Below are 57,671 nucleotides of genomic sequence, written 5' to 3'. Positions count from 1 at the left end.
CCTGTATTGGGTATTCATTGCTTAAAATGCCCTTCTAATGGACTAGTTGTTTAATGTCATATTTGCTCAAAAGGGTAGGACAAAGGTGTCAATCTAAAAGAACACGAATGTCCGTTCGCGTTCAAAAGTTGATAGAAGGCTGATTTTCTTGTAAAATTATCAGAGGCACTATAAAAAATGTTCTTCATTATAAAGAGGTAAGAATATGCTAATACGTTATAAAAAGAATTTCGAAAAAATTGCAATGGGCCTATTGTCTTTCATGCCGAATGAGAAGGATGTCAAGACGCTGCAGGCAGCCATCAAGCAATATGAAACTCAGGATAACTGGAACTTGCTTCTCTGGAAGGAAGACGAAGACATCATCGGCCTTATCGGTGTAGAAGTTGAGCCCGAAGATACTGTCACCATCCAGCATTTGACCGTCAATCCTTCGTTCCGCTATCAAGGGATAGGCCGGAAGATGTGTGAAGAGCTTGCGAATATGTACAGCACGAAGAAAATACAGTCAAGCGATGTCATTGCTCCGTTTCTGGATAAATGCCGGGAGAGCGAAGACAAGTAATCAATTATATATCTTAACTAAAAAACAAGCCCCTATTCGGCTTGTTTTTTAGTTATTGCCATTAAATCGCCCCTGCCGGCTTTCATACATCTTGCCTCTGTACAGGTGGCGATTTTTGATTTCTTCAGGCACAGGGAGGCTATTATTCCAAACCAACCCTAATCGATTGCAAGCCTCTCTGCAATGAGTAATAAGTTCCTGATCGTTAAGCGGTAGGGCAAAGGGAGCGTATAGCTTGCCGTCCAAAACCCGTTGATGCTGCGACTGGATCAGCTCAAGAAGGCCTTCTTCCCCCATGCCAATCACTCGCAGTTTTTCGCGATCGACAGCCTGCAGGTTGGCCTCGGCTTTTTCCAGCATCTTTTTGGCCCCGGCCAGGTTATTTCTTCTATAATGATAGCAGCCGACCGCGATTTGAATGAGGACTACCCAAATGGATTGCCGCTGGCCCGGCTCCTGCTCTTTCCAATAGTCTTCGAGCAACTCATGGCATTCAAAATAATCCCTCGTTGCATGAAACTCAATCAAGTATGCGATATAGGCTTCTGGATACTGCATGTAATCCCTCCCATCACTTACATTGTAGCAAATGGGCCATTGACCGGGCAAAAGGCAGACGGTTATGTAAAAGACCCGGTGCTAGGCCGGGTACCTGTTCTTTCTAGCAGCAGAACGCTGCACCAACAATCACTAACAGAATGAATAGCGTCACAATCAATGCGAATCCAGTACCGTATCCGCCGCCGTATCCGCCGCCACAACAACTTTCACCCATATTTTTGACCTCCTTAAAGGTTTACTTCAATGTCAGCATATGACACAATAATGGAATGGGTATAGGCGTAAGCCTAGAATTGTTAAATATTACGCAGACAGCGGAATCGAATCCATATTGGAATAAACCGCAACTTCATCTATACTTAGGATATAGCTGCAATTAAGAAGCGATGGTGGACAAAAAATGATTTATAACGTAAAAATTGATGCTTTCGAAGGTCCACTGGATCTGTTGCTGCATCTGATACATACATTGGAAATAGATATATACGATATCCCGGTTGCCGAAATCACGGAGCAATATTTGTTGTACATCCATACGATGAAAGAGCTAGAACTGGATGTGGCATCTGAATATCTGGTGATGGCCGCTACTCTGCTTGCGATCAAGAGCAAAATGCTGCTGCCGAAGCATGAGGAAGAGATCGAGGAAGAAACAGATTTTGAATACGAAGAAGATCCGCGGGATGAATTGGTAGAGAGATTGCTTGAATACAAGAAATATAAGCATGCGGCCGAAGAACTCCAGGAAATGGAACATGAACGGAGCCTGATGTTCTCAAAGCCCCCTGCCGACCTTTCGCATTTAATGAGAGAATTGGGACCGCAGAAAGTGGAATTAAATGTGACGCTCTATGATATGCTTGGGGCGTACCATAAATTATTGCGCAGGAAAAAGCTGCAGAAGCCGCTTCACACGAAAGTGACACGCCAGGAAATCTCCATCGAAAAACGCATGGACGAAATACGTCTTGAACTCAAGTCGCTGACCGGGCGTGTAAGTTTCGGGGAGCTCTTCCCCTTCCACACCAAAGAGCATATTGTCATTACGTTTCTTGCCATCCTGGAGTTGCTGAAACGCAATGAAATCTTTGCAGAGCAGGAGAATAACTTTGCAGAATTATTTATAGTCAACAAGGAAGGTGCATGAAGCAGTGAATAAGAATAAAGGGCAGGGCATCCTCGAAGCATTGTTGTTTGCCGCGGGGGATGAAGGCATCTCCCTGCAGCAAATAACCGATGTGCTTGATACGACGGCCTTGCAGGCTACAGAATTACTTGAAGATCTTCAAGAAGAGTACAAAAAGAAGTCCCGTGGGCTTTCGATCATCGAAGTCGGTGGCGTCTTCCAGATGGTGACGAAGAAAGAGCATTCCGAGTACTTAAAGAAGCTGGTTGAGTCATCAAACAGCGCCAGTTTGTCGCAGGCTGCTTTGGAAACATTGGCGATTGTCGCATACAAACAGCCGATTACCCGCATCGAAATCGAAGCCATACGTGGAGTCAAGACGGACAGGTCCCTCCAGACGCTGACGGCTAAAGCGCTTATCAAAGAAACCGGGCGCGCAGAAGGGCCGGGCAGGCCGATCCTTTACGGAACGACCAAAGAATTCCTCGATTGCTTCGGATTGAAGACGCTGAAGGATTTGCCTCCGCTCGACGATGTGCAGGAAGAGGCATTGGAACAGGATGAAGCCGATCTGTTCTTTGGGCTGCCTAGTTAAATAGAGGAAAAGAACGAATAATTGTTATGACAGTACATTCCAGGTTGTGTTACTATTAGGGGGAATTACCAGTGTTTGTCATATGCAGTTATTCGTTTTTCTTTTGGGGCAGGAGCATGTTGGCGACTACGGTATGTTCATTAACAGTGTTCATGCATTATTTCAGAGGATAGCCCTGCCACAGGCTGTGGCAAGCGAGTATGATAGTGATGGGGGAATGCCAGTGTGGATTAAGCAATGCCGAGGATATGAATTGGTGAAATCCAAACAGGTTTCACCTGAAGAATTCTTTAACGTGTCAGAGGTTGTTTATCAGGTTGGTTCCAAAGAGAGGACCCTGCATGTCATGTTCCTTCGCTATTTTGAAGAGCGCTTTGAGCGCTTTGTCCCTTATGAACATAATCCGCTATTCCAAATAGGCAAGAGGGACATCTATTTCAGGGATATCGTCGGATTGGTCTGCCTGGCAAAAGATAGCAGCTTACAATCAAGAAAACGGCTGTATATTCATTCTGAGCAAGAATTGATGAACTATTGCCAGAACGCCGACTACCAGGAAATTGAGCATATGATGCGCTGTATTGAAACGGAAAGAACCTTCCAACTGGGAACCTATTGAATAGAAAAGCAAAAATTGTAGGAGGATGACAAGACGTGGGAAATAGCATGGTTCAGATGCAACTGGAAGAAGTAAAGAGTTTTTTGGGCGAAAGCGTAGAAAAGATGAACAGTTTTTTGAATGGAACCACGATACGCATGCTTCAGGATGAAAGCAGCGGGGACGAGGCTTATTATCAAAGTTTATTATCGACTGTCAGACGTTTGGCGGTTTATTGCGAAGAAGGATATGAAACATGCAAAATCGTCCTGGGCAACAACACTTTCCATAAAGGTGCAGCCGAAAAGACACTCTACAAAGTTTTCCACCAATGCATTGAAGAGTTTTTCTCGCCGAAGAATGACGCTTGGTACGAAGACAGCCGTTCAGCCTATACGGGAAAGAACTCCATTAAATACCACCAGTCAGTGCCGGCCTCTTTTGCTGCCTTGATCAAGGGATTGGAAGGCAGCTTCCAGCACATCAGAGAAGAGCTGGAATATTATGAAACGGATTACCGGACAAAAATGATGCATTCCAAATAAAGTGCAACTTTAATCGGTGGGGGTATTCATTCATCTCCCACCGATGATGCAAAATCCATAAGTTGGTTGAACATATGTATAAGGACGCTACAATACCATAAAATCAAAAAGAGGACTAAAAGATGCTGGTAACATCTCAATCCTCAGTTGCTACTACCGCAAAGTAAGATCGCGGCGGTGGATAAAAGACTAGGCTTCTATCACCTTGGCTAAGGGTAGCTTAGTCTTTTTTGCATGCAACAATGATAGCAACGACTAAGGACGCGAACGAAATAACAACCATTAAGACATCTGTTGCTAGGACCGTACGATCCACACATCTTTCGTCCATGATTATATGACTTATAAGTCTATATTTTCTGCATCTTTTATGGCCTAATCAATATGAGTTAGGCTATTTATTATACTCTAACGTTGATTGTGCAGCTTTACTTTGATTGAAGAAATTTTGGGGGCGGAAAACGGAAACATTTCATGAAACAAGCTGTTTTTTCATAGTAGTGAAAAGGGAGGCGATGAAATGTCCGTATTTAAAGATTATGTTGACCAGGTCCAAGGATGGCTGGTGGATGTGAAGGACTATTTGGCGGAACAAAGAATATCGAATGAGGGGCTCCAGAGTCAGTTGGATGAAATCGAACGATCCCTCCAGGCTGATTACAAACAGAAAGAGGAGATCCTTGCCCTGCAGGACAAGGTAAAACAAGTACAGGCTGATTTAAGAGGAGAAGTCGAAGGCCAAGAAGCCAGGCAGCAGAGCGTACCTGCCGGGCAGCACACGTTACCGCCGCTTCCATATCCGTATAATGCATTAGAGCCGTATATTTCAGAAGAAATCATGAGGCTTCACCATGATAAGCATCATCAGGCGTACGTAGATGGATTGAACAAAGCGGAAAAAATGATGAAGCAAGCGCGGGAAAGCGGGGACTTTTCCTTGATTAAGCATTGGCAAAACGAAGCAGCCTTCAATGGTTCCGGGCATTATTTGCATACAATCTTCTGGGAGAATATGAACCCGAACGGCGGCGGGGAGCCACATGGCCAATTGCTTAAGCAAATTGTAAAGGATTTCGGCAGCTATGCGGCATTCAAAAAGGAGTTCTCGGAAGTCGCCAAGCAGGTGCCGGGTGTCGGATGGGCCATCCTGGTATGGTCTCCGCGGGCACGGCGGTTGGAAATACTAATGTCACAGTTGCATATGATTCTGACTCAATGGGATACCATACCGCTCCTTGTCCTAGATGTCTGGGAACATGCTTATTATTTACAGTATAAAAATAAGCGCGCCGACTATGTTGATCAATTCTGGAATGTCGTGTACTGGCCGAATGTGGCAAACCGGTATGAAAAAGCGCATAAGCTGCAATGGACTCCCTTTTGACCAAGGGCCCTTAGAACTCCTGACGAGCAGAAGAAGATGAAGGCATGAACGTTTGTTCAGCTCCTATTTCGGGTAATCTTATAGCAATTAAGGTTGCTTAAGGAGTTGTATGGCCAGATGGAAATAATGAAGAAAGTGCCGCAGGAAATAACGCTTGATGATTCAATCGCTTTGTTGCAAGAGGGATACCGCTATATCCCGAACCGCTGCCAGAAGTATGGGACCCGTGTCTTCCGGACCCGCCTTCTTGGGGAAAAAGTAGTATGCATAAGCGGGGAAGAAGCAGCCCGCATGTTTTATGACAATCGGCTCTTCAAACGTAAGGGAGTCACACCAAAGAGAGTCCAAAAAACGCTCTTCGGTGAAAACGCCATCCAAGGAATGGATGGCGAAGCACACCGCTGCCGCAAACAGCTATTTATGTCATTGATGACACCCAGCCATTTGGATGAACTTGCATCTTACGTGACAGAAGAGTGGAGAGCAAGCAGTGCTGGATGGAAAGATGCTGGCGAGGTCGTGCTGTTCAGGGAAGCGCAAAAAGTACTGTGCCGTGCAGCCTGCAAATGGGCAGGCGTCCCATTAGCGGAGGAAGAAGTCACCATGAGAGCGGAAGACTTCGGAGCGATGGTAGATGCCTTCGGAGCTGTCGGCCCTAGACATTGGGAGGGAAGGAAGGCTCGTTCGAGAGCGGAGAAATGGATCCGCGGCATCATCACCCAAGTCCGCAGCAAAGAATTAGATGTGCCTAAAGAATCGTCGGCCTATGCGATGGCATGGCATACTGAACTGGATGGGCAACAGCTCGATACCAATATGGCGGCCATAGAGCTGATTAATATTTTGCGTCCGATTGTTGCTATTGCTATTTTTGTTGCATACGGAGCTCTGGCTCTCTACCATTATCCGGAAAACCGCGAAAAGCTGTTGAACGATGATGAGAAGGGCAGTTACCTGTATATGTTTGTGCAGGAAGTGCGCCGTTTTTATCCATTTGCCCCTTTCTTAGGAGCGCGTGCAATCGATGATTTCAGTTGGGATGGCGTCCATTTCAAGAAAGACCAGCTTGTTCTGCTCGATCTGTACGGCACCAACCGTGACCCGCATTTATGGAAGTCACCCAAGGTTTTTGATCCAGAACGATTCAAGGATTGGAAAGGCGGGTTATTCGACCTGATTCCTCAAGGAGGCGGAGACTATTATGAGCATCATCGTTGTCCGGGAGAGATGGCGACAATCGAAGTGCTAAAAGCCACTTTTGCTTTTTTGACAAAAGAAGTGCAATATGACCTGCCGCCGCAGGACCTGACCATCCGCTTGAACCGCCTGCCGACATATCCAAAGAGCGGCGTGGTCATCAAATTGCTGTAAATAGTGTGCTGACTGAAGAAAGCCTTGCCGGTATGCAAGGCTTTTTAATTGTGGGGATTGCCAGGGGCAGGCTATAAAGTATAATAGTAAATATCAGAAAATTCTGTACTTAAAAAGAATTGAGGAATATTTGATGATAAAGCGCTTTACTCGCTTGATATTTGGCTTGTTTTTGTTTGCTCTCGGCACTTCCTTGGTCATTCGCGGCAATTTGGGATATGGCCCTTGGGAAGTGTTCCAGGCAGGCATCGCCAATCTGCTGCCGCTGACAATTGGCCAGGCTACAGTCCTTGTAAGTGTGGCTCTGGTCGTTGTAGTGATCTTATTGAAAGAAAAAATCGGCATTGGGACGTTGGCAAATATGGTTCTGATCGGTGTGTTTCTCGACTTGATCCTGGCTGCAGGCATAGTGCCTTCCATGCATGGTTTATTTAGCGGTCTCGGTCTGGTGGTTGCCGGCTTGTTCACTACTTCCGTGGGCAGTTATTTTTATATTAGTTCCGGATTTGGAGCAGGGCCCAGAGATTCATTGATGGTGGCCATCCGCAGGCGCACAAGCTTGCCGGTCGGCCTATGCCGCAGCCTATTGGAATGTTTGGTTGCCGGCTTGGGGTGGATGTTGGGCGGCCCATTGGGTGCTGGAACGGTGATTACCGCATTTGGCCTCGGGGTCTGTATCCAGATTGTCTTCCGTTTGTTTTCTTTTGAGGCCACGGCTGTGCAACATGAAAGCTTGGCGGCAACCTTTCGGGGCCATCCGGCTGAAAAGGAGAAGAAAGAAGAGGGCAACAACCCAGATATGTAAGAAATGCGCCACTTGCATCCCTGAAGTTGGGCACGGCCCTTCCATAATAGAGTCATAACACTTGTCCTCCTGCATACACTTGTACAAAACAGAAAAAGGATGAGGTACTTCATGGCGCTAAAAAAATGGGTGTTAATAGGTGTGTCTTTGTTGTTGCTTGCTTCTTTGCTGGCTCCTCCGTCCTCTGCCAGTGCCACTGAAGAAGCCCAATCGATCAAGGTGTCAGCAGTCAATGCAGTATTGATGGAACAAAAGAGCGGTCGGGTCTTATTCGAAAAGAAAGCGCATCAGCGGAAACGGATTGCCAGTATCACAAAAATCATGACCGCTATCATCGCCATAGAATCCGGCAAACTGAACGATACGGTTTCCATTTCGGAACAGGCGGTACGTGCAGAGGGTTCTTCCCTGTTCTTGAAGCCGGGGCAGAAGATGAAGCTAGAGGACCTGGTATACGGTCTAATGCTCCGTTCGGGCAATGATGCGGCAACAGCGATCGCCGAGCATGTAGGCGGAAGCGTGGAGGGATTTGCGCTTTTGATGAACCAAAAAGCGGAAGAGCTGGGCATGAAGGATTCCTCTTTTACCAATCCCCATGGCCTCGACAATACAGAAAACCATTATTCCTCGGCGTATGATATGGCGCTCTTGACACGTTATGCGATGGACAACCGTACATATGCCAAAATAGCGGGAACCAAGATCCATCGTGCGCCCAATACAGAAGAAGCCTGGGATTATTCTTGGAAAAATAAGAATAAAATGCTGACGCTGTATAAGTATTCAACCGGAGGCAAGACAGGATTTACTAAGCTGGCCAGGCGGACATTAGTATCCACTGCACAAAAAGACGGCATGGATTTAATTGCCGTAACGCTGAATGACGGTGATGATTGGAAAGACCATATGAATCTCTTCGAATACGGTTTTAAGCAATATACTTTGACACAAGTACTTAGACCAGGCTATGTGAAAGGTATCCAATCCAAATTTTACCGGAAGAAGGTGGTGTTGAAGCGGCCATTTTACTATCCGTTGACTGCGGATGAACAGGACAGAGTGACCGCTGAAATCAAATTGGTCAAGCCTGGCAGGAATTGGTCGAATAAAGATAACATTCCTCCGATCGTCGGAAAGGCAATCGTGGAACTGAACGGTGAACCGATCGGCAGCCGCAATATCTTTTTTAAGGGCCTGGAGCCTAAGAGAAAGACCAGTTTCCTGGAAGAATGGAAGCATGCCTTTTTGATGCTCTTGGATTTGAACCGCCATGGTTAATTATATCTGGGGAGCGATGTTCATCATCGGCTATGTCTTTGCGTTGATCAATGGAAAGATGGAAGCGGTCAATACTGCTTTATTCAAGGCGGCGGGAATGGGCGTCACGATTTCTCTCGGTTTGATGAGCGTGCTGATTTTCTGGCTCGGCCTTATGAGGATAGCAGAGGAATCAGGCTTGCTGGCAAAGATGGCAAATCTATTCAGGCCGCTGATAACCAGGCTTTTTCCCGATGTTCCCCCTGATCATCCTGCTCTGGGCTACATCCTGTCGAATATGATGGCGAATACATTCGGTCTCGGCAATGCGGCCACGCCGTTGGGCATTAAAGCGATGGAACAGCTCAAATCATTGAACGGCGGCAGGGATGAAGCTAGCCGTTCCATGATCACTTTCCTGGCCATCAATACATCGAGCATTACACTCATTCCGACGACTGTCATAGCGCTCCGTATGTCCCATCACAGTGCCAACCCGACGGATATTGTCATTACAACATTGCTGGCTACGACGGTCAGCATGATCGGAGGCATTCTGATCGACCGTTACTTTTATAAACGGAGAAGCAGGAAAGGGAGGAGGTAAACATGGGCTCGTTACTGATGTTGTCCACATTCATTCTGCCTATTTTGATCGGCGGGATTCTACTTTATGGCACGTTCAAAAAAGTCCCTACATATGAAAGCTTTGTGGAAGGAGGCAAGGAAGGCATCACGATTTCTTTTTCCATCATTCCTTATCTGGTCGGGATGCTGGCGGCAATTGCCGTATTCCGGGCATCGGGGGCCATGGATGCGTTGGTAGGTTTATTCAAGCCGCTGTTCAACTTGATAGGCGTTCCTTCGGAAATTGTGCCGCTGGCGCTGATCAGGCCTATTTCAGGGAACGCTGCCCTTGGTTTGACGAGCGACCTGATGGGCACATTCGGGCCGGATTCATTCATTGGCAGGCTTGCATCCACCATTCAAGGAAGCACGGATACGACATTTTATGTACTGACTGTCTATTTCGGGGCGGTCGGCATCCGGAAAATGGGGGATGCCGTCAAGGTCGGGCTGCTTGCAGACCTGGTCGGATTGGTTGCTGCGATTACAGCAGTCGTTTATATATTCGGATACTAATGGTACGATGGAAAGAGCTTTCTTTTCCATCGTTTTTTTTATGGGAAAGGGATTAGATGGCTGTTTAGAATATTGAATAGTCTGTACTTTTGGTTTTAGGAAAGTTTGTTTTTGCTTTTCCTCAGGAATATGACATAATTGTATATCGCTTGTTTATTTGTACAGCAAGAGATAATATGTAAGAGGTGATAAATTATGGAAAGATTACAAAAAATAATCGCTCACTCCGGCGTCGCTTCCCGTAGAAAAGCCGAAGAGTTAATTTTAGATGGCAAGGTGAAAGTTAACGGCGAAGTAGTGAAAACATTGGGGACAAAGGTTGGTCAGAATGACAAGGTTGAGGTCAATGGGGTGCCGCTAGAGAACGAAGCGCCGGTCTACTTTGTTCTGAACAAACCGCGTGGCGTAATTTCCGCCGTCCAGGATGACAAAAACCGTAAAGTGGTTACGGATTTCTTTCCACTTGTCGAGGAACGTATTTATCCGGTCGGCCGATTGGATTATGATACGTCCGGGCTGCTGATCATGACGAATGATGGAGAATTCGCCAATCTGCTAATGCATCCGAAAAATGAAGTCGACAAGGTATATGTGGCGAAAGTCAAAGGCATTCCGATGCGCGAGCAGCTGAAGAAACTAATTCACGGCATCAAGCTGGAGGACGGCATGACAGCACCGGCAAAGGTAAAGGTCATCTCAACCGATAAGAAGAAAAACACAAGCATCATCCAAATCACCATCCACGAAGGACGCAACCGCCAGGTCCGCAGAATGTTCGAAGCCATTGGACATCCTGTCATCAAACTGAAGCGTGAACAATACGGATTCCTGACGCTTAAAGGCCTTCGCCCAGGAGATGCCAGAGAATTGACTCCCCATGAAGTCAAGCAACTGCGTGTAATGGCTTCTAACAACGGGAAATAATTGGTATTATTCACATAATTTTCATTTTTATAAACAATATACAGATGTTGTTAAATGCTATAATGACGTTAATGTGCATGTAGGGGGATAAACATGGATAAGAAAAAACAACGTCTTGCAATCAGGACGGCGATATTAGTCGTTTTACTGATTGCGCTTGCTTACACACTGTATGCCAACTTCACCAAAGACAAAAACGACGAGGTAAGCAAAGGGGACCAAGCACCTAATTTTGTTCTGAAAGATCTAAATGGAAAATCACATAAGCTGTCCGATTATAAAGGAAAAGGGGTATTTATCAATTTCTGGGCCACTTGGTGCAAGCCATGCGAGGAAGAAATGCCGGCCATCAATGATATGTACCGCCAATATAAGAAGCAAGGAGTGGAAGTTCTTGCTGTCAATGTAGCCGAATCCGATGTAGTGATCGGCGATTACCGTGACCGCCTTGGCCTGGATTTCCCTATCCTGAAGGACAGTGACGAAGCTGTCGAGGAAGTATACGGTGTCTATAACCTGCCAGCCTCCTTTCTAATCGATCAGGACGGTAAAGTCGTATATGCCAAAACAGGCGCCATTGAACCAGATGAATTGAAACAGCTTTTTGAGCAGGTCAAGCCATAACATTGGGGAGTTTTAGACATGAATGATGTGAAATGCGAATGTGGCCATGTGAATCCACATGGCACCATCCTTTGTGAATCCTGCGGGAGAGTCCTGAACGAGACAGAGAAACAAAGCGAAGTTGTGGACATGCGCTACGAAGGGACGGCCAGGCGTTCACAAACCTATAAGAAAACGATTATAGATAAGATTTGGAATTTCTTTTCCTCCGTGAAAGTGGGTGTATGGCTGATTGTCGTCACCTTGTCGGCATCGGCTTTAGGCACGGTTTTTCCTCAGGAAATGTACATACCTCCCAATACACCAGCCAGTGTATTCTATAAAGATGAATATGGGTTTCTGGGACAGGTCTATTATGAGCTCGGTTTCCACAATCTGTACGGGTCATGGTGGTACCTACTCTTGATTGCATCAATCGGGATTTCTTTGGTCATATGCAGCCTAGACCGATTCATTCCATTACATAGAGCATTAAAAACGCAGCGGACAGACCGCCATGAAGGTTTCCTGAAGCGCCAGCGCTTGTTTTCAGCCACCGACTTAGAAGACGGTAAGGTGGATATAGAGGCACTGAAGGAGCGGCTCAAAAAATCTAAATATAAAGTGAAGGAAGAAAACGGCGCCATCCTCGCCGAGAAAAACCGCTTTTCAAGATGGGGGCCCTATGTCAACCATATCGGCCTGATCGTCTTCCTTGTAGGCGCCATGCTCCGCTTCGTGCCTGGCATGTACATGGATAAATCCATGTGGCTGAGGGAAGGGGAAACAAAACAGATTCCCGGTACCAAAGGGCAATATTTCTTGGAAAATAAGAAATTCGTCATGGAAATTTATGATAAAAACAAAGAAAAAGAAGTTTTCTCTAAAGCTATCGATAGAGGCGGAATGGTAGCCAAGAACTTTCAGACAGATGCTGTCCTGTATGAACGGCAAGGCAATAAAATTGTCGGTGAAAAACCGAAGCTCAAACAAATAGAAGAAAAGAATATCAGAGTCAACGAACCCTTGAAAGTGGGAAATCTGGCAATCTATCAGGTAAACTACAAGCTAGATGAACTCAATCAGATGTACCTTAGCTTCAATCGGAAGTCAGATAACCAAAGCTTCGGCAAAATCAAAGTTGATTTGAATAATCCGAAAGTGTCATACGACCTCGGGAAGGGCTATAAAGTGAAGCTCATCAATTATTTTCCTGATTTCGTCATGGGGGACGATGGCAAACCGACAACTGTATCCAAAGTGCCGAATAATCCGGCCTTTGTCTTCAAAATGTTTGCTCCGGACAAACCAAAAGGCGAAGTGAGCTTCGTCGCCATCAAGAAAACCATCGAAGGCTCGGCCAATAACGAATATAAAATGGCATTCGCCGGTATAGAAACAAAAAATGTAACCGCTTTGACCATCCGCAAAGACTTAACAATTCCTTTCCTCATCATTGGCGGAATCATCTTCATGATCGGTGTCGTGCAAGGAGCTTATTGGCATCACCGCAGAATCTGGATCCAGAAAAAAGGCGATAAACTATTTATAGCCGCCCATACCAATAAAAACTGGCATGGCCTAAAAAGGGATATATCCAAAGCAATTGACGGATTTGGATGGAATGAGCCGGAAGATCGGCTTCAAAAGGCAGAATCTTCGAAATAGGGGGAAAGAGAATGGCAGCACTTAGCGGTAATCTTTTATTTACAGCATTCTTACTATATTTAGTCGCAACACTTTTTTTCGGAGGCGCCATCAAGGATAAACGCAAATCCGTCTCCGACAAAATGAATAACTGGTCCAAAATCGGGATTGCACTGACTATCATCGGCTTCCTTGCCCAACTTGGCTATTTTGTCACCAGATGGATCGTTTCCGGACATGCGCCGGTCAGCAACCTATTCGAGTTTACCACGTTCTTCGGTATGATGCTTGTCGGCGCGTTCATTGCCATCTTCTTTATCTACCGAGTGAACGCCCTTGGCTTGGTCACATTGCCGATTGCTATCCTGATCATCGCTTATGCTGCTATGTTTCCACGTGACATCACGCCGCTTGTTCCATCGCTGCAGAGCTATTGGCTGCATGTGCACGTCACGACCGCGGCGGCAGGCCAAGCGATACTTGCGGTCAGTTTCGCAGCTGGTTTGCTGTACTTAATCAAATCGATCGATCAAACAAAGAAAAGCAAAAAAACATTCTGGCTTGAAGCAGTCGTCTTCTCATTGGTGATCGCCTTAGGCTTTATCATTGTATCCACTGTATTTGCCATTGACGGCTATAAAGCCGAGTTTAATTATGTCGACAAAAACGGCGAAGAAGCCGTGGCTGATTACACCTTACCGGCCCTTGTCGGCCAGCATGACGCCGTCTTGAAAACAAAAGGCGCCATGGAACCATTGGTGGAACTGCCGGCTATCTTCAACGCTAAGAAAGTAAACACCGTCCTCTGGTCGCTCGGAGTCGGAACCGTCCTGTATCTCTTGCTACGGTTGATTTTCCGCAAACGGATTGCCGCCGTTTTTCAGCCATTGGTGCGTAACCTTAATCTTGATCTTGTCGATGAAATCGGCTATCGGTCAGTCTTGATTGGTTTTCCGGTCTTTACGCTCGGAGCCTTGATCTTCGCTATGATTTGGGCGCAGATCGCCTGGACGCGCTTTTGGGGCTGGGATCCGAAAGAAGTGTGGGCGCTCATCACCTGGCTATTCTATGCCGCTTTCTTGCATTTACGCCTATCAAAAGGCTGGCATGGCGAAAAATCAGCCTGGCTGGCGGTTATCGGCTTTGCTATTATCATGTTCAATTTGATTTTTGTGAATATGGTTATTGCTGGCTTGCATTCTTATGCTTGAGATACATTACAAAACCCCTTCTATTGTCAAAATAGAAGGGGTTTTGTAATTGTCATTTCTTCATATAAACGCTACATTAATTCACAATCTTCTTATATCCTGCGTACGTGGCGAGAAAATAACCTCCGTAGATGAGGATCAGCACGCCGGCCGTGATAAGGGACGGCAGGAATACATCTGTTTTGCCGAACAACATGACGGCTGCATTGACGACCTTTATGCCGAAGAAGGAATTGACAATCGCCAATGATAAAGGCATCAGGAAGTAAATGGCAACCTGTTTGAAGATGGAGCTGTTTATAGTTTGATTGGTTACCCCTATTTTTTTCAGCATAGAATAGCGTAGGACATTGTCACTTGCTTCCGACAATTGTTGGAGGGCAAGGATCGCTGCGCTTGCAATCAGGAAGAAGGTGCCCATATAGATCCCCAGGAAAACAAAGATGGTAGAGGTGCCTACCGCACTGTCATAGGCGGCTGTCTTTGTGATTCCGTTAATCGCATATCCCCGTTTTTCCATTTCCGGGCCCCAATTTTTAAAGCTGTCGAACTTGTCTACAATTTCTTGATCATGGCTTTTGATATTTTTCTTATAGTTTGTATTCCACGTAGATTGATAGACGCTCATGTCTTTTACGGCTTCATCGGGCAGCACGACCGCTAATGAATCAACTGGCGAATAGTTGTTAGAGTAAGAGAACGTATCCGCTTTGTCATTGATAATTTTGTATGATTTGCCCTTAATCGTAAGGCTTTTCTCTGAATCAATCAGATTATCCACTGTTTTGTGGAAATTTTCCATATTATAGAACAGCCAGACGGAGTCTTTTGGGATGTCGACGGGCTTTTTCCCTTGCATATTTGCTAACTTCCGATAATCGGATTGCTTGATGGCGACCAAGGGTATTTCCTTTACGGCCTTAGAGAGCTGTGCGGCTATGTTGTCTTGATATTTTTTCAGTAAAGCCACTTGGTTCACACCCGTATAATAGGTGTTAAAGCTTATGGATTGCTCATATTGACGTGTATCTACTTTGTGCTCTTTAAGCAATTCTTCTACATTTTTCGTCGATTTGTCTTCATCCATCGTATAGGTAAAGACAGAGGCGGAATATGGAGTAGCAGCATCAAGCCCTTTTTCCATCGTATTCTTAATACTGAATCCTGTAGACAAGACGCCGATTGTAAAGAATAGCATGATACAAATGATGGACATGGATAAAAAGGTTGTATTCACCTTGGAATTAATCTGGCGCAATATGAACATATTGATGTTGCTATAATAGATTTTTTTGTTGCGCTTGATCAGATTAAGGGCGAAGCCGGACAGCGACATGAAGAATAGGAATGTGCCGGCGACTCCTAGGGTGACACTGACCAGGACTTTTTTGCCGCCAGAGAATAAACCATATTCAAGGACCGTTCGGTATGCAATGCCCAATAGGACTAGTGATAAGATGAATAGGATGATAGATACCCAGGTTTTGCGGACCTTCAGACTTTCGTTTTTGCGGGAAGCAGTCAACAGGTCGATCAGTTTGTATCTGGTGATGGTAAAGGCATTAAATAGCATGACCAATACAAAGATGATCCCGAAGTACAGAATCGTTTTCCAAATTGCTTTTGTCGAAATGACGAATTGATAGTTGGATACATCTACTTCGAACATTTTTACGGTCAGAATGGATAACCCTTGGGATGCCAGAAGGCCGATGGCAAGACCTGCTGCCAGCGACAGGATGCCGACAAATAATGTCTCGCTGACGAGGATACGGGAGATTTTATATTTGCCCATCCCTAACGTCATATAGAGACCCAATTCTTTTTTTCTTCGCTTGATCAAGAAATTATTCGCATACAGGATCAGAAAACCAAGGACCACAGAAACGAACACGGACACATAGGATAGCAATAGAATCAGGCTATCCACCGTTTGGCTTTTGTTTTCCGTCAGATCTAACATGGCTTTCTGGGCGGATATCGAGTTGAAGCTGTAGAAAATACAGACAGCGAATGTTAGCGTCAAAAAGTAGATCATAAAGTCGGAAAGGCTTCTTTTTACATTCCGGTATGCTAGTTTAAAATACATCGTTAGAGTCACCGCCCAGTTTGCTTACCACGTCGATAATGGAGTGGAAGAATTCTTTTCTTGTTTTGTTGCCGCGCACGAGCTCCTTATAAAGGGTACCATCTTTGATAAAGAGGATTCTGTGCGCATAGCTTGCTGTGAATGCATCATGTGTAACCATTAAGATGGTTGCCTGCAGGTCTTTATTCAATTTTTCGAAAGAATCGAGCAGCAAAGTGGATGACTTAGAATCCAAGGCGCCGGTCGGTTCATCGGCCAGTATGAGCGACGGATTTGTCACCATGGCGCGGACAGCGGCAACCCGTTGCTTTTGGCCTCCTGACATTTGATACGGGAATTTGCCCAATACATCCGTTATCTCTAATTTGTCCGCCATTTCCCGGATGAGCCGGTCAATCTCTCCTGCTTTTTTGCCTTGGATGGTCAGGGCGATGGCAATATTTTCAGTGGCTGTCAGTGTATCCAGCAGATTGAAATCTTGGAAGATGAAACCAAGCTCATCCCGGCGGAATTTCTCGAGCTTTCCTGCTTTCAGCTTGGTGATGTCCTGCCCTTTTATATAAATGCTCCCTGATGTCACTTTATCGATGGTCGATATGCAATTAAGCAGTGTTGTCTTGCCGCTGCCGGAGGGACCCATGATCCCGACAAACTCTCCCTTCTCCACTGTAAAACCGATATTGTGCAGCGCTTTGGAAACCATCCCTTTCTTTCCGTACTGTTTCCCAATACGTTCAACCGCAAGTACTGTACCCATCACAATCAATCTCCTTTGTATTTGATGCCTTAATTATATGGCTCATTTAAATAATCAAATATCGATTGAGGTTTCATTTACCTTACAATATTGTAAGGTAAATGAAGTGAGAAAAGCGAAAATAGCCATGTACAAAGAAAAAAGAAGGGCTTCAATTTCAAAAACTATTTAAACTCAGTTGACAACTAGGAATAGTCAGTAATATAGTAATGTATAAGTTAATTAGCTATTGGCTGATCGGAAAACCGAAGGCTCTTGATTAGTGGATGTAGCAGTCGAGTATGACTGCAAGTCCCTGATTGGGAGCCTTTTTCTTTTTCTTAGCTGATGGAAATAGACAAACAAAAGGAATGGGGGATGAAGATGAAAAGGTGGTTATGGCTGACTGTACTTCTATTAGTGGTGGGGATGCTGTCCGCATGTGGCTCTAAGGCATCGAATGGGGCTTCGGAAAGCGGCTCTAAGGCATCATCAAAGAAATCAGTGGAACTTTTGAATGTATCATATGATCCGACAAGAGAGCTTTACCAGCAATACAATGAAGCATTCGCCAAGCATTGGCAAAAGGAAAAGGGGCAAAAGGTGACAATCCAGCAGTCGCATGGCGGTTCAGGTAAGCAAGGGCGCGCCATCATTGATGGCCTGCAGGCGGATGTGGCCACACTGGCATTGGGGTATGATATCGATGCGATTGCAGACGGCGGCTTGCTATCGAAAGACTGGAAAGAAAAGCTGCCGGATCATTCGACTCCGTATACGTCGACCATCGTGTTCCTGGTGAAAAAGGGGAACCCGAAGCATATTGAGGATTGGGATGACCTCATCCGGAAAGATGTATCGGTCATAACGCCGAATCCGAAAACATCCGGCGGAGCCCGTTGGAACTACCTGGCGGCCTGGGCATATGCTGACCAGAAGTATGGCGGCGAGGAGAAGAAGGTGAAGCAGTTTGTGAAAAAGCTGTATAACAATGTAGCTGTGCTGGATTCAGGGGCCCGCGGTGCGACGACCACGTTTGTGGAGCGGGGAATTGGCGATGTTCTGATTGCCTGGGAAAATGAGGCTTTCTTGTCGATCAACGAACTCGGCAAGGATAAGTTTGAAATTGTCGCCCCTTCCATTTCCATGCTGGCTGAACCGCCTGTAGCGGTCATCGATAAGGTGGCGGACAAAAAAGGGACGAAGGAAGTGGCGACCGCTTATCTGAAGTATCTCTACAGCGAGGAAGGACAGGAGATTGCCGCGAAAAATTACTACCGTCCGCGCAATGAAGAAATCTTAAAAAAATATAGGGATGTATTCCCGAAAATCAATCTGGTCACAATCGATGAACAATTCGGCGGCTGGGAAAAAGCGCAAAAGGTCCATTTCGATGACGGCGGGACATTTGACGTATTTATCAGAAATAAGGATAAAGGGAGGGAGCCTGTTTGGAACCGAGGCTGTCCCTTTGGAAAAGTAGGGATGTTGAATTGAGGAATTTATCTGCAGGAAAGAAAAAATCGGTGCTTCCCGGTTTTGGCTTGACGATGGGTTTTACCGTTTTATATATAGGCATACTTGTACTCATTCCGCTTTCGATGGTGTTTGTCCATTCTTTTTCCCTTGGATGGAGCGGTTTTTGGGAGACGGTGACGACTGACAGAGCGTTGGCATCGTATAAACTCAGTTTCGGGACAGCATTTGCCGCCGCTTTCATCAATGGAGTGTTCGGCGTCCTGATTGCCTGGGTGCTTAGCCGATATGAGTTTCCCGGAAAGCGGTTGATGGATTCGCTTGTCGATCTGCCTTTTGCGCTTCCCACTGCTGTGGCTGGCATTGTGCTGGCGACACTCTATTCGGAGAATGGCTGGGTCGGGCAGTTGTTTTCTTTCAAAATCGCTTTTACACCGCTCGGTATCATGGTGGCGCTCATTTTCATCGGCTTGCCGTTTGTGGTGCGCACCGTCCAGCCTGTCCTGGAAGGCATCGAAAAAGAAGTGGAAGAGGTTTCTTCCATATTGGGGGCAACGCGGTTGCAGACATTCCGCAAAGTCATTCTGCCTGAGCTGATGCCCGCTGTTTTGACAGGCTTTGCTTTGTCGTTTGCCCGTTCACTCGGAGAGTATGGATCGGTTGTTTTTATCTCGGGAAATATGCCTTTCAAGACGGAAATTGCGCCGCTCATCATCATGACCAAGCTCGAGCAATACGATTATGCCGGTGCGACGGCAATTGCGGCTGTCATGTTGGTTGCGACATTTACTATTTTATTATGCATCAATATCCTGCAGTGGGCTGTGAGCAGGAAATTCATGAAGTAAGGGGGGAAGACATGAGCGCGCAAGCTGAAATCCGGCAAGATGCCGGTCTGAAGTCCCATAGTGTTTCCCGTACAACGGAGCCTCTGGCGGTGAGGATCATCCTGATTGCGGTCGCGCTGTTGTTTATGGCATTGTTTTTAGTATTGCCTTTGGCAGCCATCTTCGTCAAAGCGTTCGAAAAAGGCGGAGAATTGTATATAGCGAGCATCACCCATCCGGATGCCTGGGCTGCCATTAAGCTGACACTGACTGTTGCTCTGATTGTGGTACCGCTGAATGCCATCTTTGGCGTGGCGGCTGCCTGGGCCATATCGAAATACCAATTCCGCGGGAAGAATGTGTTGCTGACACTGATTGACCTGCCATTTGCGGTTTCGCCGGTTATCGCCGGTTTGATTTTCATCCTGTTGTTTGGGCAGAACAGTGCACTCGGCCATTGGCTCCAAAACCAGAATGTAACCATCCTGTTTGCTGTCCCGGGGATTGTGTTGGCAACGCTTTTTGTAACGCTTCCCTTTGTTGCCCGCGAGCTGATTCCGCTTATGCAGAGCCAAGGATCATCGGAGGAGGAAGCTTCCCTGGTCCTCGGAGCGGGCGGTTGGAAAACGTTCCTCAAGGTGACATTGCCGAATATCAAGTGGGGATTATTCTATGGCATCATTCTGTGCAACGCACGGGCAATCGGAGAATTCGGTGCCGTTTCGGTTGTTTCAGGGCATATCCGTGGACTGACGAATACAATGCCTTTGCATATCGAAATTCTTTACAATGAATATCAATTCACGGCCTCTTTCGCTGTCGCATCTTTGATGTCATTAATGGCCATCGTGACTTTAATCGTGAAAAGCCTCATTGAGAAAAAAGGAAAGTATAAGTCGAAAAAAGTCGGTTAGAAAGGGGAAATAAAATTGTCTATCTCTATCCAACATATCTCGAAGTCATTCGGGAACGCCAAAATCCTTCACGATATTGATTTGGAAATCAAAAGCGGCGAATTAGTGGCTTTACTCGGCCCATCGGGATCCGGAAAAACGTCGCTGCTGCGCATCATATCGGGTCTAGAGGCTCCAGATGAGGGGAAAGTCTTGTTTGATCAGACAGATTTATCGAACAAAGGGATCGGTGAAAGAAAGGTAGGGTTCGTTTTCCAGCATTATGCGCTGTTCCGCAATATGACCATTTTCGAGAACATCGCATACGGTTTGAAAGTGAAGCCGCGGAAATACCGTCCCAGCAAAGAAGAAATCAAGAGAAAAGTAACAGAATTATTGCAGTTGATCAAACTGGAAGAATTCGGCGGCCGCTATCCTAGTGAATTGTCCGGTGGCCAGCGGCAGCGTGTGGCGCTGGCCCGCTCGCTTGCCGTCGAGCCGAAGGTACTTCTGCTTGATGAACCGTTTGGGGCGCTTGATGCGAAGGTGAGAAAAGATTTACGCCGATGGCTGCGAAAATTGCATAATGATTTTCCAATCACCAGTGTGTTTGTCACACACGATCAGGAAGAAGCCCTCGATGTGGCCGACCGGATTGTGATCATGAACAATGGCCGAATCGAACAGGTGGGCTCGCCGTCCGAAGTGTATGAACATCCTGCTAATCCGTTTGTCTATGATTTTTTAGGGAATGTGAACACTTTTTCAGGAAGAATCAAAAATGGCAAACTCCATACAGGCAACTATTCACTTGACGTATGCGGGGAACATGACAAAACAGAAGGAGAAGCGGTGGGCTATACGAGGCCGCATGATTTCAATATTGATAAGCATCCTACTGAAAAGTCATCCATCGCCGCTTCCGTTGAATATGTCCACGTGGTTGGGCCGGCAGTGCGTGTCGAGTTGAAGAGACAGGATAATGGAGAAACAATCGAGCTTGAAATTCCTAAAGAAAAAAGCATGGATCTGGAGCTTGAGCAGGGGAATATGGTATATGTAACCCCTCGTGAAATGAAAGTGTTTTTGGATTTTGTCATTTAGGGATTGTCCGTCCATTATGGAAGTTCTTATGGGGAAATTTCCTTTAGAGCGTGCAGTTATAATTATACAAAATCAACCAAAAGTAATATTGACAAATCTTATGCGTATGGTAGGATTAATGTTATTAAATGGTTATGAATTTATGGTTTTATAAGCTTAAGGAGGCGAACCAAGCTGGAACAATCTCAATGGAAGTACGTATTCGACCATCTTGAAGTGATGCTTTCAAACTTGAAGTTCGGCAATATTACATTGGTCGTCCAAGACGGTAAGGTTATTCAAATCGAAAAAAATGAAAAGGTTCGCCTTAAACAAAATAAAGCCCGCTGACTAGACAAACTAGAGGCGGTCTTCTTTTACCTGACAGGTGAGGAAGGCTGCCTTTTTTTGTACCACAAATGACCGACAGGGGATGAATACATGGCGAATGGCGAATTGCAGCGGCTGGCGGAATCCTTCGGCGCCGAGGATTTATTGAAAGGAGCCGGGAAAGTGTTGGAGTGGGCTTACCGGACATACGAGCCCGATCAAATTGTCTATGCCTCAAGCTTCGGTGCAGAGGCAATGGTGCTGATTGATCTGTTAACGGAAATCAAGAAGGACGCCCATATCGTTTTCCTTGATACGGGTCTCCATTTCCCGGAAACATATGAGGTCATTGAAGCGGTGGAGGCGAGGTACCCCGCATTGCGAATCGAACGCAAACTTCCTTCGTTGACATTGGATGAACAGATGGAAAGGCATGGATCTGCCCTCTGGAAAAGGGAGCCGGATACTTGTTGCCATATCCGCAAGGTCCTGCCGTTGCAGGAAGCGTTGGCAGGGAAGAAGGCCTGGATTTCCGGCTTACGCAGGGAGCAATCCCTTTCGCGTTCCAAAACGGCATTCCTGAACGAAGATGCCAAATTCAATAATATCAAGATTTGTCCGCTCATCCATTGGACATGGGACGATGTCTGGTACTATATCAAGGAAAAAGAGCTGCCTTACAATTCCTTGCATGATCAAGGGTATCCGAGCATCGGCTGTTTTCCTTGTACACAGCCTGTCTCCAGTGAAGGGGACAGCAGAGAAGGGCGCTGGCAAGGCAGCGGCAAGACAGAATGCGGACTTCATGTCCAAGAGGAAAAAGACCAGCAAGATACCAAATAGGAAGGATGGAAAGAAATGAGCTTGCCTGAACCACATGGCGGAAAACTGATTTCTGCCTATAACCCGCAGTTTGATGCTGCGGCCATTTCAAAAGAAATAGAAATTGATGCTGTCGCTTTGAGCGATCTTGAATTGATCGGAGTCGGCCTGTTCAGCCCTTTGGAGGGTTTCATGGGCAAAGCTGATTATGATTCAGTTGTCGAACATATGAGGCTGCAGGATGGTACTGTATGGAGCATCCCAATCGCCTTGCCTGTGACCAAAGAGAAAGCATTGGAACTATCTGAAGGAGAAAGCGTGAAGTTAAGCCATAATGGCGTTGTATATGGCGTTCTCGCCATTTCTGAGCTGTTCATGCCCGATTTGGCCAAGGAAGCCCGCTTCGTCTATCGGACGGAAGACCTTGCCCATCCGGGTGTAGCCCGCTTGTTTGCACGGGGAGATGTATATGTGGCCGGAGAGATCACGCTGACCAAAAAGCCGGGCCACGGAGACGCCCAGGAAGCCTGGCTGGAACCGCGGAAGACAAGGGAAGTGTTCCGGGAAAAAGGCTGGAACACAGTGGTCGGTTTCCAAACGCGCAACCCAGTCCACCGGGCGCATGAATATATCCAGAAAGCAGCGCTCGAGACGGTGGATGGATTGTTTCTGAATCCGTTGGTGGGGGAGACAAAAAAAGACGATATACCGGCTGACATTAGGCTGCGAAGCTATCATGCGCTGTTGGAGAACTATTATCCGAAGGACCGCGTGCAATTGGGGGTATATCCTGCCGCAATGAGATATGCCGGCCCGCGTGAAGCCGTCTTCCACGCGATTGTCCGCAAGAACTTCGGCTGCAGCCATTTTATTGTCGGCCGCGACCATGCAGGTGTCGGCAACTATTATGGAACGTATGACGCCCAGCATATTTTCAGCCAATTCAGCCAAGAGGAACTGGGCATTCAGCTGCTATTCTTTGAAAATAGTTTTTACTGCCATGCGTGCGAAGGGATGGCTTCCGAAAAGACCTGTCCGCACGGCCCAGAGGAGCGTGTGGTTCTCTCAGGGACAAAGGTAAGGGAAATGCTGCGCAATGGCGAGCAGCCGCCTTCGACATTCAGCCGCAAAGAAGTCATAGATGTACTGATTGAAGGATTAAAGGAACATACACATAGTTAAGGAGGCTAGCCATGAAACAGGCAACGAATATCACCTGGCATGAAGCGGCCGTCACCAAAAACGACCGCAGAAGCCAAAACGGCCACGGCAGTTGCGTGCTTTGGTTCACCGGGCTGTCCGGATCAGGCAAATCGACCATCGCCAATGCATTATCCCAAAATTTATACCGGGAACGCATCTCAGAATATGTCCTGGATGGCGACAACATCCGCCATGGGCTGAACCGGAACCTTGGTTTCTCCGATGAAGACCGGTCAGAGAATATCCGCCGGATCGGCGAGGTGGCAAAGCTGTTCGTCGACAGCGGAACGATTGTGGCAACTGCCTTTATTTCGCCTTTCCGCAAGGACCGGGATGCTGTCCGCTCCATGTTCGAAGACGGCGAATTCATTGAAGTGCATGTCCATTGCCCGCTTGCGGAATGCGAGCGGCGTGACCCCAAACAGCTCTATGCAAAAGCAAGGAGCGGAGAAATCAAAGATTTTACCGGAATCGACTCTCCCTATGAAGAGCCTGATGCGCCGGAAATCACCATCCGCTCCGATCAACTGTCGGTAGAGGAAGCTGTCAAGGAAATCAAACAATATCTAATCGACCGCAGAATTATATAGGAGGTGGGCATCTTGGCATACGTCAAGCATTGGGCCGATAATGAAAAACTGAATAAATCTGAAGTGATGAAATTGAATAAAGACGGACTGAAAGTACTTGAGGATATTCCATATTATGCAGAGCATGGGTTTGCATCGATTCCCAAGGACCAGTGGGATCTGTTCAAATGGGCCGGCCTGTATCTTCAACGCCCAAAAGAAGCGGGATATTTCATGATGCGCGTCAATGTTCCTTCAGGCATATTGACCAATGACCAGGTGAATGCGCTGGCAGGGATTGCGCGCGATTACGGAAGGGGCGTTTTCGATATCACTACCCGCCAAGCCATCCAATTCCACTGGCTTGAGATCGAGCAGATACCGGATATCTTTTCAAGACTTAAAGCAGTGGGCCTTTCAAGCATCGGGGCATGCGGCGATATCACACGGACGATTGTCGGAAATCCGATCGCCGGCATCGATCCCGATGAATTATTCGATACGCGGGCAATCGTGAAGGAAGTTTATGATTACTTCCAGAACAATGAAGATTTTTCGAATTTGCCCCGCAAATATAAGATGTCGATCTCTACGAATCTGAAAAATGCGGCCAATGCCGAAATCAACTGCCTGTCCTTCACTCCGGCGACAAAAGAAATCGACGGGGAGATCAAGAAAGGCTTCCATTTGAAGGTAGGCGGCGGTTTGTCGGCCCGCCCGCATCTTGCCAAGACGCTGGACGCTTTCGTATTGCCTGAACGGACCCTGGAAGTAGCCATCGCCGTCACGACCATTTTCCGGGATTACGGTTATCGGGAAAAAAGGCATATGGCGCGGCTGAAGTTCCTTGTGGCCGATTGGGGTCCGGAAAAGTTTCTTAAAAAAATCGAGGAGTATACGGGTCCGCTTCCTTCCAAAGGGGAGGAACCGACACAGGAGTGGAATGCCGGCTATTTCTACGGAGTGCATGACCAAAAGCAGGAAGGGCTGAAATTTCTCGGCTTCAATGTACCGGTTGGGCGCCTGAGCGCGGATGAAGTGTTTGAAATCAGCCGCATATCTGCCAAATATGGCAACGGCGAGGTAAGAACATGCAACTCGCAGAACCTAATCCTGCCGAATATTCGCGCGGAGTACGTCGATGAGCTGCTTGCCGAACCGATTTTCAAACGGATCACCATCAATCCCAATTCCTTTATCGGCCATGCCGTCTCCTGCACGGGCATTGAGTATTGCAACCTAGCGCTGGTTGAAACAAAGGAACGGATGCGGTTGATCGCAGAAGCCTTGGATGAAAAGATAACATTGGATGTTCCGGTACGTATGCATATGATCGGTTGCCCGAATTCCTGCGGCCAGCGGCAGATTGCCGATATCGGCATCCAGGGTATCCAGGTCCGGACCAAGGATAAGAAAAGAATCGACGCCTATGAAATATATGTGGGCGGAACTTTGAACGCCGGCGGCAAATTCAATGAGAAGCTGCAAGGAAAAGTGCCGAGCGACCATCTGCAGGCAGTCCTTGAACAATTGCTTCTTTATTTCAAGGGGGAAAAAGCAGCCGGGGAATCCTTTTTTGATTTTGTCCAGCGCGCCGGACTTCCAGCTTTTCAGCAAGCATTCGATGCCATATTGGAGGCGGAACTTGATGGCATATCTCTATAGATTCGACGTCAGCCTCGGCCATAAGGATGTGACAGCCATCATTACCGCTGAAAATGATGAAGCGGCATTCGCACATTTGGATGTCGAGCTTGAGAAATTCTATCTTCGGAATCCGTCTGTCCAAGGAGTTACCTTGAGGGAAAAGAAACGGCTTGGCAAACAGAGCGGCTATATTCTGGATGAAGATGAGAAAGGGTGATCAGAATGAGCGGGAAAGTCTATTTGGTGGGCGCCGGGCCCGGAGACCCTGATCTATTGACCGTTAAGGGGCTCCGTTGCCTCAAGCAAGCGGATGTCATTCTGTATGACCGCTTGGTGAACGCAAGCCTTTTGAAGGAAGCGAAACAGGACGCGCAGCTTGTCTATTGCGGCAAGCTGCCCCATTATCACACGATGAAACAGGAAACCATCAATCGTTTTTTGGTGAAATACGCGAAAAAAGGATTGCAAGTCGTTAGGCTCAAAGGCGGCGACCCATTTGTTTTCGGACGGGGCGGGGAAGAAGCTGAGGCCCTTGCCGAACAAGGGGTCGATTATGAGGTCGTGCCGGGCATCACGGCCGGTATCGCGGCGCCGGCCTATGCAGGCATCCCTGTGACACACCGGACGCTAAGCAGAAGCTTTGCGTTCATCACCGGCCATCAAGCAGGCGATGGAGCCGCCGACCACCAATGGGCCCATTTGGCGAAGGCGGTGGATACAATCTGCATCTATATGGGCATCACCCATTTGCCGGGCATCATATCGAACCTTGTGGAAAATGGCAAATCGCCGGATACGCCGGCCGCCCTTATCCATTGGGGGACCCACCATGACAGCCAAAGGACTGTAGCCGGCACGCTTTCAACCATCGAAGAACAGGGCAAGGAAGCGGGTGTATCCAATCCGAGTATCATCATCATCGGCGAGGTCGTCACTTTGCACCGCAAACTGAATTGGTTCGAGGAAGAAATCCTGCCGAATATGCCGGCTATCCAATCAAAGGGAGGATGAGAGCGATGAAGGCGATTCTATATGTCGGCCATGGAACGAGGTCGAAGCATGGTGCAAAGGAAATGAAAAGGTTCCTGGAAGGAATCATCCCTGAAATTAATGTCCCCATCCAGGAAATAGCATTCCTTGAATTGACCGAACCGGATATCGCAGCAGGGTTTGAACGGTGCGTTGCCAGGGGGGCTACGAGCCTGGCGGTTGTTCCGTTATTTCTTTTGACAGCCGGCCATATCAAAGTAGATATTCCTGCGGCACTGAAACCTTTGAAAAAGAAATATCCTCTGCTGGATGTCCATATGGAGGAACCATTCGGCGTCCAAAGTACCATTTTGGATGCGATGATGGAGTCCATAATCGAGGAGGCCGGCCGCCTGTCCCAGGAGGACCGGATTTTGATTGTCGGCCGGGGGAGCTCTGACGCCTCCATCCGAAGCGAGTTTAAGAGAATAGAAGACGGGATCAAGCAGCGGAGCGGTATTTCTGCTGTGGCAGTCTGTTATCTTGCAGCATCGGGTCCGTTTTTTCAACAAGGGATTGAAGAAATATCGCATCATTGTTCCGGTAAGGTAATCGTCGTGCCCTATCTCTTATTCCCGGGGCTTCTTCTAACGGAAGTGGAAAGGGAAGTCGCAAAAAGAAAACAAGCAAGACAAAACATCTTGCAAACAGGAGCTCTCAGCAGGCATGAGAGCATAAAACGGATCATGATCGAAAAGGCAACAGCTGCAGGGGAGGAAGAACGCATATGCAGCCATTGATCATAGACTTGAGAGGAAAGAACGTGGTGATAGTTGGCGGTGGGAGAATTGCCGCAAGAAAGGCGCATACATTAGCTGCTGAAGAAGCGCTGATTACATTTATCGCGCCTGCTTTTTCAGAGGAAGTAAGGAACTTGGCCGAAAAAGAAGGATACGCGTTGGTAGAAAGGATAGCGACTTACGCTGATTTTGAAGGCGCTCTGCTCGTCATTCTGGCCACGAATGACCGAGAGGCGAATGCCTACTGGGCGAAGTGCATCCCGCCCGACCGCCTTGTGTGCGTAGTGGATGAACAGGATGAAGGCAATGTCATTTTCCCGGCAACGGTCCGGCGTGGCCATCTGCAGATAGCTGTCAGCTCGAACGGCGCAAGCCCGAAACTGACACGCAAGCTTAAGCAGCAGCTTGAAGAACAGTTTGACGAATCATGGAATAGCTATACATCCTTTCTGGCCGATGTCCGTAAGATTGTGAAGGAATCGGGGATGGCATGGAATGACAAGCAGGCCATCCTCCAAGAAGTGCTGGATGATTGTTACCGGCTGGATCAGGAAAGAAGGGCCAGCAAGCTGGCTGAGCTTTCTTCCGGCGTATTGCCATAAGCTTTTCTCCTTGGCGGGGAAAGGCTTTTTTTTGCAAGTGAATGGCCGTCATACAGATAGCGTCTCTTCTTGTAAAAGCTTAAAGATAGGGTGTTATTTCTTTTGCCTTGTTAAATAGGCATTTCATCTAAGACAAACTCCTACATCCTTACATACAATAAATTATCATAATGAAAGGTGGTTTGGCGTATGGGACGTAGAGAGAATCGCAACCGGGAAGAAGAAGTTATTACTTGTCCAACAGAAACAGTTGTTAATACGCACACAAGGGAAAAGGTTATTAAACACATCCATCCTAAAGAGATTATTAATGTACACCGAACAGTGATTAAGCACAAACATTGTTATCCAGTGTATGAGCGAGATGTATGTGAAACAATTGTAGAGGGTGATGACCGCGGCTGTGGGAAACATCACCGAGATCGTTGTTGCAGAAGGAACCGGGGTTGGTGGTAATCTAATTGGCATCCTTTACGATGCCTTTTCTTTTTTTCTGGTGAAGGCGAATTTGTTCCTCGTCTTCTACTCTATTAATTGATCTATTGCAGCTCGCTTTGGCGAAAGACCTGCCTTATGTCCGAACCACCCTCCAGTCCACGAATCTTCAGGTCGCCAAATGTAAGCTCCTCCAAAAAATCATCCATTTCAAGAAAAAATGCTGTCACTCTCTGAATACTTGAAGAGGGAGAAAGAGCAAAAATCCATCATATAAGTCAAAGGAAATGAGTCTAAAGATGTGTATAAGTGCAGAAGCGGGGTAAAAAAGGAACGAAGATTAAATTCGTTCAACTGGAGGTGGCCTTGCCATGGGAACAAGTGTAGTTTACATGAAGGATAAAGAACCGATCGGTTGCACTACGTACAGAACGGTGGATGGCGATTATCTTTCGCTTGCAGAGTATGTCGGAGGCGAGGGCAAGGAAATCGGAGTCGGAAGGGACAAAGTCGAGAAACGGGCTATAGACCTAAGTGTGAACCATCTACTTTCGAAGGAAACTACTTATTCACACAATAACTAAGTATGGACAAGAAAGGCTCCTGCTGTACAGGAGTCTTTCTTGCCGCCATTAAACAGGCCGTCTCACCTGTAGTTGATCGGCAAGCATTGCTAAATGCCGTAGATTGGGATATTTCAAGCAAATGCGCTTCGAGTTCTTTAAATGTCTGCAGACTTGCAGGTAACGATAATAAATAGCTGATCTTTCGCATTTCTTGGATAAGCCATTCCAAAACCAGCTCGGCAGTTTCCGCTTCAAGCTGCCAATCACTCTATTTTTAATCCGATGTAAAAAAAGATTATTTGAAAATTAGAAAGGCAAAAAAGCCTGCAGGCGATTTCCTGCAGGTTCTGCCGACTATGCGATATTCTCTCTATCCTTTCCTGACGGGGCAGGGCTTTCCTGTTTCTCTTTCATCTTGCTGAATATCGTGGCAAGAATAGGGCCGGAAATGTTATGCCAAACGGAAAAGATGGCACTCGGAACAGCGGCGAGCGGAGAAAAATGAGCTGCCGCCAATGCAGCGCCTAGCCCGGAGTTCTGCATGCCGACTTCGATGGCGACCGCTTTCTTTTTAGACAAATCCAATCGGAACAGTTTGCCGAATAAATAACCGATGATATAGCCCAGCAGATTATGCAGCATGACGACAGCGAAGATGGCCAAGCCTGTTTTGGCGATCTGTGCCTGGTTGCCGGCAACGACTGCAGCTACAATCGCGACAATGCCGATGACGGATACGAGCGGCAATACTTTGACGCTTGCCTGTGCCTGGCGGCGGAACAGTTTTTTTACGATAAAGCCGAGCGCAATCGGAATGATGACGACCTTGACAATCGATATGAACAGACTGGACGGGCTTACTTCGAGCCATTCGCTCGCCAAAAGATAAATCAAAGCAGGCGTTATGACTGGTGCCAGGATGGTTGTAACGGAAGTAATGGCGACCGATAAAGCCACGTCGCCTTTTGCTAGGAAGGTCATGACATTTGAAGCCGTACCGCCCGGGCAGCAACCGACAAGAATAACTCCGACGGCAATTTCAGGGGAAAGATTCAATCCCTTAGCCAAGAGGAATGCCAAGCCTGGCATGATCAAAAATTGGCCGACCACGCCGATCATGACATCCTTCGGGCGCTTGAATACTTCTTTAAAGTCATCCGCTGACAGGGTGAGTCCCATTCCGAACATAATAATCCCCAATAATGTTACGATATAAGGCCCAATCCATGTGAAGGCAGAGGGGGAAAAGTATGCAAGAACAGCAAAAAGCAGAACCCAGATGGCAAACGTACTGCTGACAAACTGGCTGAAACGTTCCAATGTTTTCATATAGCGCCTCCATTCTTTAAAGTAATGGTGCTAAGTATAGTATATTTTCAGAATAAATACAATATTTAAAATAATATTCCGTGCCTATAAATCTTAGGAGAAAAAGGGGCTTTTTTCGTAATTGAACCTTCCTTTTCACGCGTTAAAGTGAGAAAATAATAGCTGGTTCAAATTAGAAGCAACAAGAGTCTTTATTGCTAGATATATAGGGGATGAACGTAATACATGTTTTATAAAGTATTGAACGAAAATACTATTCTATTAATTTTCATGATTGTCGGTTACGCATTGCGGAAGAGTAGAGTGATGAACACCTCCAATATGGACGGTCTGTCAAAGGTATTGACATTGGTGGCTTTGCCTGCTGCCATCATCATCAGCCTCCAGACTCCATATACGCCACAGCTGCTGAAAAAAGTAGGAGTAACGCTCATTGTTTCGCTGCTGATGACAATCGTGGCATTCCTGATCGGAATCGCACTCACGCGATTGTTTCGAATCCAGCATGTCGAACGGAAAATATGGATTGGCTGCTGCACTTTCTCGAATATTTTATTCATCGGCATTCCGATTATCGGTTCGTTGTTCGGGAATGAAGGGATTCTGATGCTCGTCAGCTATAATACGGTCTGCATGTTTCTGTTGTTTACACTGGGGATCGTTATATACAGCAACAAAGGGGAAAGCTCAATCCAGATGAAGGACTTTTTCCTGAACCCGGCAGTAATTGCCACATTCGTCGGCTTCATCCTATTCGTCGCCAATATTGCCTTGCCAAAACCAATCTTCGGGGCGGTGAATGCGCTGGGCGGCTTGACAGCTCCGTTATCCATGCTCATAACAGGAGGGATGATGGCTGATAATAAAATCGGTGCTTTTCTCATCGATTTCAAGGTTTATCTTTTTTCTGCCATCCGCTTATTCCTGATTCCAGCTGTGACTTATCTGCTGCTGCTACCGATCGTCAAGGACCCACTCATCATCGGCGTACTCGTCATCGCATCGGCCATGCCGTCGGGCGCCATGAATGTCGTGTTTGCCGAACAGTACAGCTCTTCCGGACCGCTTGCCTCCAAATATGTGGTAATGACCACATTGTTATCTGTCCTGACGTTGCCGGCCGTCGCTTATTTGCTGGGATGAACAAATACCGAACAGCCCGATAAGAAAGCCTTAACGGGCTACTTGGTACGCCATAAAATCTTTAATTTCACCGGATTGATACTTAAGAGGTCAGCAGATAGCGTGATATAATGGCTTTAACTAAATCATGAAGAAAGGATTTATCATGAAGTTAACAGACTTTGAAATGTATATTGAAAAAGTTATTCTTGCGCGCGGGCAGGATTATATCAGGAAAGGGAGGATTGAAAGCTTAGAAGAGAGCGAACCAGGCCATTTTATTGCCGAAATCGCTGGTTCTGATGAATATATTGTGGATGTACAGCTTGATAGCAACAAGCAAACGATTCTCACTTCTTATTGTGATTGTCCGTATGATTGGGGTGAATTCTGCAAGCATGAAGCAGCTGTTTTTTATTTGATCCGTGAACGGGTAGCAGCTGGTGGCAAGGCTGCTGTGGGGGATGAGTTAAAAAATGTGATTGAGGGACTTTCAAAGGAAGAATTGTCTTCACTTCTATTGGAAGCTGCTGAAAAGCATCCTGATATTGGACAGTCAATTATTGGCCGCTTTACCGGAGAGGAACCGAGAATAAAGGATCAATCGATTGAAATGGATCAACAATTGATGTATGAGTATATCAATCGATATAAATGGAACGGTTTTATCGAATGGGATGACGTCGGCGCTGCACTGCAGGGAGTCGATGAAATACTTGGAAAAGCGCAGATATTGGCGACGAAAGAACCTGAAAGGGCGATTGAGCTGTGCTTAAGCAGTTTGGCTGTCGTTATTGATATGCTTGGCTATTGTGACGATTCAGGCGGCGAGCCAGGAGCGGCCATCTATGAAAGTATTGCAATCTTGCAGGAGGCGGTGACAGATGGCGTTAACGGCATGGATGAAGCCATGAAGGAACGGGTTTTCACTAAACTTCTAAAGGAGTCTTCGCATGAACGATATGAAGAGTGGAGCGACTGGAAAATGGATCTCCTGCGGGCAACTATATTCCTCTGTGATGTCCCTAGCCGAAGACAGAGATTGGAAGATAATCTGGAAGAGATGCTGAAACAGCCCATCGATGATGATTGGGATTCCAGTTTTCAAAAAGAGCAATTGCTGCTTCTTCAGCATAAGCTGATTGAACTGTATGATGGGGAATCCCGTTCTTTGGCGTTCTTACTTGAGCATTTACAATACAACTCCATTAGAGAACTCGCCATCTCTTATTATGCTAATGAAGGAAATGACCGGGAAGTTATTCGGCTTTGCGAGGAAGGGCAAAGTCTGGAAGGCGCTTCGCTCTCGTTTGTTTGGCAATGGAAGAAATATGCGCTGCAGGCGTATGAGCGTCTCGGTGAATCCCATAAGCTTCGCGAAACGCTATTGGAACTCCTCTATAGAGAGTGGGACGGGTATGAGTATTTCGTTCGGCTGAAGAAACTGTATACAATGGAGGAGTGGCCCGAAATCCTTGCAGGAATTGTGGAGCATTTCGAAACGAAGAACGGTTCTTCATCTGTCTATCTCAAGATCTTAAAAGAAGAAAAGTTGTATGAGAAAATGCTTAATCTTTGCCAGAAGAGCCCGGCTTTCATCGAACAGTTATATCCATCTTTGCTTGATGTCCATCCGGAAAAGGTAGCTGCGCTGTTCATACATTATATTGAAGATGAAGCGAGCAACTCCAGCAATAGGAACCAGTACAGAAATGTGTGCAAGCTGATCAAACGCTGCAAAAAAGCATGCGGGGACGAAGTGGCGCAACAGGTGAAGGAAAGCCTGGCAGCCACATACCGTACACGGCCAGCCTTCCTGGATGAACTGAGTAAAATTGGCTAGCGGCAAATAGTCTGGTAGCTGTTCCAAAGTTAAAAAGAGTAAGGAAGATTTTTTCTCGGCAGTGCCCCCAAAAAGTTAGTTTTTACTCTAACTTTTGGAGGGGGCGGCACCCTCCTTGCTCTTTTTTGTTTTTTTTGTTTTATGGAAGATTAAATATAGGGTATTTACTCTAGTTTTGAGATTAGTATTCGATGGACAAATCAGTTAATGGAAAAGATAACACCAGGCATAAAATGATATTTATGTTAAAATAAGGGTTGTTCTGGCTTTTCATTTAGGGGGGATTTATATATGGTGTTGGATTCATTCGTTTTTTCCATTATGTTTTGGATTATTGGCTTAGTTATCTTTTATTTAGTAATTTCATATGCAGTGAAGGATGGTATTAATAAATCTGTGGTTGGTCAATTAATTGAAAAGAAGTATGAAATTGAGAATGATAAACGATCCTTTCTTGATAGCGACCTGGATCATGACAAATAGATGCTTGATGATCGAACGTACAACTTCATTCTGGGACTGTGAAAACAGTTCCTTTTTTATTCTATATAGCTGTGGACCGGCTTGGCTATGTAGTCCATATTAGGAGCCCTTCAATCTCAGTCAAACTGAGCTCCCTTGAAAATAGGGGAAAGGAGATTCATTTAACCGCAGGAAAGAAACGATGAACTTATTAATTCACTTTCTTTGTGGAAAATATTAGGTGGTATGTGTATGCTGGATAGGAAAACATGTCATTCAGCATGCAAACAGGGGGGGGCTGGACTGTGAACAAATATAAAAAATGGGGTTTAATTCTGCTGTCCATCATTGGTGTTATAGCCATCGGGATAGCTATCCTTGTATTTTCATTCTGGCAGGCGATGAAAGCAGATCCGGATGAAGAAGAGAAAGCGATCGTGCTTGCCAAGGAGTATGTGGAGGGAACATTCCGGGAAAAAGTGGTTGTTTATGATGTGCTGTATGACAATATGGGGAACTTTGGGGAGTTTGAATATGCCGCGAAAGTGCGCCATGAGAAGTACGGCACGGAATTTCTCATCTACCGGAACAGTGAAACCGGAAAAATGGAGGATACGTTCGTCATCAATAAGTGGGTAGATGATGCCGAGAAGGCGATTCGGCCAGCTGTCGCGGAGAAATTGGGCGATACGATCATCAGCGCTGAAATGAATCCATTCATCCATGGCGATGATTATGAGGAAATCCAGAAGCAAATGGAGGGGAAAACGGAAATCAATGTCTTTTTTGACGAAGAAGAGGTAAGAGCGTTGAAAATCGATCCGAACGAGCCAAAAAGCTATACCATATTCGAGCTGAAGCCGACGGTCCGCCTGGAAATCCCACGAAAAAAGGAAGTAGCTGATAAAGAAGCTTTTACAGAAATAATCGATACGTGGAAATCAAGTGAAATCATGAAACATGGTACGCTCATCGTCTCTTATACCAAGGGAGGCGTCCCGCTTAAAGAGGAAGAGTGGAGCTGGGATTTTTGAAGGAACGCATATCGGTTCACCTATCATATCAAATACAAACAAAGGAAGCCTTCTACAACAGGGCTTCCTTTGTTACTTAAAAATTCTCATTCATTTTATTAAAGTTTTTGTATACTTTCCATGTGGAATTAGGTTCTTTCTTCATATAAACCGTGTAGCAATGCGGGCTCTGAAGGTCACTCGCTTTGAAATATTGGGTTACTTCAAGATATTGGACGCCGTTTTTTGTATAGAACACATGGGCTGGCTTCTTATCCTCATGTTTTAAGTACCAGTCAAAAGATTTTAAGATATAAACATAATGATCGGTGCCTTTCACTCTATACAATGGATTTCCTTTTGAATCCTTGCGGAAGGACATCATTTCAACTTTAAAATATTGGTCGATATATTCCTTCGTGAAAGCAGGAGACATGGCCTTATAGAATTGTTGTTTTGTTAAGTCTTTAAAAATGGTGCTGCGTTCAATGCCCCGGATTTGGTCATGTATCAGCTTTACGCTATAAAGGGAAGTAGTATGGTAGAATCTCACATGATTAGCGGAGATGAATGCTTTTTTATTATTATATCTGATTTCATGCCATCCGTTTATAGTGGAATATACTTTCACTTTATCGCTTCGTTTCAATGATCCAATGACTTTTGCTTTGTCGCTTGCAGCCGCGTGGACCTTCAGGGTGCCTGAGGGGATGTCGACTACGCCATTTTGGATGGTTGCAGCGCTCGCTTCATTTGGCATGCTTGTTATGGATAGAATGGAAAGCAGTAGTGCGAATGCAGCCAAAACCTTAAGAATTTTTGTTTTCAAATTAATCCCTCCTATAATAGGATATTCAGATGGTATTTATAGAGTCTTTGTTTCTATGTAATCATTTTATCATTATTGTAATATAAATGTAATATTAGAAATAAAAATGCAACTTAAGTAGTGAGCAGGCTTCAATTTTCTTTTTTTTATAGGTCTATAGATTCTTATTTGGATACCATAACCCTTGAGAACGCCAATCTAGGATAACGGGGTTGAAGGATATGAAGAAACTATGATAAACTTTACCCCATTTATCAGATCTGCAATCAAACGATATGCCTTTTTTTATGCCATTCTCAAGGGCGAATGTCGTCTCTATGACATAAAAGGGGCTTTTAGCTGCAATTCACTCATGGACCACCACCAAATAGTGATATAGTTCCGGTAGATATACATGGACGAATAGGTAATTGGATTCATTTTTACCTTAATTTTACCTATATATGAACCAATTAAAAACTAATTTATGGTACCATTGGGAAGTGTTTGAATTTTCCAAAGGGGGATATCATGAGTCAATGAGAAAAGCAGTAAGAATCATCGTAAGTCTAGTCGTCTTAGTTTCTACATTTATCACAGCAGGCATCAGCGTCTCGCATGCAGCAACCCCTACATTTAAAGATATTGGGGCATCCCATCCGCTGCATGATGAAATCATGTATCTCGCCCAAGGGGGCATTGCGGCGGGCGATGCGAAAGGCTATTTCAAGCCAAAAGATAACGTTACCCGCGGGGATTTCGCCGCCTTTTTGGGACGAGCCATGGATTTAGATGGAACTAAACGTAAAACAACATTCAAGGATGTCGGCACCGGTATGAATGCGTCCGGCTACATCCAATCCGCCGTTCAGGCTAAAATCATTTCTGGATATAGCGACGGCACATTCAAACCGAACCAAAAGGTGACACGTGGTGAAATGGCAGTCATGGTGGCGCGGGCATTCGGCTATGATTTCCAGAATAGTTCTTCTGGAGCGGCGCAAGCGATGATTTCCAGAGGAATCGATACTAATCAAAGCGATGGCACCTTCGCCTATAACCGGGCTGCCACAAGGGAAGAGACCGCGATGTTTGTGGCACGGGCGATCGATTACACACTTCGCCTAAAGCCTGAATCTGCATTCATCGGTACGAAATACATCAACACCAATGGCTTGAATATGCGGAAAGGCCCGTTGACCAGCTATGAGATCGTCGGTTCGTTGAATAAAGGAAATACGGTATCAGTCGCCTATACGGTCGGCATGTGGTCAATGGTGAAGACAACGGGCGGGAAAACCGGTTTTGTCTCCAGCAAGTACTTAAGCAACACCAGTAACACTCCTACAACAGGCAGTGCGGACAAGTCTGCATCCTCCCTCAAGATTGTGATTGACGCGGGCCACGGCATCCAGCCCGGGAAGCGAAACGATGTGGGCGCTGTCGGCAATGGGTTGAAAGAAAGTGATATCACACTGGATATCACCCAGCGATTAAAGAAATTGTTCGACCAAACGCCGATCAATGACTTTTATACACGGCCGGTCGAATCATATCCAACCTTGGATGAACGTGCGGAATACGCTAAAGAGAAAGACGCTGACATTTTTGTCAGCGTCCACGTGAATAGCTTTGGCAATGAATCGGGTGAAGGATCGGAAACCTGGTATCCTTCTGAGTCTCCTTCTTCATCAAGCGCCAATCGGATTGCCGAAAGCAAGGAACTGGCTTCGCTCATCCAGAAACGGTTCGTGAAGGAATGGAACACAAAAGACCGTGGGACCAAGTCCAACAAGTATGTCGTATTGGTCAAGACAACCATGCCAGCCGTATTGGTAGAAACAGGATTTATCAGCAATAAAGAGGATGCGGCCAAATTGGGATCCCCAGCATATCGCCAAAAGGCAGCACAAGCGATTTTCTACGGCATCTTAGATTACTTCAAGGCGCAAGGATATGAAGTAAATGAATATTACAATATCAAGGAATAAGGGAAATTCCTGATAGAAGGAGAGACCGTTCATTCAGTTGGATGAACGGTCTCTCTTCTTTTTTTATGCCTATTTTTAAGCGGATAACCCAACATTTAGTATAGAACCAAAAAAGAAGGCAGGGAACCTAAGTCCCTGCCTTTTGTTATTCTTGCTCTTTTTTTTCTGTTTGTTTTCCTTCTTTTAAGTCAAAATAGGTATCCATTGCTTTTCGTGCGATGTCCATATTCATACTGTGGCCTGAGCTTCCGACGTATGCCCATGGCACCACAACGGCGATGGTGACTTCCGGGTTATCTGCAGGCGCGTATCCGATGGCCGATAAGGTAATGACATCTTCAGCCTTGTTTTTTACATTTTTCTTTGGCCCTGCATATTGGCCTTGGGCAGTACCTGATTTTCCGGCCATATTATAGGAAGCGTCATGGAAGGCGTTGTAACCTGTCCCGCCCTGTTCCTGCATGACCTTTTTGAAGCCTGTTTGCACTCGTTCGATCCATTCCTTTTTCATATCCACGGTATTGAGGACTGTCGGTTGGATGGAATCGATGAGCGGTCCCATCTTTTTGGGGTCGCGGCTTGGTTCATGGATCTCCTTGACGATGTGGGGCTGAATGCGGTCGCCTCCGTTCGCAATTGTTGAAATATATTGTGACAATTGGAGGGGAGTGTACGTATCATACTGGCCGATGGCTAAATCCATCAGTTTACCCGGACCCCTTTCCGGTCCAATATATCCTGTCGCTTCATTGGGCAAATCGATGCCGGTAGGGACCCCCAATCCGAACTCATTATAGAAGTAACGCATGGTATCGAAGGCTGTAGGATCGATGTGGATTGATTTTCCAGGGACATAATGTGCCTTGGCTATATCCAGCGCCGTCCGGAACATATAGACGTTGGAGGATTGCTTCAAGGCTGTCAGATCGTTGATATATCCCATTGATTTCCATGATTTCTTAACAGGAGTCCCTTTGATCTTGAGCGGTGTGTCCAGCTTCACGTCATTGGGGCGCAACGCACCGGTTTGATACCCGGTCAGCACGGTGGCGCCTTTCACGACGGAACCCATAACATAGGATGACGTAAAGTTGCCTGCCGCATAATCCTGTATTTCCTGCTTGCCGGTCTTTTCATCTTTGACAAACTGTTTGCCCGACATGGCCAGTATCTCACCCGTTTTCGGATTCGTCATGATGGCGAATGCCCTGTCCATCAGGGTGTTTCCTTGGCTTCTTTTCGCCTTTAGTTCGTCCGAAACGATTTGATCCACGGCTTCCTGCAGGTCGATATCGATGGTCAACATCAAATCCTTGCCCTGAGATCCTGCGGAAATGGTTTTGGAGTCGACGACATTTCCGCTTTTATCCGTAATATTCTTGACTTTTGTTTTTTTGCCCTGCAGTACATCTTCATATTGTGATTCGATATAACTTGTACCTACACGGTCATTGCGGCTATAATCCCTCGCCAGATAATAATCTAGTTTATCTTGCGGCAGCCCTTGTTCCGATTTGCTGACACCGCCGAGTACAGAACGCAGTGTCTTGTCGTACGGATATTTCCGTTCCCAATCGACAGTGACGTTGACACCCGGCAGGTCGTCCAAATGCTCGCTCACGATGGCGATTTCTTTTTCCGTTACGTCCTTATTTTTTATCACCTGTGGCGTCAATGTTTTAGCGCCATTCATCTCACGGAATATGGCCAGGACTTTTCGGTCTTTTTTCGAAAGGGTGGCCAGATCCTTTTTCGTAATCCGATCTAATTGGCGCTGATAGACTTCTTTATCATCAATCTTTTCTTCGGCAAAGAGTTGTTCATCCTCTTTGGTGATTTTCTTTTTGGCTTGGTTCGGATGAATCAGCAGCCAAAAGTCCTTTTCATCACGTTCCCGGATTTTATCGGTGGATGGATCGATCATGGTCGCCAGTTTCCGGGCCACTGCCAACATTTCATCCGTATCGGTATTCTGAGAGCGTGTGTACGTGATGGAATCCAAAGCTTGATTGTCCACCACGACTTGGCCGTCCCGGTCGTACATTCTTCCCCTAGGAACAGAATTATTAACCGTTACATCTTCGGTCCGTTCGACTTCCCGTTTATAATCATCCCCATAGATGATCTGCACCGTCCCTAAACGGAGGATCAACGCTGAAAACATTAAAAAGATAACGAAAAACAGGATGGTAAGCCTTAAAGGCGTTTGGGATTTCTTCTTGTTCGTCTTTTTCTTCAATTGATTCCCACCCTTTAAAAAGTTGTTAACATCCCAATTTAAAACCATTTCACCATCCAAAAGCAACTAATAAAGACTGGGGAGGGAAGGATCAGGGCGTATGCCTTCACGGTTGATTAGTGAAAAATGGAAGAATGAGCGATAAAAAAGGCAAGGAGAGGATATTCTCCTTGCCGCTTCATTAATGGCTGGTCTTTGCATAATCTATGGTCGAACCGGTAGTGTCGGCAATCTCTGGCTGTTTCGATAAAACGCGGTTCGGGTCGAATTCCTTTTCGGATTTGGAGATGATGACAGTCGCCACTCCATTTCCAATCAGGTTGGTAATGGAACGCGCTTCGGACATGAAACGGTCGACCCCGATCAATAAAGCGATCCCTTCAACTGGAATCATCGGGAAAGCAGCCAGTGTCGCTGCCAAAGTGATGAATCCGGAGCCGGTGACGCCTGCTGCCCCTTTGGAAGTCAGCATCAGGACACCAAGTAGCGTCAATTCCTGCACGATAGTCAAGTCGACGCCATAGGCCTGGGCAATAAAGATGGCAGCCATGGAAAGGTAGATCGACGTTCCATCAAGATTGAACGAATAGCCTGTTGGAATTACCAGCCCGACGACCTGTTTGGAACAGCCGTAGTTTTCCAGCTTTCTCATCATGGCAGGAAGGGCGGATTCGGATGATGAAGTTCCAAGCACAAGCAGAATTTCTTCTTTAATATAGGCGAGAAACTTGAAGATGCTGAAACCAAAATACTTAGCAATCGAGCCAAGGACTACTATGATGAATAGGAACATGGTGATGTAGACGGAACCCATTAGCTTGCCCAGCGACCAAAGGGAGCCGAGCCCGAAGTTTCCGATCGTGAATGCCATGGCGCCGAAAGCGGCGATTGGGGACACTTTCATGACCATGCTGACAATCTTGAAGAATACATCCGCCACCCGCTCGAAAAAAGTGATGACAGGTCTGGCTTTTTCGCCGATGGATGCGGCCGCCAAACCGAATAGCACCGCAGAGAATAGGACTGGAAGAAGTTCTCCGTTGGCAAGTGCGCCGACTACGTTTTCAGGGATGATGTTCATGATGAAGGCTGACAACCCATGTTCGGTCTCAGCAGCTTGCGACGTATACTGGGAGACATCGCCGCCTTTGATATGTTCGGTGTCCAGCCCTTTTCCCGGTTGGACCAAATTGACCACGATAATGCCGATGGCCAGGGCGATGGTTGAAACAATTTCGAAATACAAGAGTGCTTTGCCGCCGATTTTCCCGACTTTCTTGAGGTTCCCCATGCTGCCGATGCCGATGACGACTGTAAGGAAGATGATTGGCGCAATCAGCATTTTGATTAGCTTGATGAAAATATCGGCCAAAATCTTTAATTGGGCCCCGAATTCAGGAAAGATGGCCCCGACCGCAATCCCTAGTATGATACCTGTGATTACCTGAACAGTTAGATTTCTGAAATTGATTTTCAAAAGTCATCCCACCTTCACATTTTTGATAACGCTTTCATTTTGTTATTTTCATCATAATGCATTTACCGGAAGAATTGGTTTTATGGTTTTAAAGGTCTTTTTGGTCTTTTTGGTCAAAAGAGGAAGCAGCGGGCCATGAAAAAAACTAACCATCACAAAGGAGGTTAGTTGATTTCTTTCTCAATTTCTTTTAAGAAGTCAGCGTCTACTTCACCGCGATAATAATCGTGAAGGGCCCTGAATGTCTTTTCCCATTCTTTCTGCTCCTGCTGGGTCAGTGTGTGGATGTCCATGCCTGACGTGGCCTTGATCTTTTGGTAATCATCTTTGTTCATTTGTTCGGATTGCTTGAGGTTCCAAAGCGTCGCCTCTTCCATCGCCTCCTGGACATCCTGCTGGAGGTCTTCGGGCAGGCTTTTCCAGAAATCTTTGTTCATCATGACGGCATATCCCAGAAAACCATGATCCGAAATCGTCATATATTTCTGCAGTTGATAGAACCCCTTGCTGTATATGTTGGAAATCGTATTTTCCTCCCCGTCCAAAGAGTGGTTCTTAAGCCGTGAATATACCAGATCGAAGTTTAGCTTCACCGGTCTGGCGCCGGCCAGTTCGAATTGCTTTGCCAGCATGTCGCTGTCCATCGTCCGTATGGTCAGCCCCTTAAGGTCAGCCAATTCCCTGACCGGCTTGTTGGCAGTCGTGATTTGCTTGAATCCGTTGCTCCAAAGGGCAAGCCCCTTAATATCCTCCTTGTCGAGCATATCGAGCAATGCATCCCCGGCCTTCCCGGTGAACACACGGCGCACATCTTCATAGTCCCTGAACAAATAAGGCAGGTCGAGAACCTCCCATTTGGGAATCAGCCTGGTCATTTTCGAAAAGGAGGGAGCGATCATTTGAATATCCCCATTTTGCAGCGCGCGGAGCTCATCGTCATCTGAATAAAGGAGGCTGTTCGGATAGACTTCCACCTGGATGCGGCCGTCCGACTTCTTTTCGGCCAGCTCGGCGAACTTGCTGGCAGCGAGCCCCTTCGGTGTATTCTCAGCGACCACATGGCTGAAGTTGATCACAAACTGGCTGTTGAGATGCTTTTGTTCGGAATCGAATGGCAGGCTGTCCTGTCTCCAGAAACCATTCCGGAAGCCAATCAGCAGAAGCAATAATAGGATGGTGCCTATGGCGGCAATGATGAATTTCCTCATAACGGTTCTCCTATCCCAAATGACTGAATCTTTTTTACATTCTATCACATTCTTGGTGGTACAATGGATGAAAGAAGCAGAAAGGATCATCACGCATGAAACAGATATCCATCCATTGGAAGGTCATGGTCATCACTTTCTTTATTGTTGTCTGTTCGTTCATCGTCGCAGGCATCTTTGTGCTTGATAATGCCATGAAATCAAAAGAAGCGGAAATCCGGGAACGGAGCATGCTGATGGCCCGTACTGTCGCTGAATTGCCCGAGCTCCAGCTCTATTTGATGAACGGCGATGTGCGGGAAGCGGCAGAGAAAATCAATCCGGTGGTCGAAAAAATACGTGTGATCAATAAAGCTGATTACATCGTTGTATTAAATAAGGATAGAATCCGGCTCTCACATCCCGTCAAAAGCATGCTCGGCACAAAATCACAAACAGTCGACGAGGATGCGGCTTTCACCGAACATACCTACATCTCCAAGGCCAAAGGAGAGGCAGGGACAATGATGAGAGCCTTTATGCCGGTTTTGAATAAAGAACATAACCAAATAGGCGTCGTCGTTTCCGGCTATCTGATGCCATCGATCTGGGATATTCTTTGGGACGTTAAGATGGAAATCTTTCTGGCGGTCGGTTTTGCCTTCCTATTTGCCGGATGGGGCGCCTGGACACTGGCCGGCCATATGAAAAACCAAATGTTCGGATTGGAGCCGCATGAAATCGCCAGGCTGTATGCGGAGCGCAGTGAAACCTTCAACGCCATGCATGAAGGGATCATTGCCATCGACAGTAACCTGACGGTGACAATCTTCAATCATAAAGCACGCAAAATCCTTGGCGTTGATGGGGAAGTTATCGGAAAAAACATTTATGATATTCTGCCGGATACGCGGCTTCCGGAGATATTGGATTTTAATTACCCGATTTATAATAAAGAACTATCCGTCAACCGGCATTCAATCCTGAGCAATCGCATTCCTATTGAGGTAGAGGGAAAGACAGTTGGGGCGGTGGCCGTGTTCCAGGACCGGACGGAAGTGAAGAAGCTTGCCGAAGAGCTGACCGGCTTCAAGGCATTCGTCCAGGCGCTGCGGGTGCAGAACCATGAACATATGAATAAGATGCATACATTGGGCGGCCTGCTTCAGCTTGGAAAGTACCAGGCTGCCCTCGATTATATCTTCCAGGTGAAAGAGGAGCAGGCAGAACTGACAAACTTCCTTAAGGAACGAATCAAGGATGATAGCCTTTCTGGGCTTTTGCTCAGCAAAGTCAGCCACGGAAAAGAGTTGGGGATCACAGTAGAAATCGATAACAACAGCAAGTGGAACCATTGCCCGGAGAATCTTGACCACCATGATTTGGTAATCATTCTCGGCAATTTGATCGAGAATGCGTTTGAAGCCCTTCGCCAGGTGAAACGGCAAGAGAAGAAGGTATTCGTCAGCTTGGATTATAACGAAGATGGATTTTCCATCATGGTTGAAGATAACGGAGTAGGCATGGACCAGCAAACCATCAACTCGATATTTGAAAACGGATTCACCACCAAAAAGGAGGCTGGGCACGGGATCGGCCTTCATCTGGTCAACGAAATCGCCATGAAGGGAAACGGTACAGTGGATGTCGACAGTTATCCGGATGAAGGGACAAGTATCATCATCACATTTTAAGGGGGAATGGCTATGAAGCCGGTACGGATTGTACTGATTGAAGATGACCCAATGGTCCGTGAAGTGAACCGGGGCTTCATTGAACAAGTGGAAGGATGCGAGGTAACGGGATATGCGGTTAACGGCAGGGAAGGTCTGATAAGGATCGAGCAGGCCAAGCCAGACCTTGTATTCATGGATATATTCATGCCAGAACAGGACGGCTTGGCAACATTGCGGGAAATCAGAAAACGGGGTCTACCCGTTGATGTCATTGCCGTAACAGCCGCCAATGACCGCAAGACCATCCAGCAGGTCGTACAGCTCGGCGCGTTCGATTACATCATCAAGCCATTCACATACGAAAGGATGAAGCAGGCCCTGGAGAAATATTTCGCCTACCATAACCGCATCGAGACTGAAGAAAACCTCACCCAACAGGAGCTCGATTCCCTTCTGAATGCCCAGCGGCAGAAAGAAACATATAGGGAACAAAGCTTGCCGAAAGGGCTCAACGCAGGAACAATGAAAAAAATTTTGCACTATATTTTGGAGCNGAATAAGATGCATACATTGGGCGGCCTGCTTCAGCTTGGAAAGTACCAGGCTGCCCTCGATTATATCTTCCAGGTGAAAGAGGAGCAGGCAGAACTGACAAACTTCCTTAAGGAACGAATCAAGGATGATAGCCTTTCTGGGCTTTTGCTCAGCAAAGTCAGCCACGGAAAAGAGTTGGGGATCACAGTAGAAATCGATAACAACAGCAAGTGGAACCATTGCCCGGAGAATCTTGACCACCATGATTTGGTAATCATTCTCGGCAATTTGATCGAGAATGCGTTTGAAGCCCTTCGCCAGGTGAAACGGCAAGAGAAGAAGGTATTCGTCAGCTTGGATTATAACGAAGATGGATTTTCCATCATGGTTGAAGATAACGGAGTAGGCATGGACCAGCAAACCATCAACTCGATATTTGAAAACGGATTCACCACCAAAAAGGAGGCTGGGCACGGGATCGGCCTTCATCTGGTCAACGAAATCGCCATGAAGGGAAACGGTACAGTGGATGTCGACAGTTATCCGGATGAAGGGACAAGTATCATCATCACATTTTAAGGGGGAATGGCTATGAAGCCGGTACGGATTGTACTGATTGAAGATGACCCAATGGTCCGTGAAGTGAACCGGGGCTTCATTGAACAAGTGGAAGGATGCGAGGTAACGGGATATGCGGTTAACGGCAGGGAAGGTCTGATAAGGATCGAGCAGGCCAAGCCAGACCTTGTATTCATGGATATATTCATGCCAGAACAGGACGGCTTGGCAACATTGCGGGAAATCAGAAAACGGGGTCTACCCGTTGATGTCATTGCCGTAACAGCCGCCAATGACCGCAAGACCATCCAGCAGGTCGTACAGCTCGGCGCGTTCGATTACATCATCAAGCCATTCACATACGAAAGGATGAAGCAGGCCCTGGAGAAATATTTCGCCTACCATAACCGCATCGAGACTGAAGAAAACCTCACCCAACAGGAGCTCGATTCCCTTCTGAATGCCCAGCGGCAGAAAGAAACATATAGGGAACAAAGCTTGCCGAAAGGGCTCAACGCAGGAACAATGAAAAAAATTTTGCACTATATTTTGGAGCAGAAGGAGCCTGTCTCGGCTGAAAGTGTGGCTGAAGGAGTCGGCTTGGCAAGGGTACCCGCCCGCCGCTACCTCGATTATTTGGAGAAGCAGAATAAGGTTGAAATCACGATTCAATATGGCGGGATCGGCCGGCCTGTGAATCGATACCGGGCAGTTTAGGAGTGTGGTTACTATTATTTAATCATGTGAAACGTTGATCGGCGGGGGTTTTCATTCATCTCCCGCCGATTATTTATTGAACCAATCGGATTCTTACTGGCGCTTGATCGCCAAATTACACTTCTATGTCTTCATTCCCATTAGAAGGGGATCAATGAAGTTTTTAACCTTTTTGTTTAGTTAGGCAGCGTCCAGGAAAAAATACATAGATACTCCTTTTAGCTTGTCACAGGTACATGAATAATCGATCGAAATAGGTGGCTAGAATATGAGAAAGATTGTGAGGTGCTTGTTGCTGCTTTGCCTTTTTGATGCGGTTGCGACTGATATCGGAATTCGGACCGGCTTTATTCAGGAAGGCAATCCTTTGATAGACATGATATACGGTCAAAGCAAGATCGCTTTTTACTGCTGTAAGCTGGTTTTTCCGTTTTTATTGGTTGGCTTGTATGAGAAGTATGTAAAATCCAAGGCAATCGCGATCCTGACATGTTGTTGCTTTTCCCTTTATGCCGCTGTCACGGTCATGCATGCCTCCTGGATTGGAATGGTGTTGTTCATGGTTTGAATTTATGTGGTGTACGGAGCATATCTCTGGCATATTCTTTCGGTTATAATGGATACAATCAATCGGGAGTGAAAGGATGGATTGTATGCCGATCTACAATAAGCTGGTTTGCGATTATATCCCCACTATCATTGAAGAGCAGGGAAAGAAGCTGACGGCACGGGTTTTAGATGAGGAAGAGTATCAGCGTGAGCTGCGGAGAAAAAGCCGGGAGGAACTGGGCGAATACCTGGAGGCGGCAACGGATGCGGATGCCATGGAGGAACTTGCTGACCTGCTGGAAATCATTCATGCACTAAGCCGCATCCATGGAACCGATATAAGCAGGATAGAAGAAATCCGTAAGAAAAAAGCCGATGAGCGCGGAGGCTTTGGTAAAAGAGTGTATCTAGTGAATGTGGAAGACTAAGAGAAATAGGCTGAAATGGCCTATTTTTATATCCAAGGTCATCATGCATTAAGCCGGACAATATAAATAACCCCTTCCGTAATGTGGAGGGGGTTATTTATATGGCCATCGTACCTTATTTAAGGCCGAATTGAGCTTTGTTTACAAGTTTATTTCCTTGGAATGTGAAGTTAGCATTTGCGCCTAGATTGCCTTTACCTTGATACACATAAATGACCGTATGAAGGTTAGTGCCTTTTTCTCCAGATTCAGATAAAACCTCACCTTCACCGCCAATTATTTTTGTCACCTCTTCATAAGACATCCCATTCTCGATCGCATTAAATTGTTCAAGTGTAATTTCTGCTCCAGAATCTCCACCTAGCCCGACTTGTGCTTTGTTAATTAATTTGCCACCCTGGAACGTCATAGTGGCGTTAGACATAAATCCGTCTGTATCAAATTCATATATTACGGTGTGGAGATTACTACCTTGATCTCCGCTTTCAGAAACAACGGTGCCTTTGCTGCCAACAATTTTAGTCACTTCTTCATAAGACATGCCATCTTTAATTTGCTCGAATTTTTCCTTTGTTAACTTATTGCTACTTTTACTGGATGATTCTGTATTTGTTTGCTCAGTCTTTGTGTTATGATCTGAGCTGTTATCATCCCCACCGCCAAATGCAATAGCGGCAATAACAATAATCAATATGATAGCAATTAATCCGAGACATCCGAACTTAAATAATTTTTTCATGTGAAAAACTCCTATCAAATCGTTTTTACAATTAAATTATATCTCTTGAATGTATCGAAATTTGTGGATTTTTTGTGATTTTAGTATCTTGATCGGCGTTTGCTGACACTTGTTTTTCTTTAAAAGTTCACTTTATAGAAGTCGTTTATTTGCCCAAGCTGTTAAGGGACAATAAGGTCTGACGAAAGTCTTTTTCGAAGGGAAAAGGGAGCAATCAAAAGGGGAGCTTGAAGGGAAATTAATGGCATTAGATATACCGACATTATCGATCTTCCGCCAGTCCCTATTAGTGGATGAACGGGAAGAGTTCAGATTTGGCGAGAAAATGGCAATTGGCTTCTATAAAGGGATTGCATGGTTTCTCCCTGTTGCATTAAGAACAAAATTTGGAATAGAAGCAAGTACGGTAGCAAAAGCGATGTACAACTCCCCATTCGGAAGTGGCCCAAAAGTCAGGATCTATCCACCTGTCCAAATTGAAGAACTTGCTAAGTTGGTGAATGAGAGGACTTAAACAAACTTAGCAGGTGCGTTTGATTACTTTTAAATGAGAAACTTTATTTTCAGTGTAATCTGTATTTTAGGGAGGATTATTAAAAAATGATATATTTTACGAAACTATGATTCCCAACTTTGAACCAGTAATTAATACATTCAAAGGCTCTGTTTTGTGTCTGCAGAGTAAACGGGATTAGCCTGTCTTTTTTTAATAATCTTCATTGCATATCGAAATCAATGCTTCAGAATCAAAAAAGAGCCGCAAAAGCGGCCCTCTCCAAGATCCTCTGTGCTTAACTCAATAAGTATTTATTCAATGCTTGTTGTAAAGTTCCTAATGTTATCGCTTTCTCGTTTAATCTCATTCCTGCGTTTATCATATTTCTAACCACTTCAGCTCTTAATCCGGTAATCACGGTGTTACATCCCATTAATGAAGTGCCTTCGATAATCTTCATTAAATGAACAATGACTTCAGTCTCCATTTCCATCATTCCAGAGAAGTCGATAATCAATGTTTGAATATGCAATTTTCCGACTTCTTTCAAAATTTTTTCCTCGAGTATAGCGGTTCTGTGAAGATCAACTGCACCAATCAGAGGCAAAATACACATCGTAGGTGTTATTGGTATGATAGGCACTGAAAGATTTTCAACCAATTCTTTTTGAGCCCTTATCAACGAATCTTTGTATTGGGAGTATGTAATAAAAAAAACATTTAGAAACCGGTCTACTTGATTATTTACTTGTTTTTCTACCGAAAAAAATTCTTCAGTTAAAACCTTATTCGTCGTTTTCTCATTATATTTTTGCAGGAACTTCCATACGGTTCTTCGTATGGCTTGCACCCATTCTAATTTGAAAGATAACGGGATTTCATGTGTCGCCCATGCTATACCTTCTTGTTTGGCAAATGATTGAAGTTCTTGTTCTTTCTCCTGAATAATATATTGAACCAGCAAATGGGCATTATTGATTAGGTCAATATTGCCGACCATTAAAATTTCTTCGATTTTTTCTTTTACATTAGATGCTTCATTCAATAATGAATCTTCGAAAAAATCTTTATTTTCTTGGATAAATTCCAGTAATTTATATGTATCTAGTGACTCTTTCAATAGTAACCCTCCTGATTTTAATATGATTTTAGACTTCTATTAATAGTGACCCTTTTTTAAAATACTAAACCAACTACCAGTTACTTTGTCAAGTTTTGCGTTTAAAAATGGCAACTTATTTATACAGTAAAGATGAAATAACGTTAGGATTAGTAGTATGAATTTCCCCAGGCAGTTGTTTAGTGTAAATAATTCATACTTTATTAATCGGAATAATAAGGTATAATGAATATAAGGAAAGACGGAATATATATGGAGAAGGGAGCAATAAAATGGTTGAGAACTTTCAAGTAATGGAAGGCGCTGAATCTTTTTTCTTCAAAGGAAGTGAGACAGGCATCCTGTTGTCACATGGCTTTATCGGTACGCCGCAAAGTGTTAGGTTCTTGGGGGAGGAGTTAGCGAAAAGGGGATATACGGTTATGGCGCCAAGATTGAAGGGGCATGGCACTCATTATCTCGATATGGAACAGTGCCGGTACATGGATTGGTACGAATCTGTTGCGGAAGGTTATGAGGAATTGAGTAGGCATTGCACAAGAATCGTCATCATGGGGCAATCGATGGGAGGGACATTGGCTTTGTGGCTTGCTGCGCAAAAACAAGAGGTAGACGGAGTCGTCCTCATCAATCCGGCATTGACCATTCCGGCGTTCGATTATGTAAGACAGGAAGCAGACTTGAGATTCATAGATGAAGATATACCTGACATCAAGGCGAAGAATATTCATGAAATCACATACACCAAGGCACCGGTAAAAGCGATTAGGCAGCTTCAGAAGCTGATGAGTCTGACACCGGAAAAATTAAAAGATGTACATTGCCCGGTGCTGGGTTTCAAATCGGCGATCGATCATGTAGTCCCGCCGGAAAACACAGATTTTATCATGGAGCAGATTTCTTCCGTTCAAAAAGAAAGCATTACGCTTCATGACTCCTATCACGTGGCATCGATGGACAATGATAAGGAATTGATTGTTGAAAAAACACATTCATTCATCGAGAGGGCGATAACGATCAAAAGGAGCCTGGTATAAAAGGATATCGAAAAGCCCCGTAGGCTATAATAGCTTACGGGGCTTTCTGGATAGGGAAAGAGCGGCTTATGCAGCGTCTCCCCAGATTTCGTTTACCCATTCAGGATGGTCGATGAATGGATTGCGGTTATGTTGGTAATCGTTATAGATGACTTCATTGCGGTTTCTTTCAAAATCATCAACTGGGTCAAGTTCATTCCATTCTAATAGAACGGACAATTTTCCATGAAGCGGTTCCGGATATGTGCTTACACGGTCTGCAAGCTCCAAGTCGATTTCGCCGTCCGTTCCTTCATAGCGGACGGCCATATAGAATAACATTCGTGCAATGTCACCTTTTACACGGTCAGCCGGCTCCCACGAATCAGAGTCGTATTTATTGTCGGTCGCTTCTTTGTGGGGCGTTCCGCCATTGTCAAAGTCCAAATGTCCTCTGGAACTATTCACAGAAGCATCCGCTGCCCGTAAATGGTGAAGATCTGTTCCAGGTCCTTTTGCTGTTCCGAATTGTCCATGGGATTTTGCCCACACATGTTCGCGGTTCCAATCATCCACACCGGAGCCGAATGTATCTTTCGCTTGTGAGCGGCCAGTATAAAGCAGAAGTACATTATCTGGATTGTTCGGGTCTTCATCCGTGTCTCTTAAAGCATATTTAACTTCGTCATACGTTAATTGTGTATGGCCCTTAATGATGTTATGCAATGCTGTTTTTAATTCTTCGCCTGTTTTTCCGTCTGCGTTGGCGTAATAGCCGTCTGCATCAGTTTCAGGAGCGGATGGCAGTACAGGAGAGGGGATTGCCGGCCCTGCACTGTTGTAGAATTTAATATGGCTTGCATCTACACCATCTTTAACGGTCCATTTTTGGACGTTTTCTGCGCCTTTAATCTTATTGAAGTTGGCATTTTCAATGACAACTTCCTGAACGGTCGCGCCTTTGAAATCCACATAAGAATTTGCTTCAGCAGCGTTAAGGATGACTTTTGTTGTTGCCAATCCTTCACCTTTCAGTGTTGCAGAGGCCTTAACGGTAATACCTTCTGTAATAGAAGAATCCGCACTCATCGTAACCAATGAATTTTCGGTATTAACGGATAACTTGTTCGATTTGAATGCCGATAAGTTATACGTTTTCGCAAATGTTTCTTCTTTTTGTTTTTGAAGCGTTGTTTGGATTAATACTGGATCATGGTCACTTGCGCGTCCGTGTTCTTCCATGAAAGAAGAGTTGATATGGACAATATCTACTTCCGTGTCGGCAGCCATGTTATTGGATACCAAGATATGGTCTAAAACTTGCGAGTTCCCTTGATAAGAGTAAGAGTAACGTTTTTCAAAAGGCACTCGGTCAATCATGTTGATCAATTCATTGCCTTTTACGATTTGCAATGGATTAGAGAATTCAAAGTCATTGAAGTCCCCAAGCAAGACAACATTCGCATCCGGATTTTCTGTTTTTATTTCTTTAACGAAATGATTGACAACTGTTGCGATTTTATTGCGTTGTACTTCACTTTGTAGAACAACCGGCTGTGTCTTACCGAATAACGGCATGTCGCCGCGTTTAGAGTTTGTGTGATTAGCGATGACAACTACTTTTTCGCCTTTGAATTCAAATTGTGCAGCCAATGGCTTACGGCTTGATTTAAAGGCTTCATTTGTCGGATCGATGCGGCCCGGGTTTAAAGTAAGACTATTATTTTCATAACCGACAGCCTGAGTGGCTGTACCTTTTGTTCCTTCTGATAATGTCACGCGCTCTGGGTTATACAAGAAACCTACACGGATGTTTCCGCCGGCAGCTCCGCCGTCCTGATTGTTTACAGGAGCGATATCTGTGAATGAGTATGTTGGTCCGCCAAGAGCAGCGATTTTATCGATCAGGACTTTATACGTTTGATCTGCGCTTGAGTTGCCTGAGTCGGCTTCTCCATCATTATCCTGAATCTCTGTCAATTGAATGATATCAGGCGTTTTCAAGTTCGTGATGATGGATTGGGCAATCTTTGTTACTCTCGCATCTTCTGTTACCGCCGAGAAGTTCTCAACGTTATAGGTTGCGATTGTTAATTTGTCTTCCTTTTTCTCGATTGCCGTTACTTCACGGGCTGTTGTTCCTTCTACTAAAGTCGGCAGTTCATTTTTATTTGGCATTACCATATAGTTGCTGTAGCCATAGCTAACAACACCTTTAAAGGAACCATTAAATGAGTCGCCTGCTTTCGCAACGAAAGAGTTGTCATTCAAGTCGATGGTAATGCGTTCAGGATTCGCGTCTTCCGGAGTGAATTTCAATCCGCCTGCGTTCGTGTTTGTCTCAACGCTGCCAGGAACGACAACAAGGTCCCCGTAGCTTTGCGGAGCGACAACTTTTGGATTCTCAATCTCGACATACATACCTTCCAAGCTTTCGTAGAAGTCGATTCCGTCTTCTTCCGGATCAAATTCTGCAAATGAATCATTGTCAATGATTTCAGTTGGAGCGATGCGGTCTTTGCCGATTACAATCGGAGCAGGTAATTCATGTCCGCTTTCTTTCTTTGTGAAAGAGGATGCTTTGATTCTTGTAACAGGAAGATCTGTTGTATATCGGTCAGAATATCCCTCGTTTAGGTATTCTTCAACGGTTCCCGTAACAGAAACAACATCACCGACTTTAAGCCCGTGTGAAGATTTGTTCACCAGAATACCTTCAGATGTCTGATCGTCGTTGTCAGGCTGTAAATCTTGCATGTAGAAATTGCTTCCGTCTTTTACGAACGTAACAATCCCTTCAATGTCGCTTACAGTTTGATTTTCGAATTGAGAATAATGTCCAGCACCTTGGATATGGTGGATTCTCATTTCGCCTGTCATGATTGTATAAGTGAAAGTAGCAACAGATGAGCTTGTTAGACCATCTTTTACAGCGATTGCTTTAATGATTGCATCTTCAGTAAGCGTGATAGGTGCGTTATATACAGTGCTTGCTGTTGTCGGTTCGTCTCCGTTCACTGTGTAGTAAATCGTAGCACCTTTTGTATTCGTTGAAAGAGTGATTTCTTCGCCAGCTTTTATGAAACCGGCTCCTGGAGTTGCGACAACCGGCTGTACTTTAGAAGCGTCTGCGACAATGTCGGCTGCACCTCTTGGAATCAGCTGATAGGTTTCTTTGTATTGCCCTAATACACCTGTGATTGTATCGTATGTTGCACCGACCGTTAGGAGGGCAGCATCATCTGGGCGGATCACGAATGTTTCTCCATCCGGAGTAGAAGCGGTAAAGTTCTTACCGTCTGTTGATTCGATCGTCACCTTTTCCAACGTAAGCAGCATGGCTTCTTTATCTTCTTGCAATTGGCCAGGCGTTACAATTTGAGGCGTTGGAACGGTTGTTTTTTCAATGACTGTTACGTCGGATTTTTTTACTTCCAATTCCAATAGGTTTTGGTATTGTGTTAACTTTCCTTTAGCCTGAACCCGGTCACCGATTTCAACTTCCTGGCCGGCTCCGTACAATACAATCCCGGCGTCGTCGTCCTGGATATAAACCGTGTTAGTTGGTGAACCGAATGTTGCTGTTACGACCCCTGTGGTCATTGCCGTTTCATTAAGAGCTAATTGTCTTACTTCTTTGATCGGCATGGATGATAATAGGGTATATTCGAATGTTGCCACATCACTGTTTTCTAATCCATCCGCAATAGCGATGGCTTTAATGGTTGTTGCAGCATTAATTGTGATTGGACCTTCGTACAATGTGCTTGCAGAAGTAGGAGTTTCTCCATTTGTTGTATAGTAAATAGCTGCACCGGCAGTTGAAGAAGATAGCGTAATCTTTGTTCCAGCTTCAACTCTGCCAATAATATTTGCTTCAACCGCAGCTGTTTTATTCGGGTTTTCTTCAGAATCTTCCACGAATGTGATCGCAGTAGGGGATTTGATTCCCGGCGTAGTGAAGTATGCCTGAAGCGTACCGGTCACCTGGATTTTTTTGCCGATGTTCGTTGGATTTGTTGCTAAACCAAATTCATTGCGGAACTTGGCAGGGAGTTGAACAGGCATGATTTTGCCAGGATCTGTTTCGTCAATTGAGCTAGCTATTGCTAAGTTGTTGTCGTCTTTAGCCTCTTTCGAGTAATTATTAGTAGCGATCGTATAGCCGACGATATAGCCTTCGACTGTTGCCGTACCTGTATTGTCTGCAATGGCTTGCTCAACGGTCAAGATGGATTCAGCTGCTGCCGCCACAACTTGATTAGCCGGGAAGGCTGGTGATACTAAACTCAATAAAAGAGTAAAGATTAGAACCATATTCAATATGGGATGTTTGGATTTCTTCATTTAGCACACTCCGTCATTATTTATCGGTATTTGTACATATTAAAGCAGGGTTTCGCCTGAAACTTCTACAGCATTAAGATTGAACTCAGAACCAGTCAAGCCGGTTAGATCCAAGTCTCCGTTCACTGTGATGTTTGAAATGGTCAATTCTTCGTTTGAAGCCCCTTTAATCGTCAAAGTACCGTTAACAATGGCATGTTCCAGTGTGTCGCCGTCCGCGATATTAACTACGATATCGCCTGTGTGTGTTTTAGGATTGTTTGCTGTTCCATTAAATTGGGCAGCTGTAAGAGTTGCCGGTTTTTCACCGGCAACGTCTACAACACGTCCTTCGATTTGTGGATTAACTGTTCCTAAATTCTTAACATGATCTCTTAGGTTTTCCCAATCGCTTAGGCCTAAATCAGTTACTCTTCCTTCTTCATATGCTTTCTGGAAAACAGTGTATCCGTCTCCGCCTTTGGCAGTGAAAGCATTTGTAGCTACTACATATGTTTTTGATGGCTGCAGGTCAGTAAATCCGTCCGCTTCTTTCACTTGGACTTTTTGAACACGTTCTCCTGCTGGTTTTGAGCTATCATACGTGTATTTTAAACCGGACACGTGCAAGAAACCGCCATGCTCAGCAGGCGCTAAGTGTACGCTATGCTCCAATGCTTCGATAATCTCTGCACCTGTCAGTTTCATTGTTGCCAATGTGTTTCCGAATGGAAGCACGGTTAAGATTTCTCCCAGTGTGATTTCACCTTGGTCGATTCCTTCACGGATTCCGCCGCCGTTTTGGAAGGCAATAACAGTGTCTTTGTTATATTCTTTTGCTTTTTCAAGCATGCCGTCCGTAATCAAGTTACCTAGCTTTGTTTCGTTTTTGCGCACACTTGGTTTGGTTGTATCGCCTTTGTCACGCGGGTTTTCCAATGCTTCAACAGCTGTTCCGCCGGATGGAGTACTTTTTAGTTCTTCAATTTTAGAAGAATATTTTTCGAGCATTGCAGCAGCTTCAGCATCTTCTTGTTTGTCTGCTACTTTGATTAATTGGCCTGCTTGGCCGACAACTTTACCGTCTTTATCGAATTCAACATCGACAGTTCCTAAGTAGTCGCCGTATTGATAAGCTTGGACAATGACAGTCGGGTCTTTTTCCTTCCCGTTTTCATCTTTCGTTACGACCACCGGTTCCTTCAGTTCATGATGGCTGTGGCCCCCGATGATCAAATCGATGCCGTCCACTGCAGAGGCTAATGTTATATCGTTGTCATAAGCAGGATTATCATCGAAACCTAGATGTGATACAGCAACGATTTTATTAACGCCTTTTGCCTCTAGTGCAGCAACAGCTTTTTCTGCTTCCTCGATGTAATCAGAGAATGTAACATCAACTGGGCTGGCAATATCAGCCGTTTCTTCAGTTGTTAAGCCGAAGAAACCGATTTTTTCGCCTTCGACTTCCTTGATGATTCCATTATAGATTTTCCCGTTTTCCGGTGAGTCCGTAATGGTGTCTCTGACTAAATCCTTTAGGTTCTTATCTTTATCAAAGTTAACGTTCGAGCTTACAAAAGGGAATTTGGCGCCTTTAACAAAGTCTGCCAATGCTTTATGCCCTTCGCTGCTGGATCCTAAGTCGAATTCATGGTTACCAAATGTCATCATGTCATATTCCATTAAGTTCATGAATTCAAGATCAGCTTGCCCTTTGAATTCGTTGAAATACAAAGTTCCTGAGAATGCATCGCCTGCATCTACAAGAAGCGCATTCGGTTTGCTTGCGCGGACTTCTTTAACAGCAGTCACTCGTTTCGCTACATTATCTAAATGAGCGTGTGTGTCATTTGTATGCATCAATGACAATGTGAAATTTTCCTCGCTATTCCCAGCTCGCACTGGGCCTACACCGTACGGGCGCCTTTCAGCGCATACGGCGTGCTATCAGTAAAATCTAATATGTAAGACTAATTTTCCCCAAAAGTAGTTTACGACTGTACTATAACCGAAGAAAAACATTATGTAAATATAATATTGTTCGGATTTGAGGTGAAAACGATTTTATGAATAAAAAAAGAAACAATTATGAAATAAATGAGTAAAAATGATTGATTTTTATAATTTTTACGGGTTATTCTATTAGTGTCCATCAGATAAACGAAATAATTATTCATTCGAAAAAAGTATATAAGAATATTATTTTGTGAGTTTGGTGGGAAAGCAGGACCAATTTTTATTAGGATTTAGGAGGATTTATTGAATGACTGAAAGAACAAAGTCGTACCGTAAGTTCGTTGCCTCTGCGGCAACCGCAACTTTAGTGGCTTCAGCAGTCGCGCCACTCGCTTCTGCCGCAAGTTTCACTGATGTTGCTCCAAAGTACAAAGATGCTGTCGATTTCGTGGTATCTAAAGGGATTTCTGGTTTATCAGGCAACAAATTCGGTGTCAATGACAACATCAAGCGTGTCGATGCCGCTGTTATGATTGCCAAAGTATTGGAGCTTGATGTGAAAAACGCGCCAGCTTCAGGATTTACGGATGTGCCTGCACGTGCGGTTGAATACGTGAATGCATTGAAAGCAGCTGGAATCACAAGCGGTAAAACGGCAACAAAATTCGATAGCCATGCGAATATTACTCGTGGTGAGTTA

The 57,671-nt window shown here is 45.4% G+C and carries 56 protein-coding genes (1 of these 56 running past the window's edge); 43 read left to right on the top strand and 13 right to left on the bottom strand.

The window, feature by feature from the left end; translation table 11 throughout:
• Positions 1-205 precede the first annotated feature (205 nt).
• Positions 206-565 (top strand): GNAT family N-acetyltransferase, encoded by a 360-nt coding sequence (locus tag BN1765_RS13435; RefSeq protein ID WP_050615609.1) that lies wholly within the window; start codon positions 206-208, stop codon positions 563-565.
• Between the two features lie 48 nt (positions 566-613).
• Here BN1765_RS13435 and BN1765_RS13430 read toward each other — a convergent pair whose 3' ends face one another.
• Positions 614-1,123: a DUF309 domain-containing protein gene (locus BN1765_RS13430; protein WP_050615608.1), complete on the bottom strand. Its 510-nt coding sequence runs from the start codon at positions 1,121-1,123 to the stop codon at positions 614-616.
• Between the two features lie 103 nt (positions 1,124-1,226).
• Positions 1,227-1,340: a YjcZ family sporulation protein gene (locus BN1765_RS19610; protein ID WP_075050811.1), complete on the bottom strand. Its 114-nt coding sequence runs from the start codon at positions 1,338-1,340 to the stop codon at positions 1,227-1,229.
• Between the two features lie 186 nt (positions 1,341-1,526).
• Between BN1765_RS19610 and BN1765_RS13425 the strand changes: the two genes are divergently transcribed.
• The 14 genes from BN1765_RS13425 to ccsB all read left to right on the top strand — a co-directional run bounded on the left by BN1765_RS13425 (position 1,527) and on the right by ccsB (position 14,335).
• Positions 1,527-2,273, top strand: a complete 747-nt coding sequence (locus BN1765_RS13425) for a segregation/condensation protein A (RefSeq protein WP_050615607.1) — start codon at positions 1,527-1,529, stop codon at positions 2,271-2,273.
• Between the two features lie 4 nt (positions 2,274-2,277).
• Positions 2,278-2,847, top strand: a complete 570-nt coding sequence (gene scpB, locus BN1765_RS13420) for an SMC-Scp complex subunit ScpB (protein ID WP_050616776.1) — start codon at positions 2,278-2,280, stop codon at positions 2,845-2,847.
• A 223-nt stretch (positions 2,848-3,070) separates the two neighbouring features.
• Positions 3,071-3,466 (top strand): hypothetical protein, encoded by a 396-nt coding sequence (locus BN1765_RS13415; protein WP_069203091.1) that lies wholly within the window; start codon positions 3,071-3,073, stop codon positions 3,464-3,466.
• Between the two features lie 35 nt (positions 3,467-3,501).
• Positions 3,502-3,990, top strand: a complete 489-nt coding sequence (locus BN1765_RS13410) for a YpuI family protein (RefSeq protein WP_050615605.1) — start codon at positions 3,502-3,504, stop codon at positions 3,988-3,990.
• Positions 3,991-4,510: 520 nt separating this feature from the next.
• Complete coding sequence (locus BN1765_RS13405) at positions 4,511-5,374, top strand: superoxide dismutase (RefSeq protein WP_050615604.1); 864 nt, start codon at positions 4,511-4,513, stop codon at positions 5,372-5,374.
• Positions 5,375-5,497: 123 nt separating this feature from the next.
• Positions 5,498-6,745, top strand: coding sequence for a CYP152 family fatty-acid peroxygenase CypC (locus BN1765_RS13400; protein WP_187119487.1), 1,248 nt, complete (start codon positions 5,498-5,500; stop codon positions 6,743-6,745).
• A gap of 133 nt (positions 6,746-6,878) precedes the next feature.
• Positions 6,879-7,550 (top strand): YczE/YyaS/YitT family protein, encoded by a 672-nt coding sequence (locus BN1765_RS13395; RefSeq protein WP_050615602.1) that lies wholly within the window; start codon positions 6,879-6,881, stop codon positions 7,548-7,550.
• A 111-nt stretch (positions 7,551-7,661) separates the two neighbouring features.
• Positions 7,662-8,828, top strand: coding sequence for a D-alanyl-D-alanine carboxypeptidase family protein (locus BN1765_RS13390; RefSeq protein ID WP_050615601.1), 1,167 nt, complete (start codon positions 7,662-7,664; stop codon positions 8,826-8,828).
• On the top strand, positions 8,821-9,414 hold the full coding sequence (locus tag BN1765_RS13385) for a nucleoside recognition domain-containing protein (RefSeq protein WP_050615600.1): 594 nt from the start codon (positions 8,821-8,823) through the stop codon (positions 9,412-9,414). Before BN1765_RS13390 ends, BN1765_RS13385 begins: the two co-directional genes overlap by 8 nt.
• A 2-nt stretch (positions 9,415-9,416) precedes the next feature.
• A complete protein-coding gene (locus BN1765_RS13380) occupies positions 9,417-9,950 on the top strand; it encodes a spore maturation protein (protein WP_050615599.1) in 534 nt (177 codons plus the stop codon).
• 195 nt (positions 9,951-10,145) lie between these two features.
• On the top strand, positions 10,146-10,874 hold the full coding sequence (locus BN1765_RS13375; RefSeq protein WP_050615598.1) for a pseudouridine synthase: 729 nt from the start codon (positions 10,146-10,148) through the stop codon (positions 10,872-10,874).
• Between the two features lie 93 nt (positions 10,875-10,967).
• Positions 10,968-11,498, top strand: coding sequence for a thiol-disulfide oxidoreductase ResA (gene resA / locus BN1765_RS13370; RefSeq protein WP_050615597.1), 531 nt, complete (start codon positions 10,968-10,970; stop codon positions 11,496-11,498).
• Between the two features lie 18 nt (positions 11,499-11,516).
• Positions 11,517-13,145 carry a cytochrome c biogenesis protein ResB gene (gene resB, locus BN1765_RS13365; RefSeq protein WP_050615596.1) on the top strand — a complete coding sequence of 543 codons (1,629 nt, stop codon included), beginning with the start codon at positions 11,517-11,519 and terminating at the stop codon, positions 13,143-13,145.
• Positions 13,146-13,156: 11 nt separating this feature from the next.
• Entirely contained in the window at positions 13,157-14,335 is a 1,179-nt protein-coding gene (gene ccsB / locus BN1765_RS13360; protein ID WP_050615595.1) for a c-type cytochrome biogenesis protein CcsB, read from the top strand.
• Positions 14,336-14,411: 76 nt separating this feature from the next.
• On the opposite strand, the gene BN1765_RS13355 is transcribed toward ccsB, so the two are convergent.
• Together BN1765_RS13355 and BN1765_RS13350 are read right to left on the bottom strand one after the other, a co-directional pair.
• Positions 14,412-16,424: an FtsX-like permease family protein gene (locus BN1765_RS13355; RefSeq protein ID WP_050615594.1), complete on the bottom strand. Its 2,013-nt coding sequence runs from the start codon at positions 16,422-16,424 to the stop codon at positions 14,412-14,414.
• Entirely contained in the window at positions 16,414-17,181 is a 768-nt protein-coding gene (locus tag BN1765_RS13350) for an ABC transporter ATP-binding protein (protein WP_050615593.1), read from the bottom strand. Before BN1765_RS13350 ends, BN1765_RS13355 begins: the two co-directional genes overlap by 11 nt.
• A 363-nt stretch (positions 17,182-17,544) precedes the next feature.
• Here BN1765_RS13350 and BN1765_RS13345 point away from each other — a divergent pair, with 363 nt between their 5' ends.
• The 15 genes from BN1765_RS13345 to BN1765_RS13285 all read left to right on the top strand — a co-directional run bounded on the left by BN1765_RS13345 (position 17,545) and on the right by BN1765_RS13285 (position 29,400).
• Entirely contained in the window at positions 17,545-18,657 is a 1,113-nt protein-coding gene (locus tag BN1765_RS13345) for a sulfate ABC transporter substrate-binding protein (RefSeq protein WP_082195476.1), read from the top strand.
• Positions 18,658-18,710: 53 nt separating this feature from the next.
• On the top strand, positions 18,711-19,484 hold the full coding sequence (gene cysT, locus BN1765_RS13340; RefSeq protein WP_050616775.1) for a sulfate ABC transporter permease subunit CysT: 774 nt from the start codon (positions 18,711-18,713) through the stop codon (positions 19,482-19,484).
• Positions 19,485-19,495: 11 nt separating this feature from the next.
• On the top strand, positions 19,496-20,377 hold the full coding sequence (gene cysW / locus BN1765_RS13335) for a sulfate ABC transporter permease subunit CysW (RefSeq protein WP_082195475.1): 882 nt from the start codon (positions 19,496-19,498) through the stop codon (positions 20,375-20,377).
• 15 nt (positions 20,378-20,392) lie between these two features.
• Entirely contained in the window at positions 20,393-21,460 is a 1,068-nt protein-coding gene (locus BN1765_RS13330) for a sulfate/molybdate ABC transporter ATP-binding protein (RefSeq protein WP_050615592.1), read from the top strand.
• A gap of 174 nt (positions 21,461-21,634) precedes the next feature.
• Positions 21,635-21,790 carry a YezD family protein gene (locus BN1765_RS20490; RefSeq protein WP_261797572.1) on the top strand — a complete coding sequence of 52 codons (156 nt, stop codon included), beginning with the start codon at positions 21,635-21,637 and terminating at the stop codon, positions 21,788-21,790.
• Positions 21,791-21,880: 90 nt separating this feature from the next.
• Entirely contained in the window at positions 21,881-22,612 is a 732-nt protein-coding gene (locus BN1765_RS13325) for a phosphoadenylyl-sulfate reductase (RefSeq protein WP_050615591.1), read from the top strand.
• Positions 22,613-22,627: 15 nt separating this feature from the next.
• Positions 22,628-23,773, top strand: a complete 1,146-nt coding sequence (gene sat, locus BN1765_RS13320) for a sulfate adenylyltransferase (protein ID WP_050615590.1) — start codon at positions 22,628-22,630, stop codon at positions 23,771-23,773.
• A gap of 11 nt (positions 23,774-23,784) precedes the next feature.
• Complete coding sequence (gene cysC, locus BN1765_RS13315) at positions 23,785-24,384, top strand: adenylyl-sulfate kinase (RefSeq protein ID WP_050615589.1); 600 nt, start codon at positions 23,785-23,787, stop codon at positions 24,382-24,384.
• Positions 24,385-24,396: 12 nt separating this feature from the next.
• On the top strand, positions 24,397-26,028 hold the full coding sequence (locus BN1765_RS13310; protein ID WP_050615588.1) for a nitrite/sulfite reductase: 1,632 nt from the start codon (positions 24,397-24,399) through the stop codon (positions 26,026-26,028).
• Positions 26,012-26,227 carry a DUF3906 family protein gene (locus BN1765_RS13305; protein WP_050615587.1) on the top strand — a complete coding sequence of 72 codons (216 nt, stop codon included), beginning with the start codon at positions 26,012-26,014 and terminating at the stop codon, positions 26,225-26,227. Before BN1765_RS13310 ends, BN1765_RS13305 begins: the two co-directional genes overlap by 17 nt.
• Positions 26,228-26,232: 5 nt before the next feature.
• A complete protein-coding gene (gene cobA / locus BN1765_RS13300) occupies positions 26,233-27,021 on the top strand; it encodes a uroporphyrinogen-III C-methyltransferase (protein ID WP_050615586.1) in 789 nt (262 codons plus the stop codon).
• A 5-nt stretch (positions 27,022-27,026) separates the two neighbouring features.
• Complete coding sequence (locus tag BN1765_RS13295; protein ID WP_050615585.1) at positions 27,027-27,779, top strand: sirohydrochlorin chelatase; 753 nt, start codon at positions 27,027-27,029, stop codon at positions 27,777-27,779.
• Positions 27,767-28,381 (top strand): precorrin-2 dehydrogenase/sirohydrochlorin ferrochelatase family protein, encoded by a 615-nt coding sequence (locus tag BN1765_RS13290; RefSeq protein ID WP_050615584.1) that lies wholly within the window; start codon positions 27,767-27,769, stop codon positions 28,379-28,381. The genes BN1765_RS13295 and BN1765_RS13290 overlap by 13 nt, the downstream gene beginning before the upstream one ends.
• A gap of 189 nt (positions 28,382-28,570) precedes the next feature.
• On the top strand, positions 28,571-28,837 hold the full coding sequence (locus BN1765_RS19600; protein WP_075050809.1) for a CotD family spore coat protein: 267 nt from the start codon (positions 28,571-28,573) through the stop codon (positions 28,835-28,837).
• A gap of 350 nt (positions 28,838-29,187) precedes the next feature.
• Positions 29,188-29,400 carry a hypothetical protein gene (locus BN1765_RS13285; protein ID WP_050615583.1) on the top strand — a complete coding sequence of 71 codons (213 nt, stop codon included), beginning with the start codon at positions 29,188-29,190 and terminating at the stop codon, positions 29,398-29,400.
• Positions 29,401-29,736: 336 nt separating this feature from the next.
• Here BN1765_RS13285 and BN1765_RS13280 read toward each other — a convergent pair whose 3' ends face one another.
• On the bottom strand, positions 29,737-30,711 hold the full coding sequence (locus BN1765_RS13280; protein ID WP_050615582.1) for a bile acid:sodium symporter family protein: 975 nt from the start codon (positions 30,709-30,711) through the stop codon (positions 29,737-29,739).
• A gap of 225 nt (positions 30,712-30,936) precedes the next feature.
• On the opposite strand from BN1765_RS13280, the gene BN1765_RS13275 reads away from it, so the two are divergent.
• The 4 genes from BN1765_RS13275 to BN1765_RS13260 all read left to right on the top strand — a co-directional run bounded on the left by BN1765_RS13275 (position 30,937) and on the right by BN1765_RS13260 (position 35,172).
• On the top strand, positions 30,937-31,854 hold the full coding sequence (locus BN1765_RS13275) for an AEC family transporter (RefSeq protein ID WP_050615581.1): 918 nt from the start codon (positions 30,937-30,939) through the stop codon (positions 31,852-31,854).
• A 145-nt stretch (positions 31,855-31,999) separates the two neighbouring features.
• Positions 32,000-33,676 carry a hypothetical protein gene (locus tag BN1765_RS13270; RefSeq protein WP_050615580.1) on the top strand — a complete coding sequence of 559 codons (1,677 nt, stop codon included), beginning with the start codon at positions 32,000-32,002 and terminating at the stop codon, positions 33,674-33,676.
• Between the two features lie 291 nt (positions 33,677-33,967).
• Positions 33,968-34,159 (top strand): hypothetical protein, encoded by a 192-nt coding sequence (locus tag BN1765_RS13265; RefSeq protein WP_050615579.1) that lies wholly within the window; start codon positions 33,968-33,970, stop codon positions 34,157-34,159.
• A 284-nt stretch (positions 34,160-34,443) separates the two neighbouring features.
• The gene (locus BN1765_RS13260; protein ID WP_147554198.1) at positions 34,444-35,172 is read left to right on the top strand and encodes a hypothetical protein; all 729 of its coding nucleotides are present in this window, start codon (positions 34,444-34,446) and stop codon (positions 35,170-35,172) included.
• Positions 35,173-35,248: 76 nt separating this feature from the next.
• Here the strand turns inward: BN1765_RS13260 and BN1765_RS13255 are convergent, their stop codons facing one another.
• Positions 35,249-35,980, bottom strand: a complete 732-nt coding sequence (locus BN1765_RS13255; RefSeq protein WP_050615577.1) for an SH3 domain-containing protein — start codon at positions 35,978-35,980, stop codon at positions 35,249-35,251.
• Positions 35,981-36,498: 518 nt separating this feature from the next.
• Between BN1765_RS13255 and BN1765_RS13250 the strand changes: the two genes are divergently transcribed.
• Complete coding sequence (locus BN1765_RS13250) at positions 36,499-37,950, top strand: N-acetylmuramoyl-L-alanine amidase (RefSeq protein ID WP_050615576.1); 1,452 nt, start codon at positions 36,499-36,501, stop codon at positions 37,948-37,950.
• 145 nt (positions 37,951-38,095) lie between these two features.
• On the opposite strand, the gene BN1765_RS13245 is transcribed toward BN1765_RS13250, so the two are convergent.
• The 3 genes from BN1765_RS13245 to BN1765_RS13235 all read right to left on the bottom strand — a co-directional run bounded on the left by BN1765_RS13245 (position 38,096) and on the right by BN1765_RS13235 (position 42,874).
• On the bottom strand, positions 38,096-40,189 hold the full coding sequence (locus tag BN1765_RS13245) for a peptidoglycan D,D-transpeptidase FtsI family protein (protein ID WP_050615575.1): 2,094 nt from the start codon (positions 40,187-40,189) through the stop codon (positions 38,096-38,098).
• Positions 40,190-40,370: 181 nt separating this feature from the next.
• A complete protein-coding gene (locus BN1765_RS13240) occupies positions 40,371-41,666 on the bottom strand; it encodes a dicarboxylate/amino acid:cation symporter (protein WP_050615574.1) in 1,296 nt (431 codons plus the stop codon).
• A 164-nt stretch (positions 41,667-41,830) separates the two neighbouring features.
• Positions 41,831-42,874, bottom strand: coding sequence for a DctP family TRAP transporter solute-binding subunit (locus BN1765_RS13235; protein ID WP_050615573.1), 1,044 nt, complete (start codon positions 42,872-42,874; stop codon positions 41,831-41,833).
• 95 nt (positions 42,875-42,969) lie between these two features.
• Here BN1765_RS13235 and BN1765_RS13230 point away from each other — a divergent pair, with 95 nt between their 5' ends.
• The 5 genes from BN1765_RS13230 to BN1765_RS13210 all read left to right on the top strand — a co-directional run bounded on the left by BN1765_RS13230 (position 42,970) and on the right by BN1765_RS13210 (position 47,315).
• Positions 42,970-44,547 (top strand): ATP-binding protein, encoded by a 1,578-nt coding sequence (locus BN1765_RS13230; protein ID WP_050615572.1) that lies wholly within the window; start codon positions 42,970-42,972, stop codon positions 44,545-44,547.
• A gap of 6 nt (positions 44,548-44,553) precedes the next feature.
• On the top strand, positions 44,554-45,642 hold the full coding sequence (locus tag BN1765_RS13225; RefSeq protein ID WP_147554197.1) for a response regulator: 1,089 nt from the start codon (positions 44,554-44,556) through the stop codon (positions 45,640-45,642).
• Positions 45,643-45,654: 12 nt separating this feature from the next.
• Positions 45,655-46,338, top strand: a complete 684-nt coding sequence (locus BN1765_RS13220; protein WP_050615570.1) for a response regulator — start codon at positions 45,655-45,657, stop codon at positions 46,336-46,338.
• Between the two features lie 268 nt (positions 46,339-46,606).
• Complete coding sequence (locus BN1765_RS13215; RefSeq protein ID WP_050615569.1) at positions 46,607-46,906, top strand: DUF5658 family protein; 300 nt, start codon at positions 46,607-46,609, stop codon at positions 46,904-46,906.
• A gap of 85 nt (positions 46,907-46,991) precedes the next feature.
• Positions 46,992-47,315: a nucleoside triphosphate pyrophosphohydrolase gene (locus BN1765_RS13210; RefSeq protein ID WP_050615568.1), complete on the top strand. Its 324-nt coding sequence runs from the start codon at positions 46,992-46,994 to the stop codon at positions 47,313-47,315.
• Positions 47,316-47,430: 115 nt separating this feature from the next.
• Here the strand turns inward: BN1765_RS13210 and BN1765_RS13205 are convergent, their stop codons facing one another.
• The gene (locus BN1765_RS13205; protein WP_050615567.1) at positions 47,431-48,054 is read right to left on the bottom strand and encodes a DUF3862 domain-containing protein; all 624 of its coding nucleotides are present in this window, start codon (positions 48,052-48,054) and stop codon (positions 47,431-47,433) included.
• 241 nt (positions 48,055-48,295) lie between these two features.
• Here BN1765_RS13205 and BN1765_RS13200 point away from each other — a divergent pair, with 241 nt between their 5' ends.
• A complete protein-coding gene (locus BN1765_RS13200) occupies positions 48,296-48,568 on the top strand; it encodes a Rossmann-fold NAD(P)-binding domain-containing protein (protein WP_050615566.1) in 273 nt (90 codons plus the stop codon).
• Positions 48,569-48,845: 277 nt separating this feature from the next.
• Here the strand turns inward: BN1765_RS13200 and BN1765_RS13195 are convergent, their stop codons facing one another.
• Positions 48,846-49,670 (bottom strand): STAS domain-containing protein, encoded by an 825-nt coding sequence (locus tag BN1765_RS13195; protein WP_050615565.1) that lies wholly within the window; start codon positions 49,668-49,670, stop codon positions 48,846-48,848.
• 272 nt (positions 49,671-49,942) lie between these two features.
• On the opposite strand from BN1765_RS13195, the gene BN1765_RS13190 reads away from it, so the two are divergent.
• Positions 49,943-50,707, top strand: a complete 765-nt coding sequence (locus tag BN1765_RS13190) for an alpha/beta hydrolase (protein ID WP_050615564.1) — start codon at positions 49,943-49,945, stop codon at positions 50,705-50,707.
• 66 nt (positions 50,708-50,773) lie between these two features.
• Here BN1765_RS13190 and BN1765_RS13185 read toward each other — a convergent pair whose 3' ends face one another.
• Together BN1765_RS13185 and BN1765_RS13180 are read right to left on the bottom strand one after the other, a co-directional pair.
• Positions 50,774-55,033 (bottom strand): endonuclease, encoded by a 4,260-nt coding sequence (locus BN1765_RS13185; protein WP_069203032.1) that lies wholly within the window; start codon positions 55,031-55,033, stop codon positions 50,774-50,776.
• 39 nt (positions 55,034-55,072) lie between these two features.
• Positions 55,073-56,875, bottom strand: coding sequence for a 5'-nucleotidase C-terminal domain-containing protein (locus BN1765_RS13180; RefSeq protein WP_050616773.1), 1,803 nt, complete (start codon positions 56,873-56,875; stop codon positions 55,073-55,075).
• A 403-nt stretch (positions 56,876-57,278) separates the two neighbouring features.
• Here BN1765_RS13180 and BN1765_RS13175 point away from each other — a divergent pair, with 403 nt between their 5' ends.
• Positions 57,279-57,671, top strand: partial view of an S-layer homology domain-containing protein gene (locus BN1765_RS13175; RefSeq protein WP_050615563.1) — the 5' portion only. 219 nt of this gene lie beyond the right edge of the window; 393 of the gene's 612 nt are visible here — the first part of the coding sequence; the start codon lies at positions 57,279-57,281; the stop codon falls past the right edge of the window.

Origin of the sequence: Bacillus testis (assembly GCF_001243895.1) — a bacterium.
Taxonomy (GTDB): domain Bacteria; phylum Bacillota; class Bacilli; order Bacillales; family DSM-1321; genus Bacillus_AD; species Bacillus_AD testis.
The sequence above is the reverse complement of the archived record's forward strand: the minus strand, read 5'-3'. Positions and strand labels throughout refer to the sequence as shown.

What these genes read in the sequence shown, in the direction of transcription:
- BN1765_RS13185 (WP_069203032.1), bottom strand. Translation starts at nt 55,033, where the DNA reads ATGAAGAAATCCAAACATCCCATATTGAATATGGTTCTAATCTTTACT.
- BN1765_RS13215 (WP_050615569.1), top strand. Translation starts at nt 46,607, where the DNA reads ATGAGAAAGATTGTGAGGTGCTTGTTGCTGCTTTGCCTTTTTGATGCG.
- BN1765_RS13430 (WP_050615608.1), bottom strand. Translation starts at nt 1,123, where the DNA reads ATGCAGTATCCAGAAGCCTATATCGCATACTTGATTGAGTTTCATGCA.
- BN1765_RS13435 (WP_050615609.1), top strand. Translation starts at nt 206, where the DNA reads ATGCTAATACGTTATAAAAAGAATTTCGAAAAAATTGCAATGGGCCTA.
- BN1765_RS13220 (WP_050615570.1), top strand. Translation starts at nt 45,655, where the DNA reads ATGAAGCCGGTACGGATTGTACTGATTGAAGATGACCCAATGGTCCGT.
- BN1765_RS13390 (WP_050615601.1), top strand. Translation starts at nt 7,662, where the DNA reads ATGGCGCTAAAAAAATGGGTGTTAATAGGTGTGTCTTTGTTGTTGCTT.
- cysW (WP_082195475.1), top strand. Translation starts at nt 19,496, where the DNA reads ATGAGCGCGCAAGCTGAAATCCGGCAAGATGCCGGTCTGAAGTCCCAT.
- cysC (WP_050615589.1), top strand. Translation starts at nt 23,785, where the DNA reads ATGAAACAGGCAACGAATATCACCTGGCATGAAGCGGCCGTCACCAAA.
- BN1765_RS13355 (WP_050615594.1), bottom strand. Translation starts at nt 16,424, where the DNA reads ATGTATTTTAAACTAGCATACCGGAATGTAAAAAGAAGCCTTTCCGAC.
- BN1765_RS13295 (WP_050615585.1), top strand. Translation starts at nt 27,027, where the DNA reads ATGAAGGCGATTCTATATGTCGGCCATGGAACGAGGTCGAAGCATGGT.
- BN1765_RS19610 (WP_075050811.1), bottom strand. Translation starts at nt 1,340, where the DNA reads ATGGGTGAAAGTTGTTGTGGCGGCGGATACGGCGGCGGATACGGTACT.
- BN1765_RS13275 (WP_050615581.1), top strand. Translation starts at nt 30,937, where the DNA reads ATGTTTTATAAAGTATTGAACGAAAATACTATTCTATTAATTTTCATG.
- BN1765_RS13305 (WP_050615587.1), top strand. Translation starts at nt 26,012, where the DNA reads ATGGCATATCTCTATAGATTCGACGTCAGCCTCGGCCATAAGGATGTG.
- BN1765_RS13285 (WP_050615583.1), top strand. Translation starts at nt 29,188, where the DNA reads ATGGGAACAAGTGTAGTTTACATGAAGGATAAAGAACCGATCGGTTGC.
- BN1765_RS13210 (WP_050615568.1), top strand. Translation starts at nt 46,992, where the DNA reads ATGCCGATCTACAATAAGCTGGTTTGCGATTATATCCCCACTATCATT.
- BN1765_RS13290 (WP_050615584.1), top strand. Translation starts at nt 27,767, where the DNA reads ATGCAGCCATTGATCATAGACTTGAGAGGAAAGAACGTGGTGATAGTT.
- BN1765_RS13405 (WP_050615604.1), top strand. Translation starts at nt 4,511, where the DNA reads ATGTCCGTATTTAAAGATTATGTTGACCAGGTCCAAGGATGGCTGGTG.
- BN1765_RS13235 (WP_050615573.1), bottom strand. Translation starts at nt 42,874, where the DNA reads ATGAGGAAATTCATCATTGCCGCCATAGGCACCATCCTATTATTGCTT.
- sat (WP_050615590.1), top strand. Translation starts at nt 22,628, where the DNA reads ATGAGCTTGCCTGAACCACATGGCGGAAAACTGATTTCTGCCTATAAC.
- resA (WP_050615597.1), top strand. Translation starts at nt 10,968, where the DNA reads ATGGATAAGAAAAAACAACGTCTTGCAATCAGGACGGCGATATTAGTC.
- BN1765_RS13395 (WP_050615602.1), top strand. Translation starts at nt 6,879, where the DNA reads ATGATAAAGCGCTTTACTCGCTTGATATTTGGCTTGTTTTTGTTTGCT.
- BN1765_RS13250 (WP_050615576.1), top strand. Translation starts at nt 36,499, where the DNA reads ATGAGAAAAGCAGTAAGAATCATCGTAAGTCTAGTCGTCTTAGTTTCT.
- BN1765_RS13380 (WP_050615599.1), top strand. Translation starts at nt 9,417, where the DNA reads ATGGGCTCGTTACTGATGTTGTCCACATTCATTCTGCCTATTTTGATC.
- BN1765_RS13270 (WP_050615580.1), top strand. Translation starts at nt 32,000, where the DNA reads ATGAAGTTAACAGACTTTGAAATGTATATTGAAAAAGTTATTCTTGCG.
- BN1765_RS13425 (WP_050615607.1), top strand. Translation starts at nt 1,527, where the DNA reads ATGATTTATAACGTAAAAATTGATGCTTTCGAAGGTCCACTGGATCTG.
- BN1765_RS13205 (WP_050615567.1), bottom strand. Translation starts at nt 48,054, where the DNA reads ATGAAAAAATTATTTAAGTTCGGATGTCTCGGATTAATTGCTATCATA.
- ccsB (WP_050615595.1), top strand. Translation starts at nt 13,157, where the DNA reads ATGGCAGCACTTAGCGGTAATCTTTTATTTACAGCATTCTTACTATAT.
- BN1765_RS13350 (WP_050615593.1), bottom strand. Translation starts at nt 17,181, where the DNA reads ATGGGTACAGTACTTGCGGTTGAACGTATTGGGAAACAGTACGGAAAG.
- BN1765_RS13375 (WP_050615598.1), top strand. Translation starts at nt 10,146, where the DNA reads ATGGAAAGATTACAAAAAATAATCGCTCACTCCGGCGTCGCTTCCCGT.
- BN1765_RS13230 (WP_050615572.1), top strand. Translation starts at nt 42,970, where the DNA reads ATGAAACAGATATCCATCCATTGGAAGGTCATGGTCATCACTTTCTTT.
- BN1765_RS13280 (WP_050615582.1), bottom strand. Translation starts at nt 30,711, where the DNA reads ATGAAAACATTGGAACGTTTCAGCCAGTTTGTCAGCAGTACGTTTGCC.
- cysT (WP_050616775.1), top strand. Translation starts at nt 18,711, where the DNA reads ATGGGTTTTACCGTTTTATATATAGGCATACTTGTACTCATTCCGCTT.
- BN1765_RS13180 (WP_050616773.1), bottom strand. Translation starts at nt 56,875, where the DNA reads ATGCATACAAATGACACACACGCTCATTTAGATAATGTAGCGAAACGA.
- BN1765_RS13325 (WP_050615591.1), top strand. Translation starts at nt 21,881, where the DNA reads ATGGCGAATGGCGAATTGCAGCGGCTGGCGGAATCCTTCGGCGCCGAG.
- resB (WP_050615596.1), top strand. Translation starts at nt 11,517, where the DNA reads ATGAATGATGTGAAATGCGAATGTGGCCATGTGAATCCACATGGCACC.
- BN1765_RS19600 (WP_075050809.1), top strand. Translation starts at nt 28,571, where the DNA reads ATGGGACGTAGAGAGAATCGCAACCGGGAAGAAGAAGTTATTACTTGT.
- BN1765_RS13345 (WP_082195476.1), top strand. Translation starts at nt 17,545, where the DNA reads ATGAAAAGGTGGTTATGGCTGACTGTACTTCTATTAGTGGTGGGGATG.
- BN1765_RS13385 (WP_050615600.1), top strand. Translation starts at nt 8,821, where the DNA reads ATGGTTAATTATATCTGGGGAGCGATGTTCATCATCGGCTATGTCTTT.
- BN1765_RS13190 (WP_050615564.1), top strand. Translation starts at nt 49,943, where the DNA reads ATGGTTGAGAACTTTCAAGTAATGGAAGGCGCTGAATCTTTTTTCTTC.
- BN1765_RS13265 (WP_050615579.1), top strand. Translation starts at nt 33,968, where the DNA reads ATGGTGTTGGATTCATTCGTTTTTTCCATTATGTTTTGGATTATTGGC.
- cobA (WP_050615586.1), top strand. Translation starts at nt 26,233, where the DNA reads ATGAGCGGGAAAGTCTATTTGGTGGGCGCCGGGCCCGGAGACCCTGAT.
- BN1765_RS13200 (WP_050615566.1), top strand. Translation starts at nt 48,296, where the DNA reads ATGGCATTAGATATACCGACATTATCGATCTTCCGCCAGTCCCTATTA.